Origin of the sequence: Peribacillus sp. NPDC076916 (assembly GCF_050269675.1) — a bacterium.
Classification (GTDB): Bacteria; Bacillota; Bacilli; order Bacillales; family DSM-1321; genus Peribacillus; species Peribacillus aracenensis.
In genome coordinates, this window is the sequence record NZ_JBNNIU010000003.1 from 114,472 (window position 1) to 172,142 (window position 57,671).

A 57,671-nucleotide genomic window follows, 5' to 3' on the forward strand; every position below is an offset into this window, starting at 1 on the left:
AAACCGTTTGGAAACGGGCAGCGCGCCTGTATCGGACAGCAGTTTGCCCTTCATGAAGCGACACTGGTGCTTGGTATGGTTTTACAGCACTTTGACTTGATTGATCATGAAGAATATCAATTGGATGTTAAAGAAACTTTGACACTCAAACCGGACGGATTGACCATGCGCGTTTCACCGAGGAAGCCGGCGATGTCATTTACCGCTGCTCCTCCAGAATCAAAGCCAGCGGACAAAGGAGCCACGGTATCTCCAAGCGAATCAGCACATGGGACACCATTACTCGTCCTGTTTGGATCAAATATGGGAACAGCGGAAGGGGTTGCCCGTGACCTTGCCGAAACAGGGAAGCGACAAGGCTTCAATGCCAAGGTTGCCCCGTTAAATGATTACACCAATCGGCTTCCTCAAGAAGGAGCTGTTCTTATAGTCACGGCATCTTATAATGGAAATCCACCGGATAATGCAGGTGACTTCGTTTCATGGCTGAAGGAAAGCAAGGGTAACACATTGGATGGTGTTCAATATGCGATCTTCGGCTGCGGGGACCGCAATTGGGCCAATACGTACCAACGCATTCCAATCCTCATTGATGAGCGGCTGGAACAAAAAGGAGCAGTGCGGCTGTCGGAAACAGGCTATGGAGATGCAAGCGATGACTTTGAAGGGGATTACGAGAAATGGACAGAAGCCCTTTGGCCGAATCTTGCCAAAAGCCTGAACATAGAAGTGAATAGGAATGATCGGGCAGTCAGCTCGATTACAATGAACTTCGTAAGCGATGTGAGCGGCACACCACTTGCCCGCACCCATCATGCTTTTACTTCTATCGTAAAAAGGAATGTAGAATTACAACATGCAGATAGCGGAAGAAGCACACGGCATATAGAATTAACTCTGCCAGAGGGAATACACTATCAGGAAGGCGATCATCTCGGTGTACTTCCGCAAAATCCATCGGAACTTGTCGAGCGAGTGCTCAGTCGATTTAACCTGAACGGTCAAGATTACGTGAATCTGACTGGAGATTCCGGAAAAGCTGCCCATCTTCCTACAGGAAAACCGGTAAAACTAGAAGAGTTACTATCAAACCATGTGGAGTTCCAAGAACCCGCCACCCGGTCTCAAATTCGGGCGCTTGCCACTCATACGGTATGTCCTCCGCATGTAAAAGAACTTGAAGATCTTCTTTTGGACAGTACCTATAAACAAGAAATCCTGAACAAGCGCATAACCATGCTTGACCTTATAGAAAAGTATCCTGCATGTGAAATCCCATTTGAACGTTTCCTGGCTTTACTGCCACCTTTAAAAGCAAGATACTATTCTATCTCAAGCTCACCACTCCACAAAGAAGGAGAAGCAAGCATCACCGTCAGCGTCGTCCGTGGAGAAGCCTTGAGCGGGAACGGGGAATACAAAGGAATTGCATCGAATTATTTGGCAGAACGCTCCCAAGGAGACAAAATAGCCTGCTTTATCAATACGCCGCAATCCAACTTCCAACTTCCAGAGAAAACAGGAGAACCAATCATCATGATTGGCCCTGGAACAGGAATTGCGCCATTCAGGGGATTCATACAGGCACGCCGCGCTTTGAAAGAAAAAGGTGAAACTTTAGGGGCTGCTCACCTTTACTTTGGATGCCGTAATCCGGAACACGATTTCCTCTATCAAGAAGAACTCGTGCAAGCCGAACAAGAAGGCCTTGTAACACTGCACACCGCTTACTCCAGATGTCCCGGTCAAGAAAAAACATATGTCCAGAACCGATTAGCGGAAAACGCCCATGACATCCTTCCTTTATTAAAAGAAGGCGGGCACCTATACATCTGCGGAGACGGAAGCAAAATGGCACCCGATGTTGAACGAACACTAATCGAAAGCTATATGCATTTCTATCAAACATCGAAAGAAGAAGCCACAGTATGGCTGCAATCATTAGAGGAAAATGGCAGATATGCCAAAGATGTTTGGGCAGGAGCATAAATAGGAGGTGCAGCGATTCTTAAGGGAATCGCTGCTTTCTTTATGCATGAAATGATAAAAATGCAAACTCACGAGTAAATAGCGTGAATTCACGAGTAAACAGTGTAAATTCACGAGTAAACAGTGCGAATTCACGAGTAAACAGTGTGAATTCACGAGTAAAATGCGAATACACGAGTAAACAGTGTGAATTCACGAGTAAATAGCGTAAATTCACGAGTAAACAGTGCGAATTCGCGAGTAAACAGTGTGAATTCACGAGTAAACAGTGTGAATTCACGAGTAAAGAGTGCAGATTCACGAGTAAAATGCGAATACACGAGTAAACAGCGCAAACTCACGAGTAAACAGTGTGAATTCACGAGTAAACAGTGTAAATTCACGAGTAAACAGCGCAAACTCAGGTAATATCGCTCAATTTCACGAATAAATGCGCTAAAAATAGTAGTATTGGAATTAATGGGGAGTGCATTCATACATTTGCGGAGAGCGTTTACGGATTCTTTATTCATTGTTAAAATTTGAGAATGTGTTAATACTTTGGAGGCAGCAGAAGTGAAAAAGGCCAATGTTTTTAGGTAAAGATCTTTCCTATAAAAAGGGGTTAAGTATTTTTTAGCTTCACTCTTATTAACCAGCCTAGCCATGAAGTACATTAATTAACGATAAAGGGGTCACTTTGAATAATGTTTAAGTATACGGTTTGTTTTGTAAAGAAGAATGATGAACTGCTCATGCTTAACCGGGAGAAAGCTCCTATTATGGGTGTTTGGAACGGGGTGGGGGGCAAAATCGAGAAAGGTGAAACACCTGATATAGGTGCACAACGTGAGGTATATGAGGAAACGGGCATAGACGTAGGGACCTTTTTTTCTAAAGGAACCGTAACCTGGGAAACTCCAGAAGGTGAATTGGATGGAATATATGTATATTTGTATATGGCAGATGCAGATTTACTATATGAAACACCGAAAAAAACGCGGGAAGGCATTCTTGATTGGAAATCCATTGATTGGATACTTCATCCGCTTAATCTTGGAATTGCCGAGATGGTCGCGCAGTATTTGCCGGTTTTATTGAAAAAAGAAGGAATCCATGCATTCACTTACAAAAATGGCCAGACATATATTTCATGAAATCAGCCTTACTTATAAAGGGATACTGCCTAACTAGTATCCCTTCCAATAAGTTAAGTATTCTCGCAGCTAAATAAGGCGGCAGAGTTTGCTGGCGTGGAACATGTCGGCAACCATACTTTAAGAAAGCCACGAAGGATATAGCCATGTTCCAACGAATTCTGCATCAATCTCATCCTTTTGTCACCCTTCGCTATATCGAGATTACTGAAGAGGAAACCCATAACGTATTGAAAAATTTTATTTTTTTCACTTACGAATGATTCTTCGAGAAGCTAAATTTAGAATATGAAAGAGACCTTAGGTACAATGGACTCTTTTTTGTGCATTGATTCCTAGAGGAGAGTTTATTGTTATTGTTTTCATGCATCGCAAAAAAAACAGGTAATTGTATTCCTTAAATGGAAAAATTTGATTTCTATATTAAAATACTATATCATGTATTTGGTAGATAATAGAAAAGGAGATTTGTAAAAATGAAAAAGGTTGCAAATTTAGGTTTTGCATTAGTATTAGGAGTATCACCATTTTTTAATGACGGGAAATGCTTCGGCCGAAGAAACAAATGAACAATTAACTGAAGAATATCAAGTGAATTGGGACGACGCACGGGAAAATACAGAAGAGTCTGATGATTCAGTTGATTTTGGCGCTTCTAGTAATTCAAATTCAGCAAGAGCATCTAAATGGGGAGACTTAGCGTCAGGAAAAACGGCATTGTCACCTACTACAAAAACCATTACAAGTGAAGGTACTACAAAAGGGAAAATTATTTCTACGGTAGTGTCAGCTACAACAAGTATTAGAAATGCTAATTTATCCCTTACTAAAAATGGATCTAAAAAAATTGCTATTGGTAAATTAACAGCAACATCTGAGGCAGCCTTAGGTCGAAACTCATCATCAAATGTATATACTGGTTTAACCATTCATACTGCAACTAATTCAGGTGTCCTTTATGAGGCAAGAACAACAAAGAGTAATGCCTATTAAAAACTATTAAAATATTTGATTAGCGCTGTAGCGTAATTGCAGCGCTATTTTTTTTAGAAAGGTTTGTTTTAATGCGAAAAATACAGTTTTTAATTTTATTACTGTTATTAATTATATCAGGATGTTCTAATTCATCCGATACTAATTTATACGATGAAAAAGATATACTACAATTGACTTCAAATAATAAGAGTACCATCGTCTCTAAGGACATGGATTTGCTAAATAAATCTGATAAAGTTGCGACATCCAGTACTCCTTTTACTCAAGTCAAAGCATTTATTCCTAATGACGAATATATACAATATGAAAAAGTGCAAGGAGAAGAGTTTCTCTTTTTAAAAATCCCCAAAAATAAATCCTTTATATCTGGTAAAGTAAAGTATGAGAATAACACTAAGGAAAAAGTGGTCATACAAACTTTGTTTTTACAAGGAAATAAAAACGCGCAAATCAAAACAGCTGATTCTAGTAGTTGGAAACCTGCAATGATTTATGATATCCCACCATATTCATCAGTTACTATCAATCTTGATATTAAATGGGATGTAGATGAAATGCAGGAACTTACATTCTTCCCTATTGATCAAACAAGTACTTTGAACCGTTATAATGGAGGTAGTTTAAGTAATTATCGTTTCTTTGTACAGAGTAAAAATATTTCAATGGATAAACAGCTAATAAATGATCAAACTTTTACTTTGGAACAAAAGGAATTGTCAAATCAGCAAAATTTCTATCCAATTCCAACTTGGATAGGCAGTGATAATAAAGAATCAAAGTTAGTTGATAAAAATAATAAATTACTCACAGAGGAGGAAGTTGAAGGTATAAAATTAGCTGCAATTCCTTATAAAACAAAGGTAGATGTACTTTTAATTGATGAATTTGGAAATACCTCTGTATTAGCTGGAAAAATAGATATTGATGAAAATAAGCCAACTTTTGTTCATATAGAACCTAATAAACTAAAGGAAATGTATGAAGATAAAAGTAGGAAGTTTATTTTTATTATTAATAATCGTGAAAAAGAAATACTAGCGGACTTAAAAACTTTAGACTTACAAAAGAAACCTTTTTCTACAAGTTATCAAGGAGTTATCGAATTTTATGATAAGAAAAAATAATTTTTGGTTTTAGGAGGAGGATAATCATCTCTCGTTGGTCTTTTTTTCAAGTTATAATAATATTTGTGCTAATAAGTTCTATGTTCATAGCTGATATATTTAATAAAAATATATCAGTCCCTATGTCATCTAATCAAATTGGTCTACCAGTACCTGCTTATATGACTATTTTATTTATTATAGTAATTATTGGGTGCTTTTACTTAATAACAATATTTCAATTCAAAAAAAAATCGACTATATTATCCCATTCTATTTGGAACAAGATGCATATAATTAGTAGTTTGATTTTTATTATTTCTATTTTTATACTTATGGTGTTAGTGGTAGGTACTCCTTTAGACGAATGGATTCAAAAATGGAGATGGATTTTATATTTAATAATCAATTATTTCTTATTTTTAATATATTGGTTTATACTTTCAATAGTTAATAAATATGGATCTAAAACTATAACTAGACCCCAAAAAATATATTTCTCTTTTTTATGGACTGTTTTACTACTTATACTTGTTATATTTTTTTTACCTGCAATTTAAGAGAGTATACAAAAAAGCTTAGAGTAGATATACATATAAAAAAAATCAGATAATAGAAAACTAGTAGATGAATTAATCGATAATTCTGTTTAAATGTCGAGGAAGCAGAACAGTCTTTAAGTAAGATTAAAGATCTCAAAGCTGAAAATTACTATTGTTATCATGGTGGGACATTCACTTTATAGGATTAAAAAATTTGATTTCCACTCAGGCACCCACTATCCGCGGGCCGTCCGGGAGCCTCCTCGGCACGCTTTGCGCCTGTCGGGTCTCCTTAGGACGCGCTTTTCTAAGCAGGAGTCCCGTACCTTCCGTTCCAATCGACTGGAACGTTTTGTAAAAGACTCGATTTTTCGATTTTTTTCAGTTGAGATATTGTTTTAATATGTCTAATCCTATTTTTAACTCATCAAATGAGTTTGTGGAAGATAGTGCAATACGCAAATGCATATCAGGGGTGGTCTGCCCGCTTTGGAAACGATTGGAATGGAAAACTCGAATGCCGCGCTTTTTCAGATCTGTTTCCAGCTGTAATGCATCGTTATGTCCTTGAATGGGAAGCCAGCGATATAGACTGAGAGGATGTCCAACATCCTTTCTTAAAGGAAAATATTCCGAATAAATATCATTTGCAGTCTTGGCAAGCTGTTTCTTTTGAAAAACAATTTCATGAGCCTTTCCTGATAGGATAAGCTCTGTGATAACCTCTGCATCAAAAGAAGAGGTCTTTACATTTATGTTGAAAATGGCCTGGGAAATTTTATCGCGCAAAGCATCCCCATAGACCATATAGGCAACCCTTAACCCAGAACATATGGACTTAGAGGTGCCGCAAATATAAACGCACTGTTCTGGAAGCAAGTGGTACATAGGCTGCCGGTAATCGGGGATAATCCCTGCCGTCAGAAATGCATGGATATCATCCTCAATCAAAATTAAACGATGCTTGCGGATGACCGCCGCTATTTCTTGCTTTCGAATATCTGACATCATGATTGTGGTTGGATTGTTGCAAGAGGGCATCAGAAAAATGCCGTTAATATTTATTTGACAACACTGCTTTTCAAGTTCGTCTGGCAGCATGCCAAACTGGTCACCGGGAATGGGAACTAACTTAATATGGAACATCTTTGCCAACTCGATGAAGTTCGAATAGGTGTATAAGTCGGTTGCAATTCTATTGCCGGGCTCAAACAAGGCAGCCAAGGCAACTGCTAATGCATTTTGGGCACCGGAAACGATGGCCATATGCTCTTGATCCGCGTGAATGCCGAAAGATTCCATCCAGTTTAGGGCTGCTGTTTTTTGATGTGGAATACCAGTCGGGTCGTTGTAATTCAGCAGCTGCTCCAAATAACTTTTGTTCACAGTTTTTTGAATAGTTTCTGATACAATATCATTGGTTTGCTCAAAAGAAGCCACGAAACCAAGGTCAATGCTGTTTGCCGTTTTATCCACGGAAATGGTTATGGAACGAGTGGCGTTGGGAGCCACAAAGGTTCCGCTTCCCGTAACCGCATATATTAATCCCTTTACCTCGCATATTTTGTAGGAACGGGTAATCGTGGTGAAGTTTAAATCAAGAAAATCTGCCAATTCTCGTTGCGGAGGCAACTTCGTTCCAGGTGCTAAAAAACCATTTGTTATATCTTGTTCAAGTAATGATGCAAGGGATTTATAAAAAGGACGCTTTAATGCTTTCTTATCAGGTTTCCAGGACATTGGATAATTGTCAAATGAATTTACTGGCATGTTTCACCTCTACTAACTTATTCCATACAATCATATCATTTTTTGTATGGAATTCTAATCATGAAACGGGATGATATATATAAGGATATCTATCAATACCCCCATTTTAATGAAATGGGGGTATTTTGTTTAAATTGTAATCCATACAATTAACTTGTTTTTTGTACGGATTTTGTATGTTACGTTTAAATAAATTTAGCCATCAGGATGTGAAATATATGAAGAAAAGAACTCAAATGCTACCTGCATTTCGTGCAGCCTTTCCGTACACAATGCCCATTTTTGCAGGCTTTTTATTTCTAGGCATCGCTTATGGGATCTTTATGAATTCATTAGGTTTCAGTGCGATTTACCCGATATTGATGAGTCTGACAATATTTGCAGGATCAATGGAGTTTGTTGCAGCCAATTTACTGCTTGTCGCATTCAATCCGATTAACGCCCTTTTTCTAACATTAATGGTGAATGCACGGCATTTGTTTTATGGCATTTCCATGCTGGATAAGTATGGGGGGACCGGGAGGAAAAAGCTGTATCTGATTTTTGGGCTTTGTGATGAGTCTTTTTCCATCAATTGTACCGTTGATGTTCCGAAGAATGTAGACAAGGGCTGGTTCATGTTCTTCGTGACACTGCTCAATCATTCCTATTGGGTGATAGGAGCGACGATTGGCGGCATTTTTGGATCCCTTGTCAAGTTCAACACAGAAGGACTAGATTTTGTAATGACGGCCCTCTTTGTAGTCATTTTCATTGAACAATGGATGAAAGAGAAAAACCATCATAGTGCTCTCGCAGGGCTTGGACTGTCAGCGGTCTGTCTTATTATTTTTGGCGGAAGCAATTTCATCATCCCTGCCATGTTTTCAATTTTGGGGGTACTCACCCTACTTAGAAAGCCATTAGAGAAAGTTGAGGTCAAGACCGTATGACAATGGATTTAACACAGCAAATCATTACAATAGCAATGGTTGTTCTAGGCACGATGCTTACAAGGTTTCTTCCATTCATCGTTTTTCCATCAGGTAAACCCACACCGAAGTATGTACAGTATCTCGGTAAAATACTGCCATCTGCGGTAATTGGGCTTTTGGTCATTTATTGTTTAAAGGATGTGAGCTTACAATCCGGAAGTCATGGCCTCCCTGAATTTATGGCGATAGCGGTAGTTGCTCTGCTTCACATTTGGAAGAAAATGATGCTCCTTTCCATAGCGGGGGGAACGATTGTCTACATGATGTTGGTTCAATTGGTTTTTTAAATGGATAATAATCAGCACATCAAACACCGTCACAACACTCCAGTTTATTGAATCAGCTAAACCCGGAGACAAGATGGTGGTTCGTGCAACGGAAATGACAGGATTTTATCGATTAGACGATGGAGGCAGTGTCATACCGTAAGGATCATTATTTTATTGCAATGGTTATTGTTCAGAGCTGTCCTCAATACAGATTTTTTTATAGAGCTTAAGGGGGCTGTTTGACTTTTGTTCAACAATTGGGCTTTAGTAAAGGAATTTTCAATAATGGAACGTTCTTGGAATTAGTTATGGTAAACTAATGGTAATCTTGCGAAAAAAGGTATTGTAGAGAATCATTTACATCGCTTTTATTTTTCGAGAAAATAAAGGTACAATTAATACTTATTTAGCTTATGGATTTTAGACTATAAATTATAATGAGGTAGGAATAAATGATTGCAAAAACAGAAGAGGATTTTAATGGTTTGAAGGAAATTGGCAAAATTGTTGCCTCGATTAGAGATGAATTGGTACAAAGAACAATTCCGGGGATTACGACCAAGGAACTTGATGATGTAGCCGGAGAACTTTTAGAAAAGGCGGGTGCAGTTTCAGCTCCGAAAGGTGAATATGATTTTCCTGGCTATACTTGCATTAGTACTAATGAAGAAGTGGCACATGGTATTCCGGGTCATCGGGTTATTCATGAAGGGGATCTAGTGAATATAGATGTATCTGCTTCAAAGAACGGTTATTTTGCAGATACAGGAATCTCCTTTGTAGTAGGAGAAGGAGAAGAAGTATTAACGAAATTATGCGACGTTGCTAAAAAGGCATTTGAAGCAGGTCTTAAGAAAGCAAAACCCGGTTCCAAAAAAAGCAGAATCGGAAAAGCAGTATTCGAAACAGCGAGACAGCATGGATTCACTGTTATCAAAAACCTTACAGGCCATGGTGTTGGACGTAGAATACACGAAGCACCTGACCATATTTGTAATTATTATGATCCATGGGATAATGATATATTAAAGGAAGGGATGGTTATCGCATTCGAACCATTTATCTCAACCTTTGAAGAAGAAGTATTGCAAGAAGATGACGGTTGGACTTATGCTACGGAAAAAAGCTATGTAGCTCAAGTGGAACATACGATTATCCTTACTAAAAATGGTCCGATTATTGTCACACTTTAATTCAAATTTCGATCGGTGAACCAGCACTTGAATAAGGGAGTTGCTTTAGCAACTCTTTTTCTTATGGAGTTAAAGGGCAGGGAATTATTTGGAAAATATGTTAAGGTAGGGCATTGTTGTTTTGAAAGGCGTTGGAATACGAAAAAACAAAGATTTGCTTTTGGCTATCTGTTACACTTTTACTCTGTGGAATTGTTTCTATGGAAGAATCTTATGGGATGTTAACATTTGTTCTGAACCCAATTGGAGTAATATTAGGTTCTTATTCAAATAACCATTAATAGCTTTCAGAAATTTATTTATGGTCTTTAGTTTTATTCCCGCTGAGGATTTTCTGACACTCCATCAAACGTTCAGGTGCAATGACAGTTAATCAGATCTGTCATATAGGCAGATTTTCCTTATGCAACTAAAGGGGCAGGGTAGCATTCCTGCAGTCTGCATTACAGTTTTTTTGAGGGAAATTCGAACGTTGATTGGAACATAGGGCACGCGCTTTTCCCGCAGGAGTCTCGAACCTTCCGTTCCAATCAACCTTGTTTTAACAGTTAGATAGAATCCTTTTGCCTACAGTCTTTATTGTTTGATGGCCACGTACATTACTTCTGTTTCTCTGATGCTAATTTCAACCCTTTTTGATAATATTGCTTCATTATTTCTTCAGGAACCATGCTTCCGCCAGTCCCCCAAATAATATGTGTACCATTGCTCATCTTTTCCGTTAAATGATGCTTCTGTAAATAATCGATTCCCTCTTTACATAATTTACTTGGTCCTATCATGCCTGCTAGTGCGGAAGGTTCTAAATGGATTCCCTCTGTATCGACCAGTTCCTTTAGCAACTTATACAACTGTTCATCGCTTACCGTATAATTGCCACTTAAAAAGGGTTCCATCGTTTTACCGACAAACCCGGATGGCCTTCCAACAGCAAGTCCATCCGCATCTGTCACATTATCGATGCCAACATCTTGTACAGAAACTTTATCATGTAGTCCAGTCATTAAACCGAGTAGCATGCATGGCGAGTGGGTAGGTTCTGCAAAGAAACAATGAATATGGTCTTGATACAATAATTTCAAACCAAAAGCTACGCCTCCAGGACCACCTCCCACTCCGCATGGAAGGTAAACAAACAGAGGATGATTTTCATCTACAATTATCTCTAGCTCTTCCAATTGCTTTTGCAAACGAGATGCAGCCACTGCATATCCTAAAAATAGGTCGTGGGAATTTTCGTCATCCACAAAATAACATGTCGGGTCACTATCCGCTTGGATACGGCCTTCCTCTACAGCTTTACTATAATCAGCTTCATATTCAATGACATTGACATTTTTGCTTCTAAGCAAATCTTTTTTCCACTGCTTTGCATCAGCTGACATATGAACGGAAACATTAAAACCTAACTTTGCACTGATGATGCCAATACTAAGTCCTAAATTTCCAGTCGAGCCTACTGCGATTGAATATTTTGAGAAAAGGGTTCGGAATCTATCACTATCCAATATCGAATAATCATCTTTAATGGTTAACAATTGATGTTGGAAAGCTAATTCTTCCGCATGTTTGAGAATTTCATAAATCCCGCCTCTTGCTTTGATGGATCCTGATATAGGAAGGTGGCTATCACATTTTAGTAATAATTCTCCTAATATAGGTTGTTGATGATTCTGTTCCAAGGAATGTTTCATGGCAGGAATTCTCACTAAAGGAGATTCTATGATACCGTTCGTCCCTTTTGTTTCAGGGAAAACCTTGGCGATATATGGAGCAAAACGTTTCAACCTTTCCTCTGCATCTCTTACATCTTCTTGAGTAAGGGGGGACTTTTTAATTCCGGTTTGAAATTTTTCGACATTTGGATTGAGCCAAAATACTTCATCCATCGATATGAGCTTCTTTAATAAAGGATATTTGTCTTTCCATGATTGTAATTCTTTGCTTTCAATCTCTTTCATTGGGACCCTCCTCATTTTCTTGTAACAAGTTGTTTGGTGAATTATAATTAAATAAAATTTAATACAGTTTAACACACAATTATCTCAATGTTAATCTATATTAACTTTATTTAAGTGTGATTTAATATGTCGTTAAGGAGTATCAGTAATGGAAAATATAGATATTGGCAAGAAAGTTGAAAAGTATAGAAAAGCTAAAGGATTGAGTAGTAGAGAGTTAGCAAAATTAGCTGAAATTACACCTTCAATGTTAAGCCAGATTGAACGGGGTTTGGCGAATCCTTCTATTCAAACCCTAAAGGTCTTAGCTAAAACCTTGAATGTTCCAACATTTAGTTTTTTTCTTGAAGAAACAATTACGGAGGATTTAATCGTTAGGTCCAGTAAACGTAAGAAAATGATCATTGATCATTTGTCCTATGAATTATTGTCACCTGATTTTACGGGTAATCTAGCAACAGCGATTATGAAAGTTCCTCCAAATATCTCCTCGTCAGAAAGCCCTATAGAACATAGGGGAGAGGAAGTGGCATATATTTTGGAAGGGAAAATCAAGCTGTACTTAGGTGACGAAGAATATATATTGGAAGCTGGTGATAGTGTGAAAATACCGGCAAATTTCAAACATAAATGGGAAAATAATTTTAGTCAGAATGCAGCTGTATTATTTTCAGTTACCCCGCCTGCGTTTTAATAAAAAAATTTTCTTTCACAATTGGGCGCGATTCTTTAATGAGGATCGCTTTTCTTATGGAACTAAAGGGGGAGTTCAGGTATAGAAGGACTATTTCATGAATAATGGCATTATAATAAATGGATAAATATTGAACTGTAGGTCCGGGGCTTCCTTAAAAGTTGCTTGATTTTAATACTTTTGAATCAATTGCATAGTGAGGAGAATTTTATTATGAAAATAAAATGGTTTGGACATTCTGCCTTTTTACTAACATCCGAAAGTGGAACCAAAATTCTTATTGATCCATATCATCGTTTCATCCGTTATCGTATGCCGAGTGTTGAACCTGATATAGTGGCCGTTACACATAATCATTTCGATCACAATAAGATTGAAGCTGCAACAGGTGAATACTTGCTTGTTAATGAGCCGAAGGAATACATCCGCGAAGATGTAAGAATTAGTGGATTTAAGACATTTCATGACAAGGTAAATGGCGAGAAGAGAGGCCCCAATATTTTATATCGTTTCCAAATGGACGGGCTAACTATCTGTCACTGTGGAGATTTAGGGCATATATTATCAGAAGAACAAGTAAATGAAATTGGAAAAGTGGACATTCTCATCATTCCTGTAGGAGGTACATTCACGATTAGTGCAATAGAAGCTGCTCAAGTGATGCGTCAATTGAAATCTACCATTACAATTCCCATGCACTATAGAACGAAGGCATTGTCAGTCGTTGGCCTGATGTTTTCAAAGGTAGATAAGTTTCTTCAGATTTCCGGACAGCGAACAACCGAAGTTGAGACATTGGATATTTCCAAAGAAAATTTGTCAGAATATGCTGGGGTCGTAACCATGCTGTATGAATGAATGGATAAGAAATCCTGTTTCCTTTATTCATTATAAAGGGACAGGTTAGTTCGAAAAGAAAAAGGGAAGATACTAATCATTGATGCTGAATCAATTAAACTTCCTCTTTATGTTATAAGGAGATAGAATATAAATAAAAAGGTGATTACAATTAAAAAAGTAAAAAGTATCCTATTTTTTCTTCTTGGTTCCATATCTCTTTTGATAGGTATTGCAGGAACTGTGTTACCAGTTCTGCCGGGCGGTCCGTTTTACTTATTTGCTGCTTTTTGCTTTGCTAAAAGTTCCAAGAAGATTGAAAACTGGTTCAAAAGCACCTCATTATATGAAAAATACGTTGAAGCATTCCTGCAAAAAAAAGGTATGACTCGGAAAGAGAAAATCAAAATCAATTTAATTGCCGATTTCTTCATCGTAATTTCTGTATTTTATGTGGACATCCTATTAGTGCAAATCTTATTGATAGCACTCGCCCTCTACAAACATTATTATTTCATTAAAAAAATTAAGACAATCGACCCGAACAATACAAAACAAAGAGCTTTTTGAACGGGTCCTTACTTCAATAAGGGAGTTGCTTCGGCAGCTCCTTTCCTATGAAATCAACGGGGCAGGGGGGGAATCAATGCATTCTTGATAAGAAGGCTGCCATTTGGCGGCCTTTTGAATGTAAAAAGTACCCTTAAGGAGGTATTGTCACATAACCATCAAGTTAAAACTCCATAATTACCCCCGAATGAAATTTTTTGGGCTGGATTGTTTTCTTAGCTTGATAGGCACGAGGTTACCGGCAAGTATTTCGCGTAAAGCATATTCTAAGCATATTTCCCCTACCCTAAAGGGCAGGGTAAGTCAAAAAAAATCTTTCCTTGGTGTTTTTATGAATGGACCCAATGAGGCTTGTTATTTCCATTTATTTGCCCAATCTTAAATAACCCACCCGCATACAATAAAACCAGATTACGAGGGTGCAAATGGTTTTATTATAAGGAGTGAATTTGATGGGGAAGGACTCAAAAAGGGATTTATGTAGTGAATTTGCTCGAAAAGTTCGGGAAGCATTCAAAGTCTTAAAAGCTTAAGTTGAATTTTAAATCGGAAGCTAAAATCAGAATGTCTTATGCAACTAACGGGTGGGTAGTTCATAAAGACTCACAAAAATAATCAAAAAAACTGAATCAGAAGAAAATCCATTTTGATCAATCCTTTTCAAAATGGATTTTTTTTACGCTAATATGGGGGAAAGAGGACATTTTGATTAATCTTTATTTTAAAGCTACAGCAATTAAAACATTTCATTAACTTCCCATGATTCGACCATTTGATGCGCCATCCTTGGATCATATCCTTTACCCATCAGATAGGCTATAGCTGCAATTTCCATCATTGCATGAGGGATCGATGTTTTTTGAGCTTCGTTTAAACCATACTGTACCCAAGGGCCAACCTGTGATAATGTTTCTTGTTTGAGATGCTGTGGGTTAGTGTAAGGAGGATACACAATATTACATCCTTTCGAAATATAGTTAAATATCATAATCCTATATTATGCACCTTAACTCATCCCGTGTTCGATAACTCTCTAATTTTATAGATTAAAGTTATGAATCAAAGGATTCCCTTTTTACAACAATAGAGGGAGGTATTTTACAATTATTTCTAATTGAATCATTGTAACTTCCTTGAGAATAAAAATTCACCCTAAAAAACCTAAATCAATTTCAAGCTAAAAGTGAATTTTTTGAAATTGGTTAAACTAGTGGATCGATTGATTCTTCAAAATTTATGAAAATGTTGACAAAGTCCACTAATTACAATAAAGTATTAGTGGATAAAGTCCACTAAAAAAGGAAGTCAACAATGAATATAAGTAAAAATACCATGGCTGATATACGGCAGTTCAATAGATTTTATACGAATATTCTTGGTGTATTGGATAAGCATATTTTGGATACCGGGTATTCTTTCACTGAGGCACGGGTAATTTTAGAAATCGGTTTGATGGAGCAGTGTATAGCAAGCAATTTGGTTGATAAGCTGGAAATTGATCGCAGCTATATGAGCAGAATTATTAGCAAGCTGAGTAAAGATGGACTGGTCATGAAGGAAAACTCGACCTTGGATAACAGGACTAGTTTGATTCGGTTGACCCCTGAAGGGATGACTCTTTTTAACCAGCTTAATGAAAGATCTGATGAACAAATAGTGAGGTTATTCCAAGGATTATCACAAAATGAAATAAAAGAAATCCATGCTTCTATGATGTTCATTCAGAAGAAACTGGATAGTTTGGGGAGAATATAGATGATACGCTTTGAAAATGATTATACAGAAGGTGCTCATGAGCGAATTCTGAAACGATTAATAGAAACCAATGAAGAACAAACACCCGGATATGGAGTGGATGAGCACTGTGAAAAAGCGAGAGCTTACATTCGAAAAGAGTGTGATGCGGCGAATGCAGATATACACTTTTTAGTAGGGGGAACACAAACGAATACAACCATCATCGCTTCAATTTTGCGGCCGCATCAAGGTGCAGTTGCTGCAATTACCGGGCATATCGCGATACATGAAACAGGAGCAATTGAAGCCACTGGTCATAAAGTACTTACCTTGCCGAGTGATGATGGGAAAATTCAAGCTGAACAGGTGAAAGAATTATATGATACTCACTGGAATGATGTGACTCATGAGCATATGGTACAGCCAGGCTTGGTTTACATTTCTAACCCTACGGAAAATGGAACGACTTATAGTAAAACAGAATTGGAAGCATTAAGTAAAGTTTGCCGGGAATGTGGTTTGCCATTGGTATTGGATGGAGCTAGATTAGGATATGGTTTGGCTTCAAAAGACAGCGATTTAACCTTGGCAGATGTTGCAAGGCTATGTGATGTGTTCTATATAGGGGGAACGAAAGTTGGTGCAATGTTTGGTGAAGCGGCTGTTATCATGAATGATGCCCTGAAAAAGGATTTCCGGTATTTTATCAAGCAAAAGGGAGGATTACTGGCTAAAGGGAGACTATTGGGGATCCAGTTTGAAACCTTATTTGAAGATGGCTTATACTATGAAATTTCCAATCATGCCGTCGAACTGTCAATGATGATTCGAGAAGCTTTTGTTGAAAATGGATTTTCATTACGATATGATTCCACATCAAATCAGCAGTTTCCCATTTTGCCTGAAAATGTAGTTTTGGAATTAGGCAAAAAGTATTCATTCTCCTTCTGGGAAAAGGTCGATGCTGTACACAGTGCTGTGAGATTTTGCACCAGTTGGGCTACGAAAAAAGAACATGTTGACATGCTGGTAGAGGATATCAAGGCAATAAAAAGAGAAAAAAAGTGACACGAATAGAATAATAAATGAGTTTAGTTTTTTGTATTGAAATGTATGGGGATACAAGGGAATTAACTTCAATAAGGGAGCTGCATCGGCAGCTCTTTTTTTATGGAGGTAATGCCAGGTTGTTGAGTGATTTTTAAATGAGGTTTGTGATCCGAATAATAAAAAACAACCAGTCATATAACGGGTTGTCTTTTGGCCATTGATTCAATTTAGTTGACAGTAAACATCCATGAAATACCAAATTTATCCTTCAGCGAACCGTGAAGTTTCGCAAAGAATGTTTCATGAAGATCCATATGTATTGATCCATCTTCTTTTAATAGGTTCCATGCCTTTCTGGCTTTTTCCTCCGAGTTAAGTTCCACGCTTACAACCACTTTATCACTATCATTCAATTCGCGTTTTGAATCAGAACCCATAATAAATCCATCTTCTGTTATTCTTAATTGTGAGTATAGAACAAGGTCTTTATCACTCTCTTTAACAGGAAAGTCTGGACTTGAAGGGAGCTCACTATATTTTTGCATCGCAATAAGTTCCCCGCCAAATGCCTCCATATAAAGTTTGAAAGCCTCTTCACATTCTCTGTTAAACATTAAATACGGTTTAATCATTTTCATTCCCCTTTGAATTAAAATTGGATTCCATAGTGATAACTGCTAAAGTATACACGAACATAAGTTCTTTTTTCAAGCGGGAACTTCTAAAACTTACACCTGTATCATTATGTACAAAAATAACATTGTTTTATTCTCCTCGTGCAACATGGTGAAATGGTTTCCATAATTGGAATGTGATCAGCAAAACTTATAATCATCTTCTACAATCGGGTGCGATCCTGGAAAAAGGTTAAGCGTTCATTTAGTACAACAAAACAAGATAACCATCATGGAAATAGAAAAGACCGATTCACCTCCGCTTGCTATTCTAGGTATATTCGAGATAACTAGTTTCTTCATTGGTTTTATTAAAGGCTCTTTTCGTAAAGATTGTTGTTTTTAAAAACTAAACGATTTACGGTTGATTGGAGCGCAAGTGCGAGACCCCTGCGGGAGCAGCGGGACAGGTGAGACCTCACAGGCGTTTACGCCGAGGAGGCTCACTGCCCGCCCCGCTGAAAGCGAGTATAACCACACCGCTTTACTTGGTAAATAGCAACAAAGTATGCGAAAACAGCCTTATTAAAGGGCGCTTTAATGGGGGAACGAAAAAAGCCCGATTTCTTTATATAGAAATTGGGCTTTTTAATATTTGAATTCATTATCATTGTAAATCGGCATTTTTCTGACGTTAACCAAAAATGATCGTCTATTTGGATATCATTTTTTGTAGTCAATTGTCTTGTGGAATTTTTCTTCCTTTAATCATTGATAATAAAGAAAAACTGTGGTAAATTTATATAGTTACACAACTTTGTGTGATTTTTGTATAAATTACCCCTATTTTAATTATACTCTACAAAGTTCTTTTCAGTCAACCCCTATTTTTATTTTTTTAAGGAGTGTTTGATGAATATGGAACTTCACCAGGAGCATGAAAGAACGTGCCGCGCAATTGGTTGATCAGAGAATGATTTGTCTTGGTATTGAGCGATAAATGGGAGGGAAAGAAATGAAACCATATGTATTAGAGTTTCGGGAGATCGATAAAACGCAACTTTTACTCGCCGGAGGAAAAGGAGCGAATTTAGGGGAACTATCGAAGATTCAGGGAATACAAGTACCAGAAGGATTTTGTGTTACGACAGAAGGTTTTCAAAAAGCCCTTGAACAAAACGAGGCCTTCTGCGCATTGGTGGATCAACTATCACGGCTAAAAGTAGAGGACCGAGATCGAATTGGAGAGATCAGCAGGAAGATTCGGAAAATCATCATGGAAGTAGAAATTCCTTCCTATGTAGTGAAGGCTGTTGCTCACCATCTCTCCCTGTTTGGTGATGAACATGCTTATGCAGTGCGTTCTAGTGCGACTGCTGAGGATTTGCCACATGCCTCTTTTGCTGGTCAACAAGACACCTATTTAAATATCATCGGCGTCGATGCCATCATGCAGCATATCAGCAAATGTTGGGCTTCCCTGTTTACGGATCGCGCGGTAATTTACCGTATGCAAAATGGATTTGACCACAGTCAAGTTTATTTATCCGTTATCGTTCAAAGGATGGTCTTCCCACAGGCTTCAGGGATTTTATTTACCGCTGATCCGATTACTTCTAACCGAAAGCTGCTATCGATCGATGCGAGTTTTGGACTTGGAGAAGCATTGGTCTCAGGTTTGGTCACTGCCGATAACTATAAAGTGCAAGAAGAGAAAATCGTCAATAAGAGGATAGCAATCAAAAAATTGGCTATCCATGGACTAAAAGAAGGCGGAACAGAGACCCAGCAGATCGATCCCGATCGGCAAAAGATTCAAACACTTACTGAACAACAAATATTACAACTAGCACGCACAGGAAGACAGATCGAAGCTTACTTTGGCTGCCCGCAAGATATCGAATGGTGTTTGGTTGACGATACATTTTATATTGTCCAGAGCCGGCCAATCACTACTTTGCATCCCATTCCTGAAGCAAATGATCAGGAGAATCACGTGTATGTATCTGTTGGTCATCAACAAATGATGACCGATTCCATGAAACCGCTGGGGTTGTCCTTTTTCCTGTTAACGACTAATGCACCTATGCGTAAAGCGGGTGGAAGGTTATTTGTTGATGTCACACATATGCTGGCTTCACCTGACAGCAGAAAAATGTTATTAGATGGCATGGGACAACACGACCCGCTCATGAAAGCCGCACTCATTACCATAATAGAGCGAGGAGATTTCATAAAATCTTTACCAAATGATAAGGAAGGGCAGGGTTCCGGTAAAAGCAATAAAAGTGTGTCGTCTGCGGATTCTAGGGCACAAATCGAAAGCGACCCGACAATCGTTTCTGATTTGATTAAGAGCAATCAAACATCGATAGAAGAATTAAAACAAAACATCCAAACGAAATCAGGATCGGATTTATTTGATTTTATTCTGGAAGATATCCAGATATTAAAGAAGATTTTATTTGACCCACAAAGTTCAGCTGTGTTTATGGCTGCTATGGATGCTTCATCATGGATCAATGAAAAAATGAACAAGTGGTTAGGTGAAAAAAACGCAGCAGATACGATTTCTCAATCTGTACCAAACAATATTACTTCGGAAATGGGTCTGGCGCTATTGGATATCGCAGATGTGATTCGTCCTTATCCAGAAGTAATTGATTATTTACAACATGTAAAAGATGATAACTTTTTGGATGAACTGGTTAAGTTTGATGGTGGACAGGAAACCCAAGACGCTATCCATGATTATCTCCGCAAATACGGAATGCGATGTACCGGAGAAATCGATATTACTAAAACTCGTTGGAGCGAAAAACCATCTACACTCATCCCTATGATTCTCAGCAATATCAAAAACTTTGAGCCTAATGCCAGCAATCGGAAATTTGAGCAAGGGCGACAGGAAGCTTTGAAAAAAGAACAAGAGTTATTAGAACGATTGAAGCAATTACCGGATGGCGAACAAAAAGCCAAAGAAACAAAACGAATGATCAGTTTAATCCGGAATTTCATCGGTTATCGGGAATATCCAAAATACGGCATGGTTAATCGCTACTTCGTTTATAAGCAGGCTTTACTGAAAGAAGCCGAACAACTCTTACAAGCCAAAGTCATTCGTGAAAAAGAAGATATATACTACCTCACTTTTGAAGAACTTCACGAAGTCGTACGCACAAATCAATTGGATTACCAGATCATCAGCAAACGTAAAGCAGAGTACAAATTATATGAAAAACTAACTCCGCCACGTGTTATCACGTCTGATGGTGAAATCATTGTGGGTGAGTACAAACGAGAAAATCTCCCAGCAGAAGCTATTGTAGGTCTACCTGTTTCTTCCGGAGTTATTGAGGGAAGGGCACGTGTCATCTTAAACATGGAAGATGCGGATTTAGAAGAGGGAGATATATTGGTCACCCCATTTACCGACCCTAGCTGGACACCATTGTTTGTTTCCGTAAAAGGTCTAGTTACCGAGGTTGGTGGACTGATGACTCATGGAGCAGTAATAGCGCGTGAATATGGCTTACCGGCGGTTGTTGGGGTGGAAAATGCCACCAAGATCATAAGAGACGGTCAACGAATCCGCGTGCATGGAACAGAAGGGTATATCGAAATAATATAATTCATTACATGTAAATATAAAAGAAGAACTTTCGCTTTCACCAAAGCCCCATTTCCCGCCTGCAACACCGGGAAATGGGGCTTTTTTATATTTCGATTTTAATAACGTCGTAAATGCGCAGTTATCTATTCAAGTGAAGCTATTTCAGCTTGTTCGAATCTCTTGGAGGGGAACCATCCTGGAAAAAATTTGTTTCCATTTACTCGCGATAGCCTTTGGTGTTGGGCGCACTCTCTCAGCAAGTCACAAAGCCTGCGTTGGAACGTAGGGCACTCGCTTTCCCCGCAGGAGTCTCGTACATTCCGTTCCAATCAACTTTTTAGATATCTTTAAGACAAAGCAAAACGCATGCCCAAGAATTTTGAGCATGCGTGAACTATTATTCCTTTATGATATCCAACTCTTTCAGGGCATCAAGTGTAATCGTTTTGGCTTTGCTTCCGCTGCCGTCCATGTTCGTTGCGAAGGCCCATTTGCCTTTGTCCGTTTCGATGTAACCCACATACCAGCCCAATCCCATATCAGAAAGGCGTGTACCGGTTTTTCCATGGAGGACATATGAGTCTGCCTCTTCATTGATCATGATTCTCTTTACGGTTCTCATATGCTGCTTATCGATAGGCAGTTTTTCCTCTACAAGGTTTTCGATGAATTGGACTTGTTCCCGGGCAGAAATCTTTATGCTGCTGTCGAGCCAGAACTGATCGATACCACCGGAGATATCACGATTGCCGTAATTGATCAGGTTCACATATTTCTGCATGTTTTCCGCCCCGATATCGCGGGCCATTGCTTGATAATACCAGATCACGGAATGCCTCATGGCTGAAGCCAGCGTATGATCTCTGTTCCAATCCTCAAATTCCCTGATTACGCCATCCCAGCGCTTCACTTCATACTCATCGCTCACCGCTTTTGTCTGTAGACCGATTAATGCATTCGCGACTTTGAATGTTGATTCTGGGGTGTAGCGTACTTTACTTCTCTGTTTGTTATAGATATATACTTTATCATTTTTTAAGTTTTGGAGAACCATCGTGCCTTCCGCACCATCGAAAGACTCCCCGATATCCAGTTCTTTCACCTTTTGATCGTTTGCACTTGCTTGAATCGTACCCATGGAACCAGTGACTAGCAGGACAAGAATGAAACATAACGTTTTGATTTTCATTACACACTCTCCTTTAAGGCTGGATTGATACATCATCAGAATAATTTCCATAAAATAGGTTGGTAGCTAAAGTATACCTATTCCCGATAAAAAACGAAACCCAATTCTTGGATTCTATCTAGTTAGTATCAGTCAAGGAGGAATGCAGCGGGTGGCTAATGAATGTATAGAGCAAATGCCAGAATGGATAAAGGGAGGAATTTATCATGAAGATTAACCAAAGAAAAGTAAATAGTAATGAAAAAGAAATTACATACACACATATTGAAAACGGAAGTCCAGCCGTGTGTTTTATGTTTTCAGGTGCGGGATACACGTATGAGAAGCCGTTATTCTATTATTCGACGATGGTGATGCTTCAAAATCAGTATGATGTCGTGCATATTCATTACGCTTACGACCAGGATATTTTCAAGCATCCATTGGTAGATATAACAAAAGTGATCGTTAATGATATAAATTCCGTCATTACAGAAGTACTTCAAAACCGTGAATATCAAGGAACAGTGTTTTTAGGTAAATCACTTGGCACCATCCCCATCATCAGCGGAATTATGAAAAGTGAGCGGTTTATGAAAGCCAAAGTGATTTTGCTTACGCCCCTATTGAAGTTCGATTCGATTTTTGATGGATTATTGAGCAGCAATCATTCAGCACATATAGTTATAGGAGAAAAAGATCATCATTATATTCCAGATAAAATTCAAGCGATTGAAAATAAAACGAACATAAGCATCGATAAAATCCCGCAAGCAAACCATTCCTTGGATATGGAACCTTTGAATGCCTCGAGGTCGATTACCGTGCTAGAAGGTGTAATGAATAGAATGGAAGAGTTTATAAAAGGATAGGACAATCGCGATTAAAAGGGGAAGGCAAGGAAAAAAAGAAAATCAATGAAGTTATGTGGGGGTCAGCGGTCTTTTAGATAGAATTTCGGCGTGTGAAAATTCAATATTTGAATAAGCTGGTCGCCCATATACGCAGGTGATTGTTCGAAATCATTGTCAACCCCATTCTATTATCAATCCAATAATGCCGTTAAATACAAAAAATCCAAAACCCCTGAATTCACTGATAGTATCCAACTATCTTTTTAATCTCCAATCATATGATTTGTACTAGGGAAAACTGGCGGAATTAGCCGCGAGTGCCCGGGTCCCTTTCCCTTAAAGGTAACGGAACATGATAGTGGAAGGATAAAATGTTATATTAAAGGTATTGATGACTAATCATTTGGTTTTAGAAAGAAGAAACCATGGAAGGAACCAATACATTTCATTCAATTGATGAATATATTATACAATTTCCCGAAGAAGTTCAGGAGATACTGCTAACGTTGAGAAAAGTCATAAAGGATGCAGCACCGGATGCGGAAGAAAAGATAAGCTATCAAATGCCTACCTTTGTTTTATATGGAAATCTGGTACATTTCGCTGCCTATAAAAAACATATAGGATTCTATCCGACTCCTAGCGCGATCTCTGCGTTTGAATCTGCTCTAACGGAATATAAATGTTCAAAAGGGGCCGTTCAGTTTCCGCTAAACAAGCCAATTCCTTATGAATTAATAACCGAGATGGTTATATTTAGAGTGGAAGAGAACAAAAAGAAAAAAGCAGAAGGCAAATCAAAAAAGAAAAAATAATATGAACGATTATCAGAATTCGTCAAATATTCGTGAGATTCAGGACCGAAAGTGAAGGGTGGAAATAGTATGTTCAAAAAATTATTCAGTAAAAAAGAAAGTGTGGAACAGCTGCTTGCTCCTATTAATGGACAAGTAATAAATATTGAAGATGTTCCAGATCCGGTGTTTTCCGGTAAAATGATGGGGGACGGAATAGCGATACTTCCTGAGGAGGGGTTGGTCGTATCTCCAATCGATGCAGAAGTAATCCAGGTTTTTCATACTAAACATGCACTTGGCCTCCGCACAAAGCATGGCATTGAATTGTTGATTCATATTGGATTGGAAACAGTTAACCTTAATGGTGAGGGATTTGAAGTCCATGTCGCAGAAGGGCAAAATGTAAAAGCAGGAGACAAGCTTGTTACATTTGATATCGATCTGATAAAATCCAAAGCTCCAAGCATCGTAACTCCAATTGTTGTCACGAATGGCGAGCTAGTTGAAAAATTGGAAAAAACAAATAGCACCCAAGCGAATATAAACGAAACACAAATTATGAGTGTTTATTTGAAGTAGGAAGACTTTATGGTGATCTCTCCTTTTATGCTGCAAGCAGGATAATCGAAAAATGCAGCGAATAGTAGGTGAGTGAACAAATAAATCAAGCGAGGGTGAATTGGATGGGAGTTCAAGCGGAAAAGATTTTTGTAAACTTGCCTGTTAAAGATTTGGATGCCTCAGTAGAATTTTTCACAAAGGTCGGCTTTGAGTTTAACGAGCAAATGACCAATGAAAATGCAACATGCATGGTTATCAGCGAGTCCATATATGTCATGTTATTGGTGGAAGATTACTTTAAAACGTTTACGAAGAAGGAAATCCCGAATTCAGCAGCGAGTACGGAAGCCATCGTCGCCCTGTCCGTTAAAAGTAAGGAAGAAGTCGATGAAATCGTGAATAGGGCACTGGATGCTGGCGGAAAGCCTTTCAATGAAGCCATTGATCATGGTTTCATGTACGGTTGGAGTTTTTTGGATATCGACGGGCATTCTTGGGAAGTATTTTACATGGACGAAAGCGGATTTAATCAAAATTAAATTAAATGCAAGACACAGTCCTTTCCGAAGGACTGTGTCTTTTTTTTGATTCTCCTTGCCGTATCCGGGTCAGCAGGATCTTCTAAGTGCTAAAGTATAAAATAACCATTTATACTTATGATACAATATAAGGGATAATGTAAAGGCGGGTACAAAAAGTGACGACAATTTACGATATTGCGAAAAAAGCGAATGTATCAACGATGACTGTATCGAGAGTCATTAATAATAAAGGGAATATCAGTGAAAAGACAAGGGAAAAAGTTGAAGCGGTCATTAAAGAGCTTAACTATATACCGAATTCCGCTGCCCAAAGTTTGAATATTAAAAGAACGAAGCTGCTTTCATTAATCATAACCGATATCACGAACCCCTTTTTCACCCAGGTAGCGAGAGGGGCCGCGGATAAAGCCAATCAAATGGGATATCAGCTCATTTTATGCAATACCGATGAGGATTACGAAAAAGAGAGTGAATATATCGATGCATTGATTTCAAAACGGGTGGATGGCGTAATCATTGCACCAACAGGCGATCAATCGATGAAAAATTTAAAGAAATTAATTAAAAACAGGGTTCCATTTACATTGATAGATAGGCAAATTCAAGATGTTTCTTGTGATCGGGTACTTGGTGATAACTATGAAGGAACGAAAAAGCTTCTTCAGCATCTCATCGATTTTGGACACGAACGAATCGCTATGGTTCATGGTCCGCTAACGATCTCCACTTCGAAAGAGCGTTATCAGGCCTATATTGAAACGCTGAAAATAAATGATTTGACCATCGATCACTCTTTCGTCATCGAGACTCATTACAAACAGGAAAAGCAATGGAACGGCATTGAAGGATTGATGAATGTCCCGCCCTCTGAGCGGCCAACGGCGATTTTTGCCGCCAACAATTTCATTGCCATCAAAATTATAAAAAGTTTACGAGAAAAACAGATTAAAGTGCCTGAAGACATTGCCGTCGTTTGCTTTGACGACTTAGAATTATTCTCGGACTTCGATCCTTTTTTAACCGTATCATCACAGCCTGCTTACGATTTCGGATATCTAGGAACACAATTAGTGATCGAGCGAGTGGATGAAGTCGGTCCTGCCGACTATCGGACGATCAATTTAAAGCCTGAATTGGTAATCAGGAAATCATCTGGAGCTCCTATTAAATAATAGGAGTTTTTTGGTTTTGCCAAAGAAAAAGTGGCCTCTCCCTGTAGCATGCCGCTCATAACAAAACTGGGCTAATATCCTTCCACTCATAAACCAATAGATTCAATTCAGCGCCAGCCATTTTGATTTTTTCGGTTTTAAGCAATTCAGCACCAAATGCCTCATAGAAGTATCGAGATTTATTATCTTCAAGCACCTCAACAAAAATTGTCTTAAATCCCAGTTCGTCGAATTTAAAGAATAATTCTTTGATGAGTTCCTTACCTATCCCCATTCTTTGAAAATTTTCGAGGATATAAATTGAAGTTAAATCACCAGAATCCTCAACTATATTTTTATCCCTTTTCCCGCCACTTATAAATCCAACTATTTTGCCATCGCTATTTTCAGCAACATAAACATAATTCCCATCACTGGATATATTCTTTTTCCATAATTCTTTCCTTTGCCCATAAGACAGATTATCTAAAAAATCACTCGGCATTATATCTTTATAAGTGGTTCTCCAGCAATCCACATGGACTATTGCTATTCCTTCGGCATCAGCCATCGTTGCCTCTCTTATTGGCATATTGGTTCCTCCTTTTTTAAGTTTGCTATACTTCCTATTTTTTACTAAAATTATCCATTTAGCAAGCAATACACCGATAGCTTAATTGTTAATAATTAACTATTTGTGATACTATTGGCTGTAGTTTGTTTTTGTGGGAGAGGTATTAGATGAAGCGGATATTCCGTAGTAAAGTATTTTATTTATTAATCTTCTTGGTTACATTTGGGATTGTGCTAGTTTTTAATAATGATAAAGAACCGACTGAGAAATTAACTGAAGATGAATTTTTTACAACTTTAGAGGATGGGAAAGTGACATTTTTAAAGGTGGAGCTACAAAAGAGTGTTTATGAAATAAGGGGCCGGTTGGCAGGGTATGAAAAGGATCAATACTTTATCGCATCTGTACCGGATAGTGAAATTTGGCAAGATAGAATGGATCACGCCATAAGGGGACATGATATAGAAAAAATTGAGTTTACGCCAGAAACCAAAGAGACAAGTGGATGGGTCACTCTTTTTACAACGACCATTCCGTTCGTGATCATTTTCATCCTGTTTTTTGTTAGTTTTATATTTTTATTTGTCATAAAAAGAATGAAACATTCTAAATGATTAAAAACTCGCCGTTCCAATTGGGAATGGCGAGTTTTCTTATTAATAAGAGTTGAAAATGGAAATTCCATTTGGATAGTTTAAGAGATTTCATTTAATTTATTGACAATTTAAAATATTGCTGTTATTTTAATGTTACCGGTAACATAAAGGTAACAAGAGGAGGTCAGCATGATGATTGATGCACATCAGCATTTTTGGAGAATTGACCGAGGTGATTACTCTTGGCTTACAAATGATATGGGAGTCCTATATCGGGATTATCTTCCCGACGATTTATCACCATTAATACATAAGAATGATATTTCGGGGACGGTCCTGGTACAAGCGGCTCCAACCTATGAAGAGACTATATTTCTATTATCCTTGTATGACCGCCATGACTGGATATATGGCGTGGTGGGCTGGCTTGACTTATCTGCTCCATCCTTCCCGGAGCAATTGGATTCATTGATGAAACGACCGGGAATTGTTGGTTTACGCCCTATGTTGCAGGATCTGGAAGACAGTGCTTGGATCTTACAAGAACAAGTGGTGGAAAATCTGAAACAGCTTATTCGATATGATCTTCCGCTGGATTTGTTGATTAATCATAAACATATTTCATCTGTTTTAACATTAATGAAAACGCTTCCTGACCTAAAGGCCGTCATCGACCATATGGCTAAACCGAATATATCAGCAGGGGAATTAAACAAATGGCAAGAAGAAATGAATGCTTTGTCACAGTTTCCGAACATTTGGTGCAAACTGTCGGGTTTATTGACCCAAGCGGATCCTGCAACGTGGAAGGTGGATGACTTTACGCCATACATACAACATATTGTTCGGGCGTTTGGGCCGGACCGTTTACTTTTCGGCAGCGATTGGCCTGTATGTTTATCAGCTGGGAGCTATGAAGAGGCAGTGGCGGTCATAAAAGGGAATTTACCGGAAACTTTAACACTAGCTGAAGTGGATGGGATATTTTCTGGAAATGCAAAAGCCTTTTACAAGCTAAAAGAAAGGGGAGAGGAAAATGGGCAAGTTAGTTTATGAACAGGACATTACAAGCATCGTCATGTCTGATCAGGATAATGTTGCGACATCATTAAAAGATGTAGAAGAAGGGGAAACATTACTCTATGTCATCAATGGTCAAAAAGAGGCAGTGGAAGCAAAGCGTTCGATTCCATTTGGGCATAAAATCGCAATCAAACCGATTCAGCGATCGGCGGCCGTCATCAAATATGGAGAAGTGATCGGTGCAGCCACGATGGATATCGAGCCTGGTGAACATGTCCATGTACATAATATTGAGGGAATCAGAGGAAGAGGAGATAAGGCGGAAGGGGAGCAAAAACAATGAGCATGATAAAAGGGTATCGCCGTTCAAATGGGAAATTTGGAATCCGTAATCATCTATTGATCATTCCTACCGTCATTTGCGCCAATCATGTGGCCAACAGAATCCAGCAAGCTGTACCGGAATCAGTGGCCATTCCGCATCAGCATGGATGCAGCCAGATTGGTGATGATAAAGAACGTACACATAAACTACTTGGCGGAATGGGAAAAAACCCGAACGTTGGAGCGGTCCTATTAATCAGCTTGGGCTGTGAGGTGATTGATGCCAAAGTATTGAAACAGGAAATCGAAGAAGAAACAGGAAAACCAGTGGAATGGCTAGATATCCAAGATGCAGGCGGGACGATAAATGCGATTAAGAAGGGAACTGAAGTGGCGAAGGGGTTATTTCTGGAACTCGAAAAAGTGCCGCAAGTGGATGCCCCCATTTCAGAATTGATAGTAGGCGTGAAATGCGGTGGTTCCGATGCTACATCCGGATTGTGCAGCAATCCCGCTTTAGGGAGGACGGCTGATCTGCTCCTGAATAAGGGAGGTACGATCGTAATGGGTGAAACCACGGAAATCATCGGAGCTGAACATCTTGTTGCCCAAAAAGCAGTGAGTGAAGAAGTGGCCAATAAACTATATGCATATGTTGATAGATTCGAAAAAGAAGTGGAACGCATCGGGGCCGATATGCGCGGCGGAAACCCGAGCCCGGGCAACATTGAGGGAGGGCTCTCGACCATCGAGGAAAAATCGCTTGGCTGCATAAGTAAAGCAGGTACAGCCCCATTGAACGATGTCTTATCATTTGCGGAAGCAATCCCAGGTAATGGCTATTACTTCATGGATTCCCCGGGGAATGACATCGAGTGTGTTTCAGGCATGGCGGCAGCCGGTGTACATATGGTCTGCTTTACGACAGGAAGAGGGACACCGACAGGGAACCCGATCATCCCGGTCATCAAAATAACGGGAAATGAACATACGGCCATCAAGATGATCGATAACATCGATATGGATACAAGCCCTGTCATGAAAGGAAAAGAAACGACAGAGGAAGCGGGAAATCGCATTTACGAAACGATCGTTAAAACGGCACAGGGTGAGCTGACAAAGGCGGAAATTCTAGGGCATCAGGAATTCAGCATCAGCCGGATCAGCATCAGTCTTTAAAAACGGATAGGAAAAGGGAGGAGAATTCATATGGGTAAATTGAATAATCGAACAGCACTTGTCACAGGAGGCAGCCGGGGAATCGGTGCAGCGATTGTCATGAGATTGGCTGAGGAAGGTGCCAATGTGGCTATCAACTATACATCACCAGGTTCATTTGAAAAAGCGAACGCTTTAAAAGAAAAAGTAGAATCCGAGTTTCATATCCAAGCGATCGTCGTGAAAGCGAACGTTGGGGTGAAGGAAGATGTCGATGCCATGATCGATGAAGTGGAAAAAGAATTGGGAACAGTGGATATTTTAGTGAATAATGCTGGCATCGCCCCGTTTGAGCCTTTTTTGAGCCTTTCGGAAGAAACATGGGATGATACGTATCGGACCAATGTGAAATCGATCTTTTTGACGACGCAAAGAGTGGCGAAGGGAATGATTGAAAATAAATATGGCAAGATCATCAATATTACATCAACGGCTAGCGTCCTTGTCACGAGTCCGGTCATTCCCCACTATATTTCATCAAAAGCGGCTGCCTCTCATTTAACGAAGGCATTGGCGGTCGAGCTAGGAAAATACAATATCAATGTGAATGCTGTCGGCCCAAGCACCGTTGCGACGGATATGTGTGAGGAATATTTGGAAGATCCGCAAATTCTCGCAAAAGAGATTGAAGCCAATCCGATGAAAAGACTTGGGACGGAAAAGCAAATTGGTGATTCCGTCGTATTTTTGGCTTCCGATGAAGCCATGCAAATCAACGGGCATCTGTTAATGGTGGATGGCGGTTTAACGGTGAAAGCGGCGCAGCCTGAAGATCATATGAATCATGAACAGGAGGTAACGTCATGAGACTGCAAAATAAAATCGCTGTCATCACTGGCGGGGGAAGCGGGATCGGAAAGGAATCAGCCCGTTTATTCGCTAGTGAAGGCGCATTTGTCATCATTACCGATATTCATGCAGAAAATGGGCAGGGCACTGTTTCTGAAATAAAGGAAGCTGGCGGGAAAGCGGCATTTTATGAGGTGGATGTAACGAATCCGGAAGCGGTTCAATCTGCAATCTCCCAAATCATCGAAACCTATAAGAAAATTGATATATTGTTCAACAATGCCGGAATCTCGAATGTGGGCAGGGTGGACGAAGTGGAACCGGATGTGTGGGACCGAATCATGAGCGTGAATGTGAAGGGGGTATATCTGCCTTCTAAATACACGATTCCTTATATGATGGAACAAAAAAGCGGGGTCGTTATCAATATGTCATCATGTGCAGCGGAAATGGGTCTCGTGAAACGCGCCGCATACTCAGCAACGAAAGGCGCTGTACTTGCTTTGACGAAAGCGATGCAAGTAGATTATGCGCCTTATAATATTCGGGTGAACGCTTTATTGCCAGGTACGATCCTGACTCCGTTCGTCGAAGATTATTTAAAAACTTCATATGACGATCCTGAAGTTGCCATCGGCACGATCAAGAAAAGACAATTGAGCGGAGATTTGGGCAGGCCTAGTGATGTGGCAAAAGCGGCATTGTTCTTAGCTTCGGACGAGTCTGCGTTCATGATGGGATCCCCTTTATATATCGATGGCGGGGTTGTTTTTGGAAAAAATGCATAAAAGGAGGAAGAAACGATGAAGTTAGCTACTTTTATAAAAGGTGAACAGCAAAAACTGGCTGTTCAAATTGAGGATCAGTTAATAGATATCGAAGAAACGGCGAAGAGAAATGAATGGAACCAAATCGTGTCGGATGTCATGCACGTGATAAATTTCAGCCAATCCGAACGGGATGAATTTGAAAGTAAGATCCATGAAGCTGTCAGAGAAGGAATGGCAGCTACAATTGAAGAGAAAGGGCTCGAATTCGGTCCCAGTGTGACGAAGCCGCATAAAATCATTTGCGTTGGATTGAATTACAAAAGACATGCGGATGAAACGAATGCACCATATCCTGAAGTGCCGATTTTATTTAACAAGTTTGATAATACATTAACGGGCCATGGATGTGAGATTGCCATTCCAAGCGTAACGAACGAGCTGGACTATGAAGTGGAGCTCGGAATCGTGATCGGCAAAAAGACAAAAAACGTATCGGAAGAAGCGGCACTGTCCCATGTGTTCGGATATTGTACGGTCAACGATTTGTCGGCAAGAGATCTGCAAATGAGAACACAGCAATGGCTGCTTGGGAAGACGTGCGATGATTTCAGCCCTGTTGGACCTTACCTGGTAACAGCGGACGAAGTGGGAAATCCAAACGACTTGCAGTTGAAAACGTACGTAAATGATGAAATAAGGCAGAATTCCAATACATCCGATATGATCTTTTCATGCGCGGAAATCATCAGTTATATTTCCAAACATATGACATTGGAACCGGGCGATCTTATATTGACAGGTACACCTGAAGGAGTGGTATTGGGCTTGCCGGCCGAACAGCGTGTTTATATTCAGCCAGGGGATGTGGTCACCGTTGAAATCGAAAAACTGGGAGCACTCACGAACACATTCGTGGCTGAAAGCGAAGAGGCCATGACGAATGCTTAAAGGAATTCCGCCGATACTTTCTCCTGAATTGATGAAGATCATGATGGAGATGGGGCACGGTGATGAAATCGTACTTGCAGACGGGAATTATCCGGCTGCAAGTCATTCAAACTTGATCATCAACGGTCATGGACATGGTGTGGCCGACTTCCTGCAAGCGATATTGGCGTTTTTTCCACTCGATACGTATGTCACGCATCCCGTCATACTGATGAACCCTGTGGAAGGCGATGAAAAAAGCCCTGTTATCTGGAAGAGTTATGAAGATATAATAAAAAAATCGAACCATATCCCCATCAACATCGGAAAACTGGAACGAATGGACTTTTATGAACGAAGTAAAGCGGCCTATGCCATTATCGCAACAAGTGAACGGGCACAATATGCGAATCTCATATTGAAAAAAGGTGTACTTTAATTTATCTAAAAGGAGTGACGACTTTGCAAAAAATTCCGAATATTATGTATGTTTATGCGATCTTTGGCGGCTTGGCCGGACTATTATATGGTTTTGATTCCGGGGCCATTTCTCCTGCAATCCCATTCATCACCGAGGAGTTTGGACTAAGCCCGTCAGGTCAAGGATTGATTGTAAGTTTCCTGCTATTGGGGGCATTGCCTGCCATCGTCCTCTCCACTTCACTATCAAAGGTGCTTGGAAGAAAATCGCTCCTGATTGGGGCAGGCATCACATTCATCGTAGGGTCGATTGGCTGTGCCTTCGCTACAAATGTAAGCGTTTTAATAGCATCGCGATTCATCCTTGGAATCGGCTGTGGAATAGCCAATATGTGTTCTCTTATTTATCTGGTGGAATTGGCTCCTCCTAAAATCAGGGGATTGATCGGAGCTTTATATCAATTAAGTGTAAACGTCGGGATCTTGAGTGCTTACATAGTGGGGGCTTCCTTCTCCGCTAGCGGATCTTGGAGAATCATGCTCGGAATCGGAATCATTCCAGCAGCAATCTTCACATTTGGAATGCTTATCTCACCGGAAAGCCCGCGGTGGCTCATGACTGCAGGAAAGGAAGACCGTGCAAGGAAAGTCTTGATGAAACTAAGGGGAACGAAGCAAGAAGTGGAAGATGAAATAAACGATATCAATCATTCTCTTAAACAGCAAAGCGTAGGGTTCAAACATTTAATACACCAATATAGAAAAATATTGAATATGAATTTCATTCTAACATTCTTCCAGGTCTTCACGGGAATCAATGCCGTCGTATACTTTGCCCCAATCATTTTTGAAGGGGTTGAAATCAACGGATGGAGCGGTTCCAATATAGCAAACTTCGGGATCGGGACGGCCTTGGTCGTTTCCACTGCCATCTCTTTATTCATCGTTGATAAACTAGGAAGAAAAACGCTGCTCATCTACAGTATTGGCGGTCAGGTCCTGCCGCTGATCGGATTGGCGCTATTTTCGGATTATACGATTTTCAGCATGGTTTGTGTGTTCTTATATGTCTTCGCATTCGGAATCGGCCTTGGACCCGTCTTCTGGCTATTCATACCGGAAGTGCTACCATTGCAGGCAAGAGCGATCGGAATGGGCGTCATCACCTTTTTGCAATACACATTGAACTTCCTTTTTTCATACACGTTCCCGCCACTGTTAAGTGTCATTGGCAATAACGTTTTTCTCATATATGCGGTCTTATCAGTGGTCGCTTGCGTATTCATACACTATAAAACTCCTGAAACGAAAGGGAAATCATTGGAGGAAATTGAAGAATACTGGCGTGAACAAGATTTGGCAAAGGCCATTAAACCTGCTTGAATTCGGCCATTGCAGCCGGTAAGTTGCGGCTTCTGCAAAAAAAGAGGTAAACCTTTAAAATGATATTGAAGATTGCTGAATAGTTTGATAGAATAAAATAAATGAAAAAGACTATGTGCAACTGGCGAAACACGGATAACCGTGAGGGAACACATAGTGTCGTAGCCGTTCGCCTGGGCAGAGGTAAGGGATTTTATCCCTTGCCTCTTTCTGTATATTAATAGATAGTGAAGGTTTAAAGTATGCAGATTTTCATGGGCTTAAAAATCCTGTAAGTATTTTGAAATTTCAAAACTATCATAAGCAAAAGAGGAGCAAACACAAATGAGCACATTACTTTTAGAAAAAGTCAAAACGATCAAAGCGTTAAATAATATTGCCGAAAGCGGGCTGAATGTATTCAATAAAGGCGAATTCAAGGTCGACAATGACAGTGAAAACCCTGATGCGATCGTTCTTCGCAGCTTTAACATGCATACTATGGAATTCGGCGATCAGTTAAAGGCAATCGCAAGGGCAGGGGCTGGAGTCAATAATATTCCGGTCGATAAATGCACTGAGCAAGGAATTGTCGTTTTCAATACACCTGGTGCTAACGCAAACGCTGTAAAAGAAATGGTGCTAACGTCATTAATGGCCTCATCTCGTAACCTTTTTGCAGGTGTGGCTTGGACTAAGACGCTTGAAGGCGAAGGAGAACAAATTCCAAAGCTTGTTGAAGCAGGAAAGAAACAATTCGTTGGTAAAGAAATCAAGGGGAAAACTCTTGGCGTAATCGGTTTAGGTGCGATCGGTGCACTTGTAGCGAATGATGCCCTGGATTTGGACATGGATGTCATTGGGTTTGACCCGTTCATCTCTGTTGATACAGCTTGGAACTTGTCCCGCAATGTACAGCGCGCCATGACAATTGAAGAATTGTTTGCAGAATCTGATTATATTACAGTACACGTTCCATTAACTGACGACACAAGAGGAATGTTTAACCAAGAAACATTCAGCATCATGAAGCCGGGCGTACATATCTTGAATTTCTCACGCGGCGAGTTAGTGAATGAAGAGGATATGCAAGCTGCACTTGAAAGCGGAGTGGTAGGCAAGTTCATTACTGACTTCCCGAATGAAAACGTGTTGAAAATGAAAAATGTCGTTCCAATTCCGCATCTTGGTGCCTCTACGCTTGAATCAGAGGAAAACTGTGCCATCATGGCAGCCCGTCAGTTGAAGAACTTTTTAGAAACAGGGAACATCAAGAACTCTGTGAACTTCCCAAATACTTCCCTTCCTTATACAGGAAACCGTCGTGTGGCAACTTTCCACGAAAACGTTCCGAACATGGTTGGGCAAATCACACTGGCTGTATCTGGCTTTAATCTGAACATCGCTGACATGGTTAACAGAAGCCGTGGGGGATATGCGTATACGATCATCGACATTGACGGTGAAGTAAACGGCGATATCATTCCTGGCTTGGAAGAAAAAATCAAACAAATCGAAGGCATCGTTACAACTCGTATTATCTAATTTGAACAGGAAGACTTTCTTGCTCAAATAATAAATGAAAGCCCCAATTCCTTTATGGAGCTGGGGCTTTTTTTAGGCCTTATTATTGATTTTTGATAAAAATGCCAAGTTATTGCGTGTTGAGAACCTAGGGTTTAAAACGAACACATCCTGGCAGCTCAATACATTTTCATTTGAGGTCAAAACTTCCTCCATCACGAATTGCTAAGCATTGAAATTCTCCAATCAAAAACCTGTTATGGTTTCACATCTGGATTTTCTTCATAATGTACAAACAACATCAAGTAGATTGCGAATAGAAGATGCAAATAAAGTGGAATATTCTTATCGTTTTGAACGACAACAAATATGTAAATTCCATATAGCAAAATTGGAATGGTTAAAAGGATTCTCAGCTTAGTCATAGGTCATCCTCCCAGTTATCCTCGAATAATAATACATCAAGCAGTTGAGCCATTTGAAAATCATTTTCTGCTATTGCGTTCATTAAACTTGCACCATTATTTTCTTTAAGAAGATCTGCTTGTTTCATAGTTTCATCCCCTTTGTTTACAGAATATTCTGTCAATCGTATTACTACAATAGTATGAAGGACAGGGGAAATGATGTCAATCTATATTCCATTTGTACTCATTTTGGTTAAGGTTGTCTATCAAAATCACTATCTCATATATAAATCTACTTAGTGAGATAGGTAAAAAGGTACATTTCTTTATTCAGAAGCCCCCTCAAACAGGATAAGCGATGCGGTCAGTTCGCGTTTGGTAATTTGCTATTGTAAAAGAATCGTCCCAATGTGATACAGAGACGATTCCTTATGTTAAACACCATTTCTGTACAGCATGATTACCCTATATCAACTTCCCTACAAATTATGATGAAGGATACTCGATGTTAAAAAAGCTCCAACAGGAGGTAATTGCTCGGTATAGGCGCTACCGCCAGCAGGAAATTGATTCAAAGGTATATCAGTGGTGGCAATCCAAGACCCAGACTCACCAGCTTGCAGAGAGGGAGGCTTCATGAGAAAACGTCCTTGTAGAATAAAATGCCGAATCCTAATCTGGTTATCATCAATCATGGTTAAATTGCCAGAGAATGTGGCATAAGGTGAATCAAATGAGATTTGTTTAGTGCTTTCATTCCAAAATCCATTAATCGGAATAGGTGTACCCCGAAAATTAATTGTACCCATTACCCTTTTATCCGTAATAGAGTTAATGGAAAATGTACCCAAAATGATCGTTCTGCCAGCTATTGAAGCGTGGATGCCCCATAATGTTGGGAATGGAAAGCTAACCGAAGCAGTACCCTGTGAAGTTACCAATGCTATGCCCTCCCTTAAATGTTGTTTATGTTCTGAGGAAGCTTCCTTGTTTAAAGATACAATCCAGTATATGCAGCACGGGGAGAATAATCCAATAAACAAAGGTGAAGCATTACATCCCTGCCTGAAAAAAGGATTGAACGGGTCGCAAGGAACGGAATGAAGGGAAATGAGGTAAATACGGCGAAAGTAATCTATAGAAATGTGTTGAAGAAAAGCAGCACTCTTGAAAAAAGAAATGGTATAGATCGTAAAAAAACTTTAAAGGAGTGACGAATATGCATAATAACGATTGTTCCAAAAGGTGTCAGTGTTTCATCGTACCTAATTATATTCTTGAGAATTTGGCACAAAATGATGTGGAAGAAGCACGGATCAGTTTAGCGAAAAGCCGTCAAATGCGCAGGCGCAGGATCTTTAAAGAATATGATATTGACGGTGTTGTCGCTTTAACGGATGCAGGATCTGAACGTCAAGGTGAATCTGCCCGACATGTTTACGATTGTAAAGGGGGAACGAAACTCCGGCAGAATGAGGCAAGGAAAGAAGGAGATCGATCAAGTGCAGACCCTGTTGTTAACGCTGCATACGATTATAGCGGAGTTGTGCGTGACTATTTCAAGGATGTCTTGCACCGTAATTCAATTGATAACCAAGGCCTTGATCTCATTCTGAACGTTCATTATGGGAATAAATTCACGAATGCCTATTGGGACGGAGATGAAATGGTATTTGGTGACGGCGATGGGGTCATCTTTAGCAATTTTGCCAATTCACTCGATGTAATTGGACACGAACTGACACATGGGGTTACGCAGTTCACAAGTGGATTGGAATATGAAGGTCAGTCCGGGGCTTTGAATGAACATCTTTCAGATGTGTTTGGAGTTACCATAAAACAATTTCACTTAAAGCAAACGGCAGGAGACGCCGATTGGCTAATCGGTGCTGATATAATGGGACCGACACTGAAAGGGCAGGCACTGCGTTCGATGAAAGCGCCAGGTACTGCATTTGACAATAAGTTAATGGGGAAAGATATTCAGCCTGATCATATGAAGAACTTCTATAAAGGAGAACGCGATAATCATGGTGTCCATATCAATAGCGGCATACCGAACAAGGCCTTTTATCTAGTATCCATGGAAATCGGAACGGACAAGGCGGCTTTGATCTGGTTCAATGCGATGCAGAATTTATTTGCAACGGCAAACTTCAATCAATTCGTGCAAATTGTCATCAAAGCAGCGCAAAAACTTGTTGATAGCGGAGAAGTGCCTGAAACAACCATAGGAACAATTGAAAATGCTTTTAAAGCGGTTGGATTGCCTGAGTAGTCATATTCCATGAATAGGAGGACTCATCTAACATGCATATCAAATTTAGCTGCATTGGGGGATTTGCCAACCTCGACTTGAATTGCCAGATAGATACAGATGAATTGCCAAAAGAGCAAAAGGAAGAATTGCAGAACTTAATGATGACAGCTGATCTTCCTAATGCTGCCGAAAGCAAAAAAGTAAAAGCGCAAGGGTTCGACGCGTTTTCATACCAACTGGTTATAGCAGATGAAAAGAAGCAGCAGTCTTTCTCTTTTACTGACATAACAGCTCCAGAGGAAGTGCGGCCCTTATTGGATTATTTACGGGATTTAGCGATTGAAAAAAAGATGGCAGAATAACCACGTCAAAAAAAGTCTATCATCACGATAGGCTTTTTTGACGTGTTTTAAAAGTTCACAAAAATGTCATTTCATTTCACTTTTATATGAATTTTGGCTGTTTGTTCTCTAAATGGACACAAAATAACAAGGAAATAGCGATCTGAGCAGCAGATTTTAAAAGGAAATTCGAGATTTTTTATAGAGTGAGCCAATTAAACAGGCAATGCAGCCACAAAAGGGAAAGAATTTTGATAGAGGTAAAATCAGATTGATTTTACAAAAAATACATAAAATAGGATAATGGTCGCATGGAGGTGAGTGACATATCTGAAAGGAAAGTGCGAGAGACGGAAATAAAAACCCCTAGGTGAGGACGTCCTGGAAGACATCACCTAAGGGCTTGCGAGCAGGAGTATACCTGCCTCTATATCCAGTATACTCCAAAAAAAATGAATAGGGAAATGGGGAGTGAATGGAAGGATGATACGCAAAAACTATTTATTGAATGTGGAAACGGTGGGAATGATGGAGCATTACGATTCCAATGGTGTGGAGATGACCACGGTAGTGGAAGGGGAGAATACATTCCATGTTGCCCAACCGCGACAGGAAATCCTGAATAACACGCTAAACCACTTTGGGCTGGATCTAGATGGAGGACTTGCAGCAGCCAAATCCGTGCTTGGCGGTAAATACAGGCTGCCTGTCTGCATAAACGCCCAGCTGGGAATGGTCTGGTTCTCCTCCCGATCATTCCGGAAAAGGGGAGGGATCTGGTTTTCCTATATCCATATTCGAGATCTCGAGGAAATGAACGAAAAAGAAACATTGGTCCACACAAACTACGGACATTGCCTTCCTGTAAACTTAAGTAAAAATCAGCTCTCCTTCAAAAGGGATCAAGCCTCCTATTTGCAAACGACCTTCCATGAACGCTCATTAGGCAGAAAGACCTTTTATTACGAGCCGGGAAGCGGAATCACCTTTTGCAAAGAACCTGGGGAGGTCCATTACAGGGTGAAAGGGAAGGAATAATTAAATCAATGAGAAAAAGATCGCCGAATTGGCGGTCTTTTCTTCGGAATAGATAGAGTGAGAGCGGGTTTAATTTTAAATATGGAAATATAGTTATTGTAAAAAGCGAAATGATACATTATGATTAGTGAAAAGTTAATTTTTAGGAAAGGGAGTTCATATTTTGAAACGATTATTTGCTATTTTACTATCTTTTGGACTAGTTTTGGGTCTCTCGTTTGGCGCGAATGATGTTGCCGGTGCCAAAACAAAGGTGAAGACGTATAAAAACTGTACAGCATTGAATAAAGACTACAAAGGAGGCGTGGCTCGTACATCTTCCGTTAAAAATAAAGGAGGAAAAACGAAATACAAACCTCATGTTTCAAAGGCGCTATATGATGCCAATAAAAAAAGCGATCGTGACAAAGACTTGATCGCTTGTGAAAAATAAGGATTATTCTAAGAGACCTTTTAAAAGAAGGTCTCTTTTTATTTGGATTGCTGTTTTACATAAATGGTAAGCACCCGGGCGGTTTAGGGATTTAATTTTGTTGCACATAGTATTCCCCCTTACCGGGGAACCTTCTATAGCATGACCGTTTGGTGTATTGGCACCAGCGGTCTTTTTCAATGGGGAAGATGGAGAAACAATTGCAGCTTCCAAACAAATTTTGATCAAGTTAATACAAGAAACCTTGATAAATGAAAAAATATTATAAGGGCATGTTTTAGATTAATCAAAACATGCCCTTATAATATTTAATTGGATTATTCATTTATAAAAAAGATTGTTGTGTTCCTTAATCAACGAACTCACCCGTTAGTCGAAGAACCATTCATTTAAAAAGCGTTAAGACCGTAGTTTTATGCTATAGAATCTCATTGCTATAGGGACACCCTCTATGTCAAAAGTACCGATATTTATTAGATGCCTAACTCGGTATTCAATAAATTCGTCTCCTAAATATTGTTCTAGATGACCAATTACTTCACCTACTAATACTGCACTTTTCATAAAATCCCTATTCTTTTGTTGGCTATGTACCTTTCGTGCCTTATTGATGATGAATGGATCATAAAAATCTTCATCAACGCCATGCACTTTACCATTATCCCAAATACGCAATACATCTTGTGCCTCAGCTAAAAGCACCCATTCTCGTTGGAATTTTCTTCTATCCTCGATGGAAATAGGGTTGTTCGTTTTATTTTTCTCGTAGATCGACTTCAGTTTTTCCGGAGGGATTCCACCGGTAGTAAGAGGGGAGTATACTCTATTTGAACCCTCGAATTCTTCATGATAGGCTTTAGACGTATTAATTAAAATGATGTTATTTCGCTTCTTATTCAATAAATACAAAACATATCTAACTCCTGTTTGTTCATGGGAACTATCGCCTGCCCAAAGGAAGATGGTGGTTTCTTCTGGAACATGACTAACTATATCCTTAGTTTTATTAAAATCTTTTCCATAGTCCATTTCATAGTAATCATCTTCTGATAAAAACCGTGTTCTGAACCAATCTATCCTTTGTTTCACTCCAACATCATCATGTAATTTCCAGATAGGTCCTACTGAAAAGATGTCCGAAAAACATAGCACCTGCTCTTCATTTTCCATACCTAGTTCTCTTAGACCCATTTTCAACGATCCAGAAGTTGATTGTCCAAAAACAATGTGTAAAACTTCACTCTTATTTATCACAGCACTTGCACCAACTTTTTGGTACAAGTTTAACTCATTTGCGGTAAATAATCTAATAAGCTTAATTTTATTGGAGCTACGATTACCGCATATAATAAGTAATGCATCCGTTAGTGTTCTTGGTAAGGGCCGGAAATGGTCTAAATAACCTCGGAGAGATCATATTCTCTATACCTGCTTTAATTCCAATAAAAGGTCTAAAAGGTTTCGGAATGATACCATTCCGAAACCTTTTAGACCTTTTTCTCGTGGTTTATCTTCCACTAATCCCCATTTAGTTCATAAAGAGTTTATCTTTTTCATCTTTCAAACCGTCCCAAATGTGTATTTTCTCGATTTATAAGTGCATCACCAAGATTGATTCTGCTCATTAGTCTTTCATGGTCCGAAGGAAAACGTTCTCTAATGTTTGCAACTCCCTCTATTGTTGGGATATCACGATTAGGGCTAGGACGTTCTTCTCTTTGAAATCCGGGGTTCAAACTATCATCAATCATTACAGGTCTGTTAATTGTATCGTTGTCATCATTATTAGTAGCAGGATTATTAGTTGGGTCTCTATCAAGGTTCCCGGCATTATTAAATGAATCATTGTTATGATCTTGTGGCATATATTTCACTCCTTCGCTTATATTATCCGCTGATGGCATTAATCTATTCGCACGCTGTTCTTATCCGTAATCCATATAGTAACGAATCCTGTATTTTCTAATCCGCAACAACGCCATTTCTCTTGAATGGACATCAAGTGCGAAGTGTCAAAAGGTTTTTTTAATGAAAGGTTATTAAAAAACTTATAAATATTATTATTGACTTACATTTTAAATTGTCTTACAATTTCAAAGTGAATAGTCAAAACATTCAATCAAATGGAGGGAGAGCTTTTTTAACAAGCTGATTCACTTCACCATGAAGCATGACAACATACTGCAGTGTACACTTTATGTCAATTCGGTATAGGGTCTTGTCATAATTTCAAAATCTGTATATCTAGAGTTATCAAAGTATGAATGCTTTAAAAAAATGAAAGCGAATACATTACTCGCTGGAATGGAGTGAATAACTTGAAAAATCAATCAAACTTTGCTGAATCCACTGTGATTGTTCCGGAGGTCGTAAGTAAGAAGCCGAATTTCATCACGAAGTTCAAAACATCTTATGGTCCTGGGATTCTTGCCGTGTTAACGTGGCTTGGAGCCGGGGATCTGGTGACTTCATCGGTTGCTGGGGCAGATTATGGTTATAGCTTAATGTGGATTTTAGCTCTGTCATTAATCCTTCGTTTTCTTATCGTTAATGTTATCGCCAGGTTCCAGCTCTGTAACACAGAGGGGTTAACCATACTTGAAGGATATGGACGTATCCACCCATTCTTCGGTTACTTCATGTTTGGTTATGCACTAATAATGGGTCATCTTTTTAATGCATATATGATTAAGGGAGCGGGAGAGGTATTATCGACCCTATTCCATGTTAACCAGCCATTCTTAGCCTCAATGGTCGTTGTAGGATTAGTTTTTATGCTTATTGGCAGGAATATTTATAATAGAATTGAAAGTGTCATGAAAGTGCTTTTGGCGTTATTGACCATTGCCTTCTTGTTCCTGGCCATTCAAGCAACACCGGATGCGGGGCAAATCATTAAGGGAACAGTTGGTTTTAGCATTCCAAGTGATACTGGCGTTCATGGAGCATTATTGGTGGCGATTTCAATTATCGGTGCAGTGGCAGGATCGATTTCGAACTTTGTTCATCCATATTTCATGAAGGAAAAGGGCTGGACGAAACCGGGTCATGTAAAGGTTCAAAGAAATGATTTGCTTTTTGCCATCGGAGTTTGCATCGTGATTAATTTGGCCATTTGGGTGGTCGGGGCAGAAATTTTAAAACCGAATGGAATTCATGTGGAAACGATTGATGACTTGGCAATGGCATTACAAATGTCGTTAGGACAATTTGGCTGGTACATTTTCTATCTTGGTGTATTTGGCGTATTGTTCGCGAGTGTAGTAGGGAAGTCAACTGGTTTTCCTAGATTGATAGTAGATGCCTTTTATGTAATAAATAAGGATCGTCGCGAAAAGTACAATGGTAAATATGAAAAAGATCCAATGTATAAATGGATTATGATTTTTGTATTGGTTACCCCAATCATTTGGTCCATTCCCGGCATGCCTGGTTTCATCGCATTGACAATCGGCGTAAATGCAATAAACATCATCGGTTTTCCTATTATCGCTATTGGGATGCTGGTGCTATCAAATAAAAAGAGCTTGATGGGAAAATATAAAAACAATTGGTTCGAAAATATCATTCTATCTTTAGCTTCCATTTTAGCGATTTGGTCCGCCATTCAATTAGCTACAACCTTTTTTTAAATAATGGTAGATTATAGGTAGAGGTATTTCAAAATATATGTGTCTGCATTTGATCCCGATGGGGTCCTACTTTATTGGAAGTGAGGGTACTAATGATGAAACCGAAAGTAATCATCTATAAGAAAGTGGCTCAAGAAGTGTTGGATTATGTTCGAGAGACTTGTGATGTCGTTTATTTTGAAGGTCTTGACTCACGAAATTATCCTGAATTCCTTCAAGAGCTGAAGAACGCAAAAGGCATATTAGGTTCAGGATTAAAAGTGGATAAAACTTTACTGGATCAAGCACCGCACTTAAAAATCGTCTGTAATTCGTCAGTTGGTTACGACAATTTGGATATAACCGAGTTGTCCAATCGAGGAATCATGGCCACGAACACTCCAGAGGTATTGAATGAGACAGTCGCAGATACGATTATGGGCTTGATGCTGTCCACGGCGAGAAGAATGCCGGAGATGGATCAAATGGTAAAGTCAGGGCAATGGACATCGAATTTCGGAGAAAAATCATTTGGGTTGGACGTCCATCATAAAGTATTAGGGATTATCGGGATGGGCGGAATAGGTTCTGCCGTTTCAAAAAGGGCCCGTTTTGGATTCGATATGAACATCCTATATCACAATAGAACTAGAAACGAAGAAGCAGAACAAAAATATGGAGCTACATACTGTTCTCTGGAAGATCTGTTAAAGCAATCTGATTTTGTCTGCTTGATGACACCGCTGACTCCCCAAACTGAAAAGATGATGGGAGAAAAAGAATTCAAGCTCATGAAAGAGACTGCCATCTTCATCAATTGTTCAAGAGGGAAAACAGTGGATGAAGAAGCCTTGATCACTGCGCTAAAAAACGGTGAAATTCACGCGGCAGGACTGGATGTCTTTGTACAAGAGCCCGTCCAGGAAGACAATCCGTTGCTTTCCATGAAGAATGTCGTCACTTTGCCTCATATCGGTTCCGCAACATATGAAACCCGCCTGAAAATGGCGATGCTGGCAGCAACAAACCTTGTAGCCGGAATACAGGGAGAAACTCCGCCTACCTTGATTAAAGCTGGAGTAAAGGTGAAGTGATTTCTTAAACAGCATTTATAAATTAAGATGGATAGCCTTATTTGGGGCTATCCATTTTTTGATTTCGCATTATTCAATAAAACAAACAAGCCCTCACTATAAAGGAGGGCTTCTGGCTGTAGACGAATTTGTTACTATAGATTTCCACTCCAGGCACTCGCTTTCCGCGGGTGGTCCGGGAGCCTCCTCGGCAGGCCTGCGGGGTCTCCCTTGGACGCACTATTCCCGCAGGAGTCTCGTACCTTACGTTCCAATCACCTTTGTTTTAAAATTAGAAGCCCTCACTATAAAGGAGGGCTTCAAGCTGTAGACGAAATTGTTACTATAGACTTCCACTCCAGGCACTCGCTTCCCTTGGATACGCTATTCCTGCAGGAGTTTTGTACTTTTCGTTCTCTAGTAGTTGATTATTATTTCCATCGCTCTAACTTCGGGATGCCCCTAGTAAGGAACTTAGCAATAAATTTAGGCATTTTCATATTTTCGATCATATGATTTTGAACAAATTTTTGCATTTCCATCGCAGTAATATTATGGAGTGAATTCACCATTCATATAACAATGACTGCAATATTTAGTGCTTTTACCACCTAATTCATCTTTAGATAGCGGCATTCCGCAGCTCTGACATGTTTTATATTTTTTCATGATAAATTCTCCTGCAAAAAGTTTTATTCTAAACATTATCTAACAAACAAAATGAAGTCAAGACAATAGGAATCACATATCATCGAAACGACGAATCAACCGTTGATGTGGGTGTTGCGTTATGTAAGGCAGGACTAGCGGAGCATTTTTTCAAATAGTCATAAAAATAACCAGTCAAGCCACTGCTCAACTGGTTATGGATATACATGTTAAATTAGAGTTTAAAATGACGATTCATTACGGCAACTGTTGTGCAATATACATTGATATAGTCCTGAAAATGTGATAAATTAATATAGAAACACATTCATAAATATATTATAACAGTTTACCCCTTACTATAAGTATAAGGTAAAACTCACCTCTAGTCAACCCCTATTTTTATTTTTTGAAGGAGTGTCTGATATGAACGATGAAATTCGGCAGGAGCAAGAACGTTTAGATGAGGTGATCGAAACAATAACGAAACAAATCGGCAAAATTGAAGGAGAAACTTCACAGCGCAGAAAAGAAGTTGTTAATATCCGTAAACATTTTTGGGATGACCTCAAGGTTAATATGGATACTTTCGATGATTACCTCGAGACCATCATTGGCTTAAGGCAACAGGCTCAAGCCTTGTCAGAAAGGGAAGGCGCACATAGATATTCCTACAAGAGGTTATCTACACTGCGCCGCATGCAGGAAGTACCTTATTTCGGCCGGATCGATATCACTGAAGAAGGATCTGCCCTTACGGAACATATTTATATAGGGACCGCCACTCTTACTGATACAACAGGAGAAAATTTCATAGTCTACGATTGGAGGGCCCCGATTTCGAGTGTTTATTATGACTTTCCTCCCGGCCCCGTACAATACTCTACTCCCGGGGGCATGATTTCTGGGATGTTGGAGAAAAAGTGGCAATATATCATCAAAGGAGGCGTTATCGAATCAATGTTCGATACGAGTCTCACCATTGGGGATGAGATACTGCAGCAGGTGCTTGGCAAAGGAACAGATAAGCATATGCACAGTATTGTGGCCACCATTCAACGTGAGCAAAATAGGATCATCCGGAACGATCGCGGACGTCTGCTCATTGTTCAAGGTGCTGCCGGCAGCGGTAAGACATCAGCTGCCCTCCAACGGATCGCATACTTGCTCTACAAGAATCGGGAATGGCTAAAAGCCGACCAAATCATTTTATTCTCTCCTAACTCCATGTTTAATAACTACGTATCCAATGTGTTGCCCGAACTTGGCGAAGAGAATATGCAGCAGGTAACATTCCAGGAATACTTGGATCATCGTCTGACTGACTCATTTCAAGTTGAGGACCCTTATGAGCAATTGGAATTTTTGTTGACTGCAGCGGATGATCCTTCCTATAGCACCAGGACAGCGAGTATCCAATTTAAGGCATCGATTCGTTTCTTTGAAATCATCAAAACATACAGGCAATCACTTGAACGGTCTGGAATGATCTTTAGAGGGTTAAAGTTCCGCGGGGAAACGCTCGTCTCCTCCAAACAAATCTCGGAAAGATTTTATAACACGGACACCACATTACGTTTTCACAATAGGGTTGAAAAGTTGAAAGAGTGGTTATGTGAGATGCTTGATGAAACGGAAAAGTCTGAGTTGAAAAAACCTTGGGTCCAGGAGGAAATCGAGTACCTTAGCAAAGAAGACTATCAAAAGGTATACAACCAATTGGAGAAAAAACGCGGCCATACTGAAGATTCCTTTGACGATTATGAGAAAGAGCATAAAATGCTCGCGCGTATGATTGTTCGCAAGAAATTGAAGACATTACGCAAACGGGTAAAAGCACTTCATTTTATCAATATTAAGCAAATATACAAGCAACTCTTTGATGAACAAATACGGAATGAACTGTGGAATGAGGGTGAAACACCTGTCGAAAGGGAAATATGTTTATCAACGCAAAAAATGCTGGACGAAGGTAAACTGCATTACGAAGACGCGACCCCATTTTTGCTGCTGAAGGAGCTAATTGTAGGGTTTCAGACGAATACCTCAATAAAATACGTGCTTGTAGACGAAGCACAGGATTATTCTCCATTTCAATTCGAGTTTTTGAAACGGTTGTTTCCTTCTGCAAGGATGACCGTGCTCGGTGACTTTAACCAGGCAATATTTGCACATGCCAGCGAACGGGTGGATTTCCAGACTCTTGCCAGTTTATACGGAGTAACTGAAACCGAGAGTATAACCTTGGATCAAAGCTATAGATCCACAAAGCAGATTATTGAATTCACACGTGAACTAGTTCCTGAAGGCCATCGAATTAAGGCATTCGAACGTGAAGGCGAGAAGCCAGTACTTACTCAAGTGTCCAACCGTGATGAATTGCACCGCAAAATCGTGGCTAAAGTCAAAGACTTTCAAAGTCGTGAATATAATACCATCGCAATAATCTGTAAATCCGCTGCCGAAAGTGCCGCTGCATACGATGCCCTTAGTATCCACGGTGAATTTAAACTCGTACAGAAAGGCACAAATGAATATGAACAGGGTGTTGTTGTCATTCCGGCTTATTTGGCCAAGGGCATCGAATTCGATGCTGTCATCATTTATGATGCATCTATGCAGACATATGGTGATGAGAGCCTGCGAAGATTGTTCTACACCGCATGTACCAGGGCTATGCATAACCTGCAAATATATACGGTTGGCGAACCTAGTCCTTTCTTGCAAAACGATGCAACGAAGCGTTTCCTTCTGACAGATTAACGCTTCCTTTCTTCTCCTTTCATTTTATTGTTCTTTTATCAAATACTATAAAAGAATCTTTAGAAAAGGAGGAGATGAATTGACTAACGAGAAAGAAAACAGATCCGTAAGACTTGATCTGGCGGAAGCCGGAGAAAGTCATGTGACTGGTGCATCAACGGTTGAACCAGTTAATGATGGCCATTATCATTATCCAGGACCCATGGAAGAAGGCTATAGTGGAAATACAGGAAGAGCGGTACAGCCTGACGGGAAAGAAAATCCCGATATTCCTCAGAACAAAGATACAATAAATTACACCCGTGCTTTAAAGTAAGTCCTTCCAACAAACAGCTGTTTTTGAAACCTGTGTAGACTTTGTTTCTATGCAGGTTTTTTATTGGGGTGATCTTTATAGAAACCCACTTCGTTTTTAATTTATAACAGTTCGGACATAATATACTTGGAGGTGAAGGAAATGAGTAAAAAGACAGGAAGAGGTCGCATTGCACCAAGTGTTAACCCGCAGGGACACGGAAAAGATGTGGAATTCTCCACTGAGCCAAAAAGCGATCTTGAAAACAAGGCAAAAAAGTCCAATACAAAATAAGCGCATTGGGAAAAAATATGGTCATACTTCATAAAGAATGCCCTTCTCTTAGACGAGAGGGGCTTTTATAATCTAGGCTGTTTTCGCATACTTTTTTGCCATTTACCAAGTAATGTGGTGTGGTTGATTTCCCCTCCAGATGCTCGCTTTCCGCGGGGCGGGCGGTGAGCCTCCTCGGCGTAAACGCCTGTGGGGTCTCACCTGTCCCGCTGCTCCCGCAGGAGTCTCGCACTTCCACTCCAATCAACCTTAAATCGTTTCGTTTTAAAAACAACAATCTTTACGAAAAGAGCCATAATCTATAAAGTTTTTGTCGATGAATCATCCGTTTCTGAAGCAGTGAAATGTGAAAGAATGACAGGAGGCTGCTTTTTAAAAAACACCAAATACATTTGTCGCTGTGCTAATATGAAAGACTGAGCTTAATAAAATGGAGGGGAGTTACAAATGAAAATCAATCGATTAATAGCGAATAATATAAACCATTTGGATGCAGCGCTACCAGACGATCAATCATTAGGAATTGCTGGGTTATCCGGTTCCGGGAAAACGACTTTTTGTCAAACCATTGGGGAAGAATCCAAGAAGCGTCTCGTTTCCTTATTGCCGAAGTCTGAATATCAATATTTATTTCCTAATATTATGGAAACCAACTTCAGCGCCATCAAGATGGAAGAAATGCCGCTGGTCCTTTTTCTCGGCAAATCATCCATTTCAGCCAATCCCCGTTCAACCATTGGCACACATACTGGTGTGTTTAAAGAGATTCGTGTTTGTCTTGCTGAAAAATTCAATCTTTCTCCGGAAGTTTTTTCCTTTAATAATGCCTTAGGCTGGTGTCCCAGCTGTAAAGGACGCGGTACGACGAAAAATGTCGAGTGTCCTAAGTGTGAGGGGAAACGCTACAATCAAGACGTCGAGCAATATACCATTGGATTATTAGATCGCCCGCATACTATTTCCGATATCAACAACTTAAGCATAGAAACCATCCTTTCACTTGCAGAGACCTTACATATTAGTGAAGCTAAACAACATATTCTCCAAAATATAATCAATATGAATATTGGCTATTTAGGCTTGAACCGTATTATGGGGACAGTGTCAGGGGGAGAATTGACCCGGCTGTATTTGGCCGAATTCATGGCAACAAGTGAAAATTCCGTAATCATCATTGATGAAATCTCCGTCGGTCTTGATCATCAAACACTATTGAAAATTTTGGAACAGATTGAGCAATTAGGTTATAAAAATCAAATTTGGCTCATCGACCATTCAGACACGGTGTTAGATAGCACGGATGAACAATTGTTCTTTGGACCTGGCAGCGGGAAATATGGCGGGGAAATCGTTGAGGAATCACCGCGTCCCAAACCAATCAGCTGGGAACGAAATGAAGCGGCACCAACGGAATACTATCAATTTCAGGATCTTTACTGCCGTAATATTCAAATGGAGGAAATCCGGATTCCCAAGAATAGGCTCGTTACCTTTACGGGTGAGTCGGGATGCGGTAAATCTACACTTGTCAATGAATGTATCTCCAAGGATTTTCAGAAGCGGTATCCAAAGGATAAGCTGGTCATGGTCGGGCAGGACCGAAACAAATCGATTACAAGTCGATCAACCGTTGCGACGTTTCTTGATATTAAAAAGAAACTCACGAAATACAGTGATGAAATTGATGATATTTTTCTGCGTTCGATCGAAGATATCATCGAAGAATTGCCAAAGGAAGACATCGCCCATAAACGCTTGAGCTTATTGATCAAACTTGGGCTTGGTTATTTAACGTTAGAAAGAAAAACACAAACACTATCGACAGGTGAATTTCAATGTGTCCACTTAGTTTCCGAGCTGTTCGCAAAGACAAGAAACCCACACACGCTGTTCATTTTTGACGAGCCTTCAAAAGGGTTATCGCAAAACATTTTAAACCAATTCATCGATAGTATCAGGGTCATCCTCGAGGATGAATCGGTCTCCATCATCATGATTGAACATAATGGTTATATGCTGGAAAGTTCGGATTATATCGTTGATTTTGGTAAAAGACAGCTTGCACCTGTCCAACATCTTGACGTTGTCAGTCATGATGAGCATTATCGTCACAAAGACAGTGGAGATCGAGCGGAACCATTGCATATCTCTTCCACACTTCGGTCAAAAAATGGCATCAATTATTTACAGGAAAATCATCTGGACTATTTCAAAAAGGCAGAGAACGTCTATAAGGGCGGCATTTTAAAAAGCTTATCACCAATCGCTCGTGTGATTTATGGTGAATACGAGTCCGACAAGATTGCACCTGTGATCGCCATCGATCTTGAACGGCATTTGTACAGTCAATATACGTTTCTTTATGAAGTGGGCGGAATGATCAACCATCTAGTCGCTGCACATCCGACCAATAAAGATACAAGAAGCTTTGATTTCTATTCTGCAGAAAACCATTGTCCAAGCTGTTCGGGCCGCCGGGTCATTGAAAAATTTGACTTTGATGTCGTCATTCAAGACAAAAACGTGCCATTCTGGGATGGCTTATTACATCCGGACGTGATGGAAGTATTAAAATACTATCAACATTCAAAACTGCAATTCCTGTTTGATGAAATCAAGAATGAACTCGGTCACGACATCAGTAAAAGCTATAATGAGATGACAGATGCAGAAAAGCAAACCTTCTTATATGGATATTGGGAAAAGTCCTTCTATGATAAAGCGGGCAAGGCATCAAGAATTTGGGAAGGCTTCAATTTCATCATTGGACGTTATATGTTCATATCGAAATCGATCATTAAAGAGCAGATGAAAGCATCAAAAGAGATGATCGCCTGCCCAGTCTGTCAAGGAACGATCCTGAACCATCATAAAAAACTGACATTCGGTGATACAGACATTCGCGAGATCATCCAAAAGCCAATTGATGAAGTCATCAAAATTGTGGGGAAGCTACCAGAACTGGAAAAACTAAAAGCAATAGTAGGCGGCGATATCGCACTTACGGATGATGTCTCATTCCTTCCTCGGGAAATAAAAGCAGCGTTGAAAATGCTCGAACTGGAACTGGCAAGCCTCAAAGGCTATGAAGTGGTCTTGCAAAATACCCTGCCATTCTGGGGCAGCATCAAAGGCAATCTCGAAGCAATCAGCAGCAAAAACCAGATCACCATCTGTGACTTTGCCGATATTAACGAAACAAGAGAAACCATTATTGATAAATACTTCACCAATGGCAAATACAAAAAACTAACCTATGTCTATGAAACATTTGGCTACAAAAAAATCGTGACCCAAATCAATAAAATCAAAGCAAGTCATAAATGCCCATTCTGTAATGGAAAGAAAGTCATTTCAGAAGATAACCTCCATGACGGTGTATATAAATTAACGATACCGTGTGTGAGTTGTCATGCCAGTGGCATCAATGATGAAGGGCGTAAAGCAATCGTCGAAGACATCGACGTCCAGACCTGGCTGACAGGGAAAGTAGGCGATGTTGTGGCTGAAAGTGAACGTACCGAGGCCGTTGCCAATATCCCCATCTTCGCCCGGATTCGTGAGCTGAACAAACGAGATATGATGGCGGTCTATCAATGCCTTGAACAGAAAAAGTAAATAATGACAGCATTCTACAATTTTTTAGGTTTTTAAACTTTGCCCGTTGATTTCCACTCCAGGCACTCGCTTTCCGCGGGCGGTCCGGGAGCCTCCTCGTCGCTTTTGCGCCTGTGGGGTCTCCCTTGGACTCGCTTTTCCCGCAGGAGTCTCGTACCTTCCGTTTCAATCAACTTTGTTTTTTTATATTTAGATAGAACCCCTTTTGTCTACAAACTAAAAGTCCGCTGTAAATGGCGGACTTCTGTTTGAATATAAAAGAGGTTTAGAGTCCGAATAGTGAATGAAGGTCGAATACTATGTGGTTTAGATCGATAAACTGCGTCAATGGCCCAAAAGACAGTGCAGCTGGCCGAATAAAGTGCTCCGGTTTTTATCGTTTTTTACTGTAATCCTAATTGGATTGAAAAAATTTGCGACACTCCTGCCGAATAACTGGCTAGCCAAGACCCCACAGCCGCTTGCTTTGATGCGGCTTGGCAGACAGTCGGCGGAAAGGGAGCGGATTTCTGAAATCGACTGAACTTATTAAATAAAAAACTGCAGGCAAACTGAGTTTTCGTCGAGTTTGTCTACAGCTTTATAAGGGTTTGTATAATTTAAACGTTGATTTACACTCCAGGTACTCGCTTTCCGCGGGCGGTCATGGAGCCTCCTCGGCGCATTTGCGCCAGTGGGGTCTCCCTTCGACACGCTTTTCCCGCAGGAGTCTCGCACCCTCCGTTCCAATCAACTTTGTTTTAAAATTAGATAAATCCTTTTTTGTCTACAAACTAAAAGTCCGCTGTAAATGGCGGACTTCTGTTTGAATATAAAAGAGGTTCAGAGTCCGAATGGTGAATGAAGGTCGAATACTATGGGTGAACGGCCGAATACTATGTGGTTTAGATCGATAAACTGGTCATTGGCCCAAGACAGTGCAGCTGGTCAAATAAAGTTCTCCGGTTTCTATCGTTTTTTACTGTAATCCTAATTGGATTTCTGAAATCGACTGAACTTATTAAATAAAAAACTGCAGGCAAACTGAATTTTCATCGAGTTTGTCTACAGCTTTATAAGGGTTTGTACAATTTAAACGTTGATTTCCACTCCAGGTACTCGCTTTCCGCGGGCGGTCATGGAGCCTCCTCGGCGCATTTGCGCCTGTGGGGTCTCCCTTGGACTCGCTTTTCCCGCAGGAGTCTCGTACCTTCCGTTCCAATCAACTTTGTTTTTAAAATTTAGATAGAACCCCTTTTGTCACAAACTAAAAGTCCGCTGTAAATGGCGGACTTCTGTTTGAATATAAAAGAGGTTCAGAGTCCGAATAGTGAATGAAGGTCGAATACTATGTGGTTTAGATCGATAAACTGCGTCAATGGCCCAAAAGACAGTGCAGCTGGCCGAATAAAGTGCTCCGGTTTTTATCGTTTTTTACTGTAATCCTAATTGGATTGAAAAAATTTGCGACACTCCTGCCGAATAACTGGCTAGCCAAGACCCCACAGCCGCTTGCTTTGATGCGGCTTGGCAGACAGTCGGCGGAAAGGGAGCGGATTTCTGAAATCGACTGAACTTATTAAATAAAAAACTGCAGGCAAACTGAGTTTTCGTCGAGTTTGTCTACAGCTTTATAAGGGTTTGTATAATTTAAACGTTGATTTACACTCCAGGTACTCGCTTTCCGCGGGCGGTCATGGAGCCTCCTCGGCGCATTTGCGCCAGTGGGGTCTCCCTTCGACACGCTTTTCCCGCAGGAGTCTCGTACCTTCCGTTCCAATCAACTTTGTTTTTAAAATTTAGATAGAACCCCTTTTGTCACAAACTAAAAGTCCGCCGATAATGGCGGGCTTTTTTAATAACCTTCTTGATAAACGGGAAGGGTTATTGAAATCGTTGTTCCCTTATTTAAAAGGCTAGTTATATGAAGTGTGCCGTTCATCGTTTGGATGGTCTTAACAGCTACCATTGATCCCAACCCTGTCCCTTTTTCCTTGGAACTGTAATAAGGTTCACCAAAACGATTTATTTGTTCCTTGTTCATGCCTATTCCATTGTCACTTATTTCGATAATGATATCGAAATTATTTATATAGGAAACAATACTAAGTTCCCCGCCGTCCGGCATTGCCTCTATACCATTTTTAATCAGGTTCATGAAGCACTGCTTGAAATGTTGAACATTCCCCCTGGTAATGCCTGGAGTCAACTGTTCAGATATAGTAACTAAATTCATGCTGGCCAATGGTTTTATCATTTCAAGTACATAACCTATTTCACGGTTAATTGAAATAGTATCCACTTTTTCAATTGCAGGTTTTGCAAACGCTAAATATTCACTAATAATGGATTCTGCACTATCAAGTTCTCTAACGACGTGCTGTATATATTGTTCTTTCACTTCTTGTGTTAAATCAGGAGCCTTTAGCAGTTGAACAAATCCTTTCACAACTGTTAATGGATTTCTAACTTCATGTGAAATACTGGCTGCAAGCTGACTGACTACCTCCATTTTTTCAAGCCTTATCATTTGTGTTCGGATTAAAATGGCATCTTTTAAAATTTCCATTATATATACAGCTATAGCGATAATGAAAGGAGGGAGGATGATAAAGTAAAATAGATACGCCTCCGTTATTCGAAAATAATCAGACATACCGAGTGAAATAAAGCTGGTCAGTATTCCGAGAAACAAAATTAATAGTATGGAGCCATATAGCTTATTTTTTCGATTGAAATTTTTAAATTTGGAAGAAAATAGTGCCGTTATAATAAAGATAACGATATAAACAATCAATGTAAGGAAATTGAAACCATAAAAAGCAAACCTAAAAGTTAATATGACGACAAACAGGGCAGCCCCTACAGGCCAACCACCATAAAGTGTCCCAATTATAAAAGGAATTTGCCTGAGATCGTGGACACAATATTCATCTATATAAATAGGAAACTTCATACACAATATGATAGGAATGCTCATGCATGCAGTAATAAGGGTCTTGCCATACTGACTTAACCTTTTGCCATGATCTAATAAAATGAAATAAATTAAAATACTTAGCAAGATATAAAAGAGGTTATCTAATATGTTTTGATTAATATAAGTAAAATTCATAGGATTCTCCTGAAAAAGTAACCGTTTCGTTTATTATACAAGAATAACACTAAAAAAGAGAATCATAATAAAGTAATTTTTTTACAGAAAGACATGTAAATTCAAAAAAAGAGTTATTTATTGTATCAAGGTGAGAAGTGAAACTTATTTAACGAATTATCAGCTGTAAATTTGGTTTTACAAAATAAAGGAAATATAATGAAGGTAGAGGTGAATACATTGAAAAAGTGGACCAGAGACATAGAAATAAACGCCCCAATTGAACAGGTATGGAAGTTTCTTGATGGTTCTGTAGAAAATATGCAAAAAATCATGCCTCAAGTAGTTGAACACAAGCCCGTTAAAATAACCGAAGAAAAGGTTGGAAGTGTATATCGCCAAAAATATCGAGAAGGAAAACGAACAGAAGAGTATGATATAGAAACATTGGAATATTTGAATGAAACGAATGAGAAAAAGCTAAAAGTGGGCTTTATACTTGCTAAGATGTTTGAGATTACAGCTTTCTATGAACTAAATAAAATCAATGACAATAGAACTTCCTTTACATATACAGTCACCAGTCGCCCGTTAAAGTGGTTTTTGAAATTACTTTTATTATTTGCCACCGAAAAAGTGGTAGTTGAATTTTTAGAACGTGTCAAAAAGGTAGCTGAAGCAGAAACAAGTGGATCATGAATGACTTAAGTCAATCTTCCGCATTATAGGGGGCGTACTTGCCCATGTTGGAGGGTGGGCTTTGATCGTTTCATTCCACTGCAGGCACTAGCTTTCCGCGGGCGGTCCGGGAGCCTCCTCGGCGCTCTTGGCGCCTGTGGGGTCTCCCTTGGACGCGCTTTTCCCGCAGGAGTCTCGCACACCCGCTCCAATCAACTCTGCATGAAAACTAAATCGGCACAGCAACACTGATAGAAAATGATCCGTTTTTTTCAAGATGGATACTGAATGATATACAAGACCCATGTTTCAAAGGCACTATATGATGCCAATAAAAATAGCGATCGTGATATAGACTGAATCGCTTGTGAAAGATAAGGATTATTCAAGAGACCCTTCCGAAAGAAGGGTCTCTTTTTTAAATTGTTATTACATTCAAGCGATAGCAAAATGCATGGGCTTTTGTTATACCTCAATCTCCATCCCGATGTTCCGTTCTTTCGATTGGCGGTAAACGCCTTTTGCGACAGCGAGGTCAAAGTATGCAGCACCGACTGATTTAAAGAAGGTAATTTCCTCTTCATTTTCCCTGCCTGTTTTGGTCAGCATTACAAGCTCATAAAGCTCCCCGTGAATATCATTAAACGACCAATTTCCTTGATTGGCTGCATGCATGAGTTCTCCTGCTTCATCCTTCACGCCCGCCAAATCGTCGACGATAATTTTAGCGGCGCGTGAAACCGTGGTATGATCCACTTCTTTCATATCCGGCAAATAAGAACCGACTCCGTTAATGTGTGTGCCCGGCTTTACATCCTGCCCATTGAATACAGGCTCGTTCGAGCGGGTTGCACAGCAAATAATATCTGCTTGACGAACAGCTGCTGAAACATCTTCGTAAACCTCAAAAGGAACGGTCACTCCGAATGCGCGCAGCCTTTCACCGAATTTCTCCGCTTTCTCTCGTGTGCGATTCACTAATAAAATACGTTCAATGTCCCTAACGGCCAACACACCAAGTGCTTGTTCAAATCCCATAGCTCCCGTTCCGATGATTGTAAGAACCCGGGCGTCTTTACGAGCAAGAAAGTCTGTGGCAATGCCGCTCAGTGCCCCCGTTCTGAGACGTGTTAAATAGGAGGCATTCAACAATGCTAAATGTTCGCCATTTTCTGCATCTGACAGCAAGATGACTCCTTGTGTTGTTGCCATCCCCCTTGAAGGATTCTTCGGGAAAATGGTAACGACTTTGACCGCCGAAACTTCTTCAGATAGATCAGCACTAGGCATGTAAAGTGCCGATGCCTCATGTTGAGGGAAAGCAAGTACTGTGCGATGAGGGTTGTCTATTTTTCTAGCACCATGTGCATGCAATACTGCCTTTACATCCGCTATTGCGTCTTTCATTCCATATGATTGTTGAATTTCCTTTTCACTTATAACTAACATTCAATTGTCCTCCTTGAGTAAAAGAACCATGGATTACATGGC

The 57,671-nt window shown here is 39.8% G+C and carries 57 protein-coding genes, 2 pseudogenes and 1 riboswitch (2 of these 60 only partly in view); of the genes and pseudogenes, 43 read left to right on the forward strand and 16 right to left on the reverse strand.

From position 1 onward, the window contains the following. Positions 1 to 1,989 carry the 3' portion of a bifunctional cytochrome P450/NADPH--P450 reductase gene (locus ACQKFG_RS10070; protein WP_427558472.1) on the forward strand. The gene continues 1,179 nt to the left of window position 1, outside the view, so the window shows 1,989 of its 3,168 coding nt (coding positions 1,180-3,168); the start codon falls outside the window, past its left edge; its stop codon occupies positions 1,987 to 1,989. Positions 1,990 to 2,141: 152 nt separating this feature from the next. Here the strand turns inward: ACQKFG_RS10070 and ACQKFG_RS10075 are convergent, their stop codons facing one another. Continuing rightward, on the reverse strand, positions 2,142 to 2,309 hold the full coding sequence (locus ACQKFG_RS10075; protein ID WP_427558475.1) for a hypothetical protein: 168 nt from the start codon (positions 2,307 to 2,309) through the stop codon (positions 2,142 to 2,144). A 366-nt stretch (positions 2,310 to 2,675) separates the two neighbouring features. Here ACQKFG_RS10075 and ACQKFG_RS10080 point away from each other — a divergent pair, with 366 nt between their 5' ends. The 4 genes and pseudogenes from ACQKFG_RS10080 to ACQKFG_RS10095 all read left to right on the forward strand — a co-directional run. After that, positions 2,676 to 3,125, forward strand: coding sequence for an NUDIX hydrolase (locus ACQKFG_RS10080; RefSeq protein WP_369619501.1), 450 nt, complete (start codon positions 2,676 to 2,678; stop codon positions 3,123 to 3,125). A gap of 534 nt (positions 3,126 to 3,659) precedes the next feature. Next, the gene (locus tag ACQKFG_RS10085; RefSeq protein WP_427558478.1) at positions 3,660 to 4,118 is read left to right on the forward strand and encodes a hypothetical protein; all 459 of its coding nucleotides are present in this window, start codon (positions 3,660 to 3,662) and stop codon (positions 4,116 to 4,118) included. 71 nt (positions 4,119 to 4,189) lie between these two features. After that, a complete protein-coding gene (locus tag ACQKFG_RS10090) occupies positions 4,190 to 5,245 on the forward strand; it encodes a hypothetical protein (RefSeq protein WP_427558481.1) in 1,056 nt (351 codons plus the stop codon). A 622-nt stretch (positions 5,246 to 5,867) separates the two neighbouring features. Then, positions 5,868 to 5,969: pseudogene (locus ACQKFG_RS10095) on the forward strand (MBL fold metallo-hydrolase); the annotation flags it as partial. Positions 5,970 to 6,147: 178 nt separating this feature from the next. On the opposite strand, the gene ACQKFG_RS10100 reads toward ACQKFG_RS10095, so the two are convergent. After that, complete coding sequence (locus ACQKFG_RS10100; protein WP_427558484.1) at positions 6,148 to 7,536, reverse strand: PLP-dependent aminotransferase family protein; 1,389 nt, start codon at positions 7,534 to 7,536, stop codon at positions 6,148 to 6,150. 176 nt (positions 7,537 to 7,712) lie between these two features. Here ACQKFG_RS10100 and azlC point away from each other — a divergent pair, with 176 nt between their 5' ends. The 3 genes from azlC (at position 7,713) to map (ending at position 9,972) form a co-directional block, all read left to right on the forward strand. After that, positions 7,713 to 8,468: an azaleucine resistance protein AzlC gene (gene azlC / locus ACQKFG_RS10105; RefSeq protein ID WP_192206431.1), complete on the forward strand. Its 756-nt coding sequence runs from the start codon at positions 7,713 to 7,715 to the stop codon at positions 8,466 to 8,468. Next, positions 8,465 to 8,797 (forward strand): branched-chain amino acid transporter permease, encoded by a 333-nt coding sequence (locus ACQKFG_RS10110; protein ID WP_192206430.1) that lies wholly within the window; start codon positions 8,465 to 8,467, stop codon positions 8,795 to 8,797. The genes azlC and ACQKFG_RS10110 overlap by 4 nt, the downstream gene beginning before the upstream one ends. Before the next feature lie 434 nt (positions 8,798 to 9,231). Next, positions 9,232 to 9,972, forward strand: a complete 741-nt coding sequence (map, locus tag ACQKFG_RS10115; protein ID WP_427558488.1) for a type I methionyl aminopeptidase — start codon at positions 9,232 to 9,234, stop codon at positions 9,970 to 9,972. Between the two features lie 599 nt (positions 9,973 to 10,571). Here map and ACQKFG_RS10120 read toward each other — a convergent pair. Continuing rightward, positions 10,572 to 11,933 (reverse strand): D-serine ammonia-lyase, encoded by a 1,362-nt coding sequence (locus ACQKFG_RS10120; RefSeq protein WP_427558491.1) that lies wholly within the window; start codon positions 11,931 to 11,933, stop codon positions 10,572 to 10,574. 148 nt (positions 11,934 to 12,081) lie between these two features. Here ACQKFG_RS10120 and ACQKFG_RS10125 point away from each other — a divergent pair, with 148 nt between their 5' ends. The 3 genes from ACQKFG_RS10125 to ACQKFG_RS10135 all read left to right on the forward strand — a co-directional run bounded on the left by ACQKFG_RS10125 (position 12,082) and on the right by ACQKFG_RS10135 (position 14,034). Beyond that, positions 12,082 to 12,627 carry a cupin domain-containing protein gene (locus tag ACQKFG_RS10125; protein ID WP_342614500.1) on the forward strand — a complete coding sequence of 182 codons (546 nt, stop codon included), beginning with the start codon at positions 12,082 to 12,084 and terminating at the stop codon, positions 12,625 to 12,627. A gap of 213 nt (positions 12,628 to 12,840) precedes the next feature. Further along, the gene (locus tag ACQKFG_RS10130) at positions 12,841 to 13,485 is read left to right on the forward strand and encodes an MBL fold metallo-hydrolase (protein WP_349727574.1); all 645 of its coding nucleotides are present in this window, start codon (positions 12,841 to 12,843) and stop codon (positions 13,483 to 13,485) included. A gap of 141 nt (positions 13,486 to 13,626) precedes the next feature. Next, positions 13,627 to 14,034, forward strand: a complete 408-nt coding sequence (locus ACQKFG_RS10135; protein ID WP_427558496.1) for a YbaN family protein — start codon at positions 13,627 to 13,629, stop codon at positions 14,032 to 14,034. A gap of 736 nt (positions 14,035 to 14,770) precedes the next feature. Here ACQKFG_RS10135 and ACQKFG_RS10140 read toward each other — a convergent pair. Beyond that, positions 14,771 to 14,986, reverse strand: coding sequence for a hypothetical protein (locus ACQKFG_RS10140; protein WP_353872491.1), 216 nt, complete (start codon positions 14,984 to 14,986; stop codon positions 14,771 to 14,773). 359 nt (positions 14,987 to 15,345) lie between these two features. Between ACQKFG_RS10140 and ACQKFG_RS10145 the strand changes: the two genes are divergently transcribed. Next, entirely contained in the window at positions 15,346 to 15,789 is a 444-nt protein-coding gene (locus ACQKFG_RS10145; RefSeq protein WP_353872490.1) for a MarR family winged helix-turn-helix transcriptional regulator, read from the forward strand. Then, positions 15,790 to 16,839 carry a threonine aldolase family protein gene (locus ACQKFG_RS10150; protein WP_427558499.1) on the forward strand — a complete coding sequence of 350 codons (1,050 nt, stop codon included), beginning with the start codon at positions 15,790 to 15,792 and terminating at the stop codon, positions 16,837 to 16,839. 209 nt (positions 16,840 to 17,048) lie between these two features. On the opposite strand, the gene ACQKFG_RS10155 is transcribed toward ACQKFG_RS10150, so the two are convergent. After that, positions 17,049 to 17,453: a VOC family protein gene (locus ACQKFG_RS10155; RefSeq protein WP_192206420.1), complete on the reverse strand. Its 405-nt coding sequence runs from the start codon at positions 17,451 to 17,453 to the stop codon at positions 17,049 to 17,051. A 997-nt stretch (positions 17,454 to 18,450) separates the two neighbouring features. Here ACQKFG_RS10155 and ppsA point away from each other — a divergent pair. Then, on the forward strand, positions 18,451 to 21,066 hold the full coding sequence (gene ppsA / locus ACQKFG_RS10160; protein ID WP_427558502.1) for a phosphoenolpyruvate synthase: 2,616 nt from the start codon (positions 18,451 to 18,453) through the stop codon (positions 21,064 to 21,066). Between the two features lie 379 nt (positions 21,067 to 21,445). Here the strand turns inward: ppsA and blaOXA are convergent, their stop codons facing one another. Then, positions 21,446 to 22,237 (reverse strand): class D beta-lactamase, encoded by a 792-nt coding sequence (gene blaOXA, locus ACQKFG_RS10165; protein WP_427558505.1) that lies wholly within the window; start codon positions 22,235 to 22,237, stop codon positions 21,446 to 21,448. A 206-nt stretch (positions 22,238 to 22,443) separates the two neighbouring features. Between blaOXA and ACQKFG_RS10170 the strand changes: the two genes are divergently transcribed. From ACQKFG_RS10170 to ACQKFG_RS10190, 5 genes are all read left to right on the forward strand, one after another. Next, the gene (locus ACQKFG_RS10170; RefSeq protein ID WP_427558508.1) at positions 22,444 to 23,088 is read left to right on the forward strand and encodes an alpha/beta family hydrolase; all 645 of its coding nucleotides are present in this window, start codon (positions 22,444 to 22,446) and stop codon (positions 23,086 to 23,088) included. Between the two features lie 407 nt (positions 23,089 to 23,495). Continuing rightward, complete coding sequence (locus ACQKFG_RS10175; RefSeq protein ID WP_349727582.1) at positions 23,496 to 23,885, forward strand: iron chaperone; 390 nt, start codon at positions 23,496 to 23,498, stop codon at positions 23,883 to 23,885. Between the two features lie 69 nt (positions 23,886 to 23,954). Continuing rightward, the gene (locus ACQKFG_RS10180; protein WP_342614490.1) at positions 23,955 to 24,446 is read left to right on the forward strand and encodes a PTS sugar transporter subunit IIA; all 492 of its coding nucleotides are present in this window, start codon (positions 23,955 to 23,957) and stop codon (positions 24,444 to 24,446) included. Between the two features lie 104 nt (positions 24,447 to 24,550). Continuing rightward, positions 24,551 to 24,967: a VOC family protein gene (locus tag ACQKFG_RS10185; RefSeq protein WP_192206414.1), complete on the forward strand. Its 417-nt coding sequence runs from the start codon at positions 24,551 to 24,553 to the stop codon at positions 24,965 to 24,967. Between the two features lie 158 nt (positions 24,968 to 25,125). Next, positions 25,126 to 26,142 carry a LacI family DNA-binding transcriptional regulator gene (locus ACQKFG_RS10190; protein WP_427558513.1) on the forward strand — a complete coding sequence of 339 codons (1,017 nt, stop codon included), beginning with the start codon at positions 25,126 to 25,128 and terminating at the stop codon, positions 26,140 to 26,142. Between the two features lie 55 nt (positions 26,143 to 26,197). Here the strand turns inward: ACQKFG_RS10190 and ACQKFG_RS10195 are convergent, their stop codons facing one another. Continuing rightward, positions 26,198 to 26,713 carry an N-acetyltransferase family protein gene (locus tag ACQKFG_RS10195; RefSeq protein ID WP_427558516.1) on the reverse strand — a complete coding sequence of 172 codons (516 nt, stop codon included), beginning with the start codon at positions 26,711 to 26,713 and terminating at the stop codon, positions 26,198 to 26,200. Positions 26,714 to 26,862: 149 nt separating this feature from the next. Between ACQKFG_RS10195 and ACQKFG_RS10200 the strand changes: the two genes are divergently transcribed. The 10 genes from ACQKFG_RS10200 to ACQKFG_RS10245 all read left to right on the forward strand — a co-directional run bounded on the left by ACQKFG_RS10200 (position 26,863) and on the right by ACQKFG_RS10245 (position 35,669). After that, positions 26,863 to 27,309 carry an ATP-dependent metallopeptidase FtsH/Yme1/Tma family protein gene (locus ACQKFG_RS10200; protein ID WP_427558519.1) on the forward strand — a complete coding sequence of 149 codons (447 nt, stop codon included), beginning with the start codon at positions 26,863 to 26,865 and terminating at the stop codon, positions 27,307 to 27,309. Positions 27,310 to 27,483: 174 nt separating this feature from the next. After that, on the forward strand, positions 27,484 to 28,347 hold the full coding sequence (locus ACQKFG_RS10205; RefSeq protein WP_427558522.1) for an amidohydrolase family protein: 864 nt from the start codon (positions 27,484 to 27,486) through the stop codon (positions 28,345 to 28,347). Further along, positions 28,328 to 28,657, forward strand: coding sequence for a UxaA family hydrolase (locus ACQKFG_RS10210; RefSeq protein ID WP_260287045.1), 330 nt, complete (start codon positions 28,328 to 28,330; stop codon positions 28,655 to 28,657). Before ACQKFG_RS10205 ends, ACQKFG_RS10210 begins: the two co-directional genes overlap by 20 nt. Next, positions 28,654 to 29,817 (forward strand): UxaA family hydrolase, encoded by a 1,164-nt coding sequence (locus ACQKFG_RS10215; protein WP_349727588.1) that lies wholly within the window; start codon positions 28,654 to 28,656, stop codon positions 29,815 to 29,817. Before ACQKFG_RS10210 ends, ACQKFG_RS10215 begins: the two co-directional genes overlap by 4 nt. 30 nt (positions 29,818 to 29,847) lie before the next feature. Then, positions 29,848 to 30,663, forward strand: coding sequence for an SDR family NAD(P)-dependent oxidoreductase (locus tag ACQKFG_RS10220; RefSeq protein ID WP_427558526.1), 816 nt, complete (start codon positions 29,848 to 29,850; stop codon positions 30,661 to 30,663). After that, positions 30,660 to 31,433, forward strand: coding sequence for an SDR family NAD(P)-dependent oxidoreductase (locus tag ACQKFG_RS10225; protein WP_427558529.1), 774 nt, complete (start codon positions 30,660 to 30,662; stop codon positions 31,431 to 31,433). Before ACQKFG_RS10220 ends, ACQKFG_RS10225 begins: the two co-directional genes overlap by 4 nt. A gap of 15 nt (positions 31,434 to 31,448) precedes the next feature. Beyond that, positions 31,449 to 32,363, forward strand: a complete 915-nt coding sequence (locus ACQKFG_RS10230; protein ID WP_349727591.1) for a fumarylacetoacetate hydrolase family protein — start codon at positions 31,449 to 31,451, stop codon at positions 32,361 to 32,363. Beyond that, positions 32,356 to 32,781, forward strand: coding sequence for an RbsD/FucU family protein (locus tag ACQKFG_RS10235; protein ID WP_427558532.1), 426 nt, complete (start codon positions 32,356 to 32,358; stop codon positions 32,779 to 32,781). Before ACQKFG_RS10230 ends, ACQKFG_RS10235 begins: the two co-directional genes overlap by 8 nt. A gap of 23 nt (positions 32,782 to 32,804) precedes the next feature. Continuing rightward, entirely contained in the window at positions 32,805 to 34,145 is a 1,341-nt protein-coding gene (locus tag ACQKFG_RS10240; protein WP_228467519.1) for a sugar porter family MFS transporter, read from the forward strand. 107 nt (positions 34,146 to 34,252) lie between these two features. Continuing rightward, positions 34,253 to 34,331, forward strand: a riboswitch (ZMP/ZTP riboswitch). A gap of 138 nt (positions 34,332 to 34,469) precedes the next feature. Continuing rightward, entirely contained in the window at positions 34,470 to 35,669 is a 1,200-nt protein-coding gene (locus ACQKFG_RS10245) for a phosphoglycerate dehydrogenase (RefSeq protein WP_192206402.1), read from the forward strand. A 236-nt stretch (positions 35,670 to 35,905) separates the two neighbouring features. Here ACQKFG_RS10245 and ACQKFG_RS10250 read toward each other — a convergent pair whose 3' ends face one another. The 3 genes from ACQKFG_RS10250 to ACQKFG_RS10260 form a co-directional block, all read right to left on the reverse strand. Beyond that, positions 35,906 to 36,073 (reverse strand): hypothetical protein, encoded by a 168-nt coding sequence (locus ACQKFG_RS10250; protein WP_192206401.1) that lies wholly within the window; start codon positions 36,071 to 36,073, stop codon positions 35,906 to 35,908. Then, positions 36,070 to 36,201, reverse strand: a complete 132-nt coding sequence (locus ACQKFG_RS10255; RefSeq protein ID WP_427558536.1) for a hypothetical protein — start codon at positions 36,199 to 36,201, stop codon at positions 36,070 to 36,072. Before ACQKFG_RS10255 ends, ACQKFG_RS10250 begins: the two co-directional genes overlap by 4 nt. A 333-nt stretch (positions 36,202 to 36,534) precedes the next feature. Then, positions 36,535 to 36,996 (reverse strand): hypothetical protein, encoded by a 462-nt coding sequence (locus ACQKFG_RS10260; protein ID WP_353872477.1) that lies wholly within the window; start codon positions 36,994 to 36,996, stop codon positions 36,535 to 36,537. Positions 36,997 to 37,274: 278 nt separating this feature from the next. Here ACQKFG_RS10260 and ACQKFG_RS10265 point away from each other — a divergent pair, with 278 nt between their 5' ends. The 4 genes from ACQKFG_RS10265 (at position 37,275) to ACQKFG_RS10280 (ending at position 40,127) form a co-directional block, all read left to right on the forward strand. Beyond that, complete coding sequence (locus ACQKFG_RS10265; protein WP_427558539.1) at positions 37,275 to 38,333, forward strand: M4 family metallopeptidase; 1,059 nt, start codon at positions 37,275 to 37,277, stop codon at positions 38,331 to 38,333. 32 nt (positions 38,334 to 38,365) lie between these two features. Continuing rightward, positions 38,366 to 38,677 carry a protealysin inhibitor emfourin gene (locus ACQKFG_RS10270; protein WP_427558542.1) on the forward strand — a complete coding sequence of 104 codons (312 nt, stop codon included), beginning with the start codon at positions 38,366 to 38,368 and terminating at the stop codon, positions 38,675 to 38,677. Positions 38,678 to 39,139: 462 nt separating this feature from the next. Continuing rightward, positions 39,140 to 39,694 carry a competence protein ComK gene (locus tag ACQKFG_RS10275; protein WP_427558545.1) on the forward strand — a complete coding sequence of 185 codons (555 nt, stop codon included), beginning with the start codon at positions 39,140 to 39,142 and terminating at the stop codon, positions 39,692 to 39,694. 163 nt (positions 39,695 to 39,857) lie between these two features. Then, complete coding sequence (locus ACQKFG_RS10280) at positions 39,858 to 40,127, forward strand: excalibur calcium-binding domain-containing protein (RefSeq protein ID WP_098370146.1); 270 nt, start codon at positions 39,858 to 39,860, stop codon at positions 40,125 to 40,127. 399 nt (positions 40,128 to 40,526) lie between these two features. Here the strand turns inward: ACQKFG_RS10280 and ACQKFG_RS10285 are convergent, their stop codons facing one another. Both ACQKFG_RS10285 and ACQKFG_RS10290 read right to left on the reverse strand, forming a co-directional pair. Beyond that, complete coding sequence (locus ACQKFG_RS10285) at positions 40,527 to 41,381, reverse strand: DUF1835 domain-containing protein (RefSeq protein WP_427559684.1); 855 nt, start codon at positions 41,379 to 41,381, stop codon at positions 40,527 to 40,529. Positions 41,382 to 41,680: 299 nt separating this feature from the next. Then, a complete protein-coding gene (locus tag ACQKFG_RS10290; RefSeq protein ID WP_369619481.1) occupies positions 41,681 to 41,992 on the reverse strand; it encodes a hypothetical protein in 312 nt (103 codons plus the stop codon). 444 nt (positions 41,993 to 42,436) lie between these two features. Here ACQKFG_RS10290 and ACQKFG_RS10295 point away from each other — a divergent pair, with 444 nt between their 5' ends. After that, positions 42,437 to 43,759: an Nramp family divalent metal transporter gene (locus ACQKFG_RS10295; protein WP_427558549.1), complete on the forward strand. Its 1,323-nt coding sequence runs from the start codon at positions 42,437 to 42,439 to the stop codon at positions 43,757 to 43,759. A gap of 95 nt (positions 43,760 to 43,854) precedes the next feature. Further along, positions 43,855 to 44,832, forward strand: a complete 978-nt coding sequence (locus ACQKFG_RS10300) for a 2-hydroxyacid dehydrogenase (RefSeq protein ID WP_427558551.1) — start codon at positions 43,855 to 43,857, stop codon at positions 44,830 to 44,832. Between the two features lie 531 nt (positions 44,833 to 45,363). Here ACQKFG_RS10300 and ACQKFG_RS10305 read toward each other — a convergent pair. Further along, entirely contained in the window at positions 45,364 to 45,480 is a 117-nt protein-coding gene (locus tag ACQKFG_RS10305; protein ID WP_427558554.1) for a zinc ribbon domain-containing protein, read from the reverse strand. Positions 45,481 to 45,885: 405 nt separating this feature from the next. Here ACQKFG_RS10305 and helD point away from each other — a divergent pair, with 405 nt between their 5' ends. The 6 genes from helD to ACQKFG_RS10335 all read left to right on the forward strand — a co-directional run bounded on the left by helD (position 45,886) and on the right by ACQKFG_RS10335 (position 53,982). Next, positions 45,886 to 48,222, forward strand: a complete 2,337-nt coding sequence (gene helD / locus ACQKFG_RS10310) for an RNA polymerase recycling motor HelD (RefSeq protein ID WP_427558557.1) — start codon at positions 45,886 to 45,888, stop codon at positions 48,220 to 48,222. Between the two features lie 79 nt (positions 48,223 to 48,301). Continuing rightward, positions 48,302 to 48,538, forward strand: coding sequence for a hypothetical protein (locus tag ACQKFG_RS10315; protein WP_427558560.1), 237 nt, complete (start codon positions 48,302 to 48,304; stop codon positions 48,536 to 48,538). Between the two features lie 141 nt (positions 48,539 to 48,679). Then, the gene (sspL, locus tag ACQKFG_RS10320; RefSeq protein WP_034304091.1) at positions 48,680 to 48,811 is read left to right on the forward strand and encodes a small, acid-soluble spore protein L; all 132 of its coding nucleotides are present in this window, start codon (positions 48,680 to 48,682) and stop codon (positions 48,809 to 48,811) included. Positions 48,812 to 49,258: 447 nt separating this feature from the next. Continuing rightward, complete coding sequence (locus ACQKFG_RS10325; protein WP_427558563.1) at positions 49,259 to 52,429, forward strand: ATP-binding cassette domain-containing protein; 3,171 nt, start codon at positions 49,259 to 49,261, stop codon at positions 52,427 to 52,429. A 361-nt stretch (positions 52,430 to 52,790) separates the two neighbouring features. Further along, positions 52,791 to 52,952 (forward strand): hypothetical protein, encoded by a 162-nt coding sequence (locus tag ACQKFG_RS10330; protein WP_427558566.1) that lies wholly within the window; start codon positions 52,791 to 52,793, stop codon positions 52,950 to 52,952. Positions 52,953 to 53,820: 868 nt separating this feature from the next. Next, the gene (locus tag ACQKFG_RS10335) at positions 53,821 to 53,982 is read left to right on the forward strand and encodes a hypothetical protein (RefSeq protein WP_427558566.1); all 162 of its coding nucleotides are present in this window, start codon (positions 53,821 to 53,823) and stop codon (positions 53,980 to 53,982) included. A gap of 281 nt (positions 53,983 to 54,263) precedes the next feature. On the opposite strand, the gene ACQKFG_RS10340 is transcribed toward ACQKFG_RS10335, so the two are convergent. Continuing rightward, positions 54,264 to 55,523: an ATP-binding protein gene (locus ACQKFG_RS10340; protein WP_427558569.1), complete on the reverse strand. Its 1,260-nt coding sequence runs from the start codon at positions 55,521 to 55,523 to the stop codon at positions 54,264 to 54,266. Positions 55,524 to 55,742: 219 nt separating this feature from the next. On the opposite strand from ACQKFG_RS10340, the gene ACQKFG_RS10345 reads away from it, so the two are divergent. Together ACQKFG_RS10345 and ACQKFG_RS10350 are read left to right on the forward strand one after the other, a co-directional pair. Continuing rightward, on the forward strand, positions 55,743 to 56,201 hold the full coding sequence (locus ACQKFG_RS10345; RefSeq protein WP_427558572.1) for an SRPBCC family protein: 459 nt from the start codon (positions 55,743 to 55,745) through the stop codon (positions 56,199 to 56,201). Positions 56,202 to 56,474: 273 nt separating this feature from the next. Further along, a pseudogene (locus ACQKFG_RS10350) lies at positions 56,475 to 56,540 on the forward strand (excalibur calcium-binding domain-containing protein); the annotation flags it as partial. 105 nt (positions 56,541 to 56,645) lie between these two features. Here the strand turns inward: ACQKFG_RS10350 and ACQKFG_RS10355 are convergent. Together ACQKFG_RS10355 and ACQKFG_RS10360 are read right to left on the reverse strand one after the other, a co-directional pair. Further along, positions 56,646 to 57,629 carry an ornithine cyclodeaminase family protein gene (locus ACQKFG_RS10355; RefSeq protein WP_427558574.1) on the reverse strand — a complete coding sequence of 328 codons (984 nt, stop codon included), beginning with the start codon at positions 57,627 to 57,629 and terminating at the stop codon, positions 56,646 to 56,648. Between the two features lie 33 nt (positions 57,630 to 57,662). Beyond that, positions 57,663 to 57,671 carry the end of an MFS transporter gene (locus ACQKFG_RS10360; RefSeq protein ID WP_369619473.1) on the reverse strand. 1,290 nt of this gene lie beyond the right edge of the window, so only the last 9 of its 1,299 coding nucleotides appear in the window; its start codon lies beyond the right edge, outside the window; it ends in the stop codon at positions 57,663 to 57,665.

Coding starts and splice junctions, on each gene's coding strand:
- ACQKFG_RS10080 (WP_369619501.1), top strand. CDS start 2,676: ATGTTTAAGTATACGGTTTGTTTTGTAAAGAAGAATGATGAACTGCTC.
- ACQKFG_RS10085 (WP_427558478.1), top strand. CDS start 3,660: ATGACGGGAAATGCTTCGGCCGAAGAAACAAATGAACAATTAACTGAA.
- ACQKFG_RS10090 (WP_427558481.1), top strand. CDS start 4,190: ATGCGAAAAATACAGTTTTTAATTTTATTACTGTTATTAATTATATCA.
- ACQKFG_RS10100 (WP_427558484.1), bottom strand. CDS start 7,536: ATGCCAGTAAATTCATTTGACAATTATCCAATGTCCTGGAAACCTGAT.
- azlC (WP_192206431.1), top strand. CDS start 7,713: ATGTTACGTTTAAATAAATTTAGCCATCAGGATGTGAAATATATGAAG.
- ACQKFG_RS10110 (WP_192206430.1), top strand. CDS start 8,465: ATGACAATGGATTTAACACAGCAAATCATTACAATAGCAATGGTTGTT.
- map (WP_427558488.1), top strand. CDS start 9,232: ATGATTGCAAAAACAGAAGAGGATTTTAATGGTTTGAAGGAAATTGGC.
- ACQKFG_RS10120 (WP_427558491.1), bottom strand. CDS start 11,933: ATGAAAGAGATTGAAAGCAAAGAATTACAATCATGGAAAGACAAATAT.
- ACQKFG_RS10125 (WP_342614500.1), top strand. CDS start 12,082: ATGGAAAATATAGATATTGGCAAGAAAGTTGAAAAGTATAGAAAAGCT.
- ACQKFG_RS10130 (WP_349727574.1), top strand. CDS start 12,841: ATGAAAATAAAATGGTTTGGACATTCTGCCTTTTTACTAACATCCGAA.
- ACQKFG_RS10145 (WP_353872490.1), top strand. CDS start 15,346: ATGAATATAAGTAAAAATACCATGGCTGATATACGGCAGTTCAATAGA.
- ACQKFG_RS10150 (WP_427558499.1), top strand. CDS start 15,790: ATGATACGCTTTGAAAATGATTATACAGAAGGTGCTCATGAGCGAATT.
- ACQKFG_RS10155 (WP_192206420.1), bottom strand. CDS start 17,453: ATGATTAAACCGTATTTAATGTTTAACAGAGAATGTGAAGAGGCTTTC.
- ppsA (WP_427558502.1), top strand. CDS start 18,451: ATGAAACCATATGTATTAGAGTTTCGGGAGATCGATAAAACGCAACTT.
- blaOXA (WP_427558505.1), bottom strand. CDS start 22,237: ATGAAAATCAAAACGTTATGTTTCATTCTTGTCCTGCTAGTCACTGGT.
- ACQKFG_RS10170 (WP_427558508.1), top strand. CDS start 22,444: ATGAAGATTAACCAAAGAAAAGTAAATAGTAATGAAAAAGAAATTACA.
- ACQKFG_RS10175 (WP_349727582.1), top strand. CDS start 23,496: ATGGAAGGAACCAATACATTTCATTCAATTGATGAATATATTATACAA.
- ACQKFG_RS10180 (WP_342614490.1), top strand. CDS start 23,955: ATGTTCAAAAAATTATTCAGTAAAAAAGAAAGTGTGGAACAGCTGCTT.
- ACQKFG_RS10185 (WP_192206414.1), top strand. CDS start 24,551: ATGGGAGTTCAAGCGGAAAAGATTTTTGTAAACTTGCCTGTTAAAGAT.
- ACQKFG_RS10195 (WP_427558516.1), bottom strand. CDS start 26,713: ATGCCAATAAGAGAGGCAACGATGGCTGATGCCGAAGGAATAGCAATA.
- ACQKFG_RS10200 (WP_427558519.1), top strand. CDS start 26,863: ATGAAGCGGATATTCCGTAGTAAAGTATTTTATTTATTAATCTTCTTG.
- ACQKFG_RS10205 (WP_427558522.1), top strand. CDS start 27,484: ATGATTGATGCACATCAGCATTTTTGGAGAATTGACCGAGGTGATTAC.
- ACQKFG_RS10210 (WP_260287045.1), top strand. CDS start 28,328: ATGGGCAAGTTAGTTTATGAACAGGACATTACAAGCATCGTCATGTCT.
- ACQKFG_RS10215 (WP_349727588.1), top strand. CDS start 28,654: ATGAGCATGATAAAAGGGTATCGCCGTTCAAATGGGAAATTTGGAATC.
- ACQKFG_RS10220 (WP_427558526.1), top strand. CDS start 29,848: ATGGGTAAATTGAATAATCGAACAGCACTTGTCACAGGAGGCAGCCGG.
- ACQKFG_RS10225 (WP_427558529.1), top strand. CDS start 30,660: ATGAGACTGCAAAATAAAATCGCTGTCATCACTGGCGGGGGAAGCGGG.
- ACQKFG_RS10230 (WP_349727591.1), top strand. CDS start 31,449: ATGAAGTTAGCTACTTTTATAAAAGGTGAACAGCAAAAACTGGCTGTT.
- ACQKFG_RS10235 (WP_427558532.1), top strand. CDS start 32,356: ATGCTTAAAGGAATTCCGCCGATACTTTCTCCTGAATTGATGAAGATC.
- ACQKFG_RS10245 (WP_192206402.1), top strand. CDS start 34,470: ATGAGCACATTACTTTTAGAAAAAGTCAAAACGATCAAAGCGTTAAAT.
- ACQKFG_RS10250 (WP_192206401.1), bottom strand. CDS start 36,073: ATGACTAAGCTGAGAATCCTTTTAACCATTCCAATTTTGCTATATGGA.
- ACQKFG_RS10255 (WP_427558536.1), bottom strand. CDS start 36,201: ATGAAACAAGCAGATCTTCTTAAAGAAAATAATGGTGCAAGTTTAATG.
- ACQKFG_RS10265 (WP_427558539.1), top strand. CDS start 37,275: ATGCATAATAACGATTGTTCCAAAAGGTGTCAGTGTTTCATCGTACCT.
- ACQKFG_RS10270 (WP_427558542.1), top strand. CDS start 38,366: ATGCATATCAAATTTAGCTGCATTGGGGGATTTGCCAACCTCGACTTG.
- ACQKFG_RS10275 (WP_427558545.1), top strand. CDS start 39,140: ATGATACGCAAAAACTATTTATTGAATGTGGAAACGGTGGGAATGATG.
- ACQKFG_RS10290 (WP_369619481.1), bottom strand. CDS start 41,992: ATGCCACAAGATCATAACAATGATTCATTTAATAATGCCGGGAACCTT.
- ACQKFG_RS10300 (WP_427558551.1), top strand. CDS start 43,855: ATGAAACCGAAAGTAATCATCTATAAGAAAGTGGCTCAAGAAGTGTTG.
- ACQKFG_RS10305 (WP_427558554.1), bottom strand. CDS start 45,480: ATGAAAAAATATAAAACATGTCAGAGCTGCGGAATGCCGCTATCTAAA.
- helD (WP_427558557.1), top strand. CDS start 45,886: ATGAACGATGAAATTCGGCAGGAGCAAGAACGTTTAGATGAGGTGATC.
- sspL (WP_034304091.1), top strand. CDS start 48,680: ATGAGTAAAAAGACAGGAAGAGGTCGCATTGCACCAAGTGTTAACCCG.
- ACQKFG_RS10325 (WP_427558563.1), top strand. CDS start 49,259: ATGAAAATCAATCGATTAATAGCGAATAATATAAACCATTTGGATGCA.
- ACQKFG_RS10340 (WP_427558569.1), bottom strand. CDS start 55,523: ATGAATTTTACTTATATTAATCAAAACATATTAGATAACCTCTTTTAT.
- ACQKFG_RS10355 (WP_427558574.1), bottom strand. CDS start 57,629: ATGTTAGTTATAAGTGAAAAGGAAATTCAACAATCATATGGAATGAAA.